We start from the raw sequence: 57,394 nt of genomic DNA, 5'->3' as shown, positions 1-57,394 counted from the left end.
GAGTTGATCTCGACGATCTGCGTGGGGTCGATCTCGGTTTCAGGCAGCGTGTAGCTCATGACGCCATTCGACCAGGCGTAGTAAGGCACCACGTTCTCGGCCCAATCGAAATCGCCCTTGGTCGAGAGGTAGGTATGAAGATGCTTGCCGTCCGACTGGGTAAAGTTCTCTTCGCCATAGGGCTTGCCATCCTTGAGCTTGCCCGCGGTGGACCAGTCCCACCAAGTCTTGGTGGCAACGCCGCCGCGCGCGAACTCGGGGATGTGGCACGTCTGACAGGCGACCCGGTCAGTGTGGTCGTTCAGCTTGAGCGCCAGCACCGGGTTCGGGCCTTCGTGCGGCTCATCCGAGTGGCACGAGGTGCACGAGGCCACATCACGCGCCTCGCCCGGCTTGCGCTCGTCCGCGTGGGGGTCGACCACGTCTGTATTGTAGCGCGAGCCCGCGAGAACGTGCTTGTCCGAGACGTGACAGGCTTCGCAGGCGAAATTTGCACCGTCCTTCGACATGTGCACATCGACCGCTTTGGGCGGATCGAACAGCGCCGAACTGAGGTCACCATGCTTCACGTTATCGCCGCCGCCGCCGTAGAAATGGCAGTTGCCGCAGTTCTGGCGCGAGGGCTCGCCCACCGACAGCGCCGCCTTCACCAGATCGACCGGCGAGGCCTTGGCCCCGGTGATCGTCTTGGCGCCCTCCTTGACCGGCACAAGCGGCGGGTTGCCGGCAAGGTTATCCTGCTTGGCGTACTGGCCCGAGGTATCGTGGCATACGAGGCAGTCGACCTTGGTCGGATCGTCCGGCATCGGCTGGCGCACATCGACCCAGTCATAGCCCGTATGGCACGAGGTGCAGCGCGTCTCGTTCGAAGCAACGTTGCCACAAAACGCGTTCAGCTCCTTGGCCTTACCCAGAACCTGCCCGGTCGCGGGGTTTTCATATTCCCACTTCCAATGGACCGAGTGCATCACCTGATTGCTGGCCTCCGTGTGGCAGCTCAGACAGGCGGCGGTCACTTCGGGGCCCGACGCGAACGGGCCCTTGAGGATCTCGAATTTCGTGTGGTCGGCGGTGAGTTCCTTCACCGGATCGCTCATACGCGCGGCAAGCGCGCCCGGCGCCGGGCGCGACTGCGCCCCCACCTCGGTCTCATTTGTGGTGGGGCTTTGCTGCGCAAGTGCGCCCCCTACCCCCAGAACGACCGCCGAGACGAGCACGGCCGTTCGAAAAAATGCGTGTTTCATCTTCGCTCCGAATAATAAGGAGATGGCCGAAGGATGCCTCCCATATATTCGATTACGAGAATGTGAACGCTATGCCCATGCGACAATACCGCCGCAGGGCTGAGGCATCAGGTCGCAGCCAGTTCGCGCCTTAGCCGAAAAGCTCGTGGCAAAGCTCAAGCGCCGACACCAGCGCATCGACCTCTTCGCGGGTGTTATACATCCCGAACGAGGCGCGCGCCGTGGCCGAAACACCCAGCCAATCCATCAGCGGCATCGCGCAATGCGTGCCCGCGCGCACAGCGATCCCGCGCTTGTCGAGGATGGTCGAGATGTCATGCGCATGGGCCGCGCCGGTCAGCGTCATCGAGAAGATCGCACCCTTCTGCGGCGCGTTACCCTGGATGTTCAGCCAGTTCAGGCCCTTGAAACGCTCTTCGGCGTAGGCGCGCAGATCGTGCTCATGCGCGGCGATATTCTCCATCCCGATCCCCATAAGGTAATCGAGCGCAACCCCCATGCCGATCTGTTGCACGATGCCGGGAGTGCCCGCCTCGAACTTCATCGGCGGCTTGTTGTAGGTGACCGCATCGCGCGTCACCGTGTCGATCATATCGCCGCCGCCCAGGAAGGGGCGCATTTCGGCCATGCGCTCGGGGCGGATGTAGATCGCACCCGACCCCGAAGGGCCATAGAGCTTGTGGCCCGTGATCGCGTAGAAATCGCAGCCGATATCGGCTACATCGACGGGCATATGCACCGCCGCCTGCGAGCCATCGACCAGAACAGGCACGCCCTTGGCATGGGCGCCCTCGGTGATGGCCTTCACATCGACCAGCGTGCCGGTGACGTTGGACATATGGGTGATGGCGACCAACCTGGTGCGCGGCCCGATCGCCTCGACCACCTTCGCCGCATCAAGCGAGCCATCTGCCTCTGGCTCCACCCATTTCAGCACAACGCCTTGGCGTTCGCGCAGGAAATGCCAAGGCACGATATTGGCATGGTGCTCAAGCACGCTCAGCACGATCTCGTCACCCGCCTCAAGGCGCGGCGCGGCCCATGCGTAGGAGACAAGGTTGATCGCCTCGGTCGAACCGGTGGTGAAGACGATGTGATCCTCGCTCGGCGCGTTCAGGAAGCGGCGCACGATCTCGCGCACGCCCTCGTACTTCTCTGTTGCAAGCGTCGAGAGGTAATGCAGACCGCGATGGACGTTGGCGTATTCGTCCTCGTAGGCGCGGGTCATCGCGTCGATCACGCAACGCGGTTTCTGCGCCGAGGCGCCATTGTCCAGATAGATCAGCGGCTTGCCGTTCACCTGCCGCGACAGGATCGGGAAATCGGCCCGGATCTTGGCCACATCATACATTGTCTGTCTCCTCAGCCTGTGACGGGCACAGGCACGAACCCAAGGCTCACCATCAGCATTCCCGCGACCATCGCACTGACAAGAAAGCCCACGATCACCCCGAAAGCGACCTTGGCGAGATTTTCGAACCCATGAAGCGCGGCCGTGAACTGCACCAGAAGCCAGAACAGCAGCACCATCATCGCCATCATCGCGATGACCGAAGTGACGGGAAAGAACACCATCACCAAGACCTGCACGACCTGCGCGACGATCAGCACAAACTCCATCCAGGTCAGCAGCAGCAACGCATCGCGGAACTGCCCGCGACCGCCAAACTTGCGGCCCAGGACGGTCATGGCCGATGCTCCGTAAAGGATCAGCGCCGCCTGCGCGAGCGCCATCGGCACCGGGCTTGTGGGCTCGCCCAAATCGAGATCGGTGACGAAGGCGAACAGGATCTCGGCAAAGCTGCCAAGCGCCGCTGAAACCACGATGACAATCGCCAGCGCCAGCGCGCGCGCGCGCGGCGGCAGGTTAAGCGCGATCAGTTCACGCGCGACAACGCGCGGTTCGCGGAAGGTCCGCACGATCATTTGGCGCAGATCAAGCCCTGCAATCATTTTTCACTCGCCTCGAACTCGGCCACGCGCAGGCAGCCGCCCCAGATCAGCACGAAGGCCACGAAGGTCAACCCACTGACCAGAACAAGCTGCGCGCCCTGCCCGATGAATCCTGCAACCAGCCCCTGAAGCAACATCAGCGGTGACACCGCCAGCATCGCCCAGAACAGCGCCAGCCGCGCACCATACCAGCTGCCCGTTCCGCCAAAGACCCCGGCGACCAGCCGCGCCACGGCGGCCAGCAGGTAGAACGCGGGGATCGTCGCGACCAACGCGATCCCGGTTCCCACCATCAACCCGGTCAGCGGCAGGTCCGGCTGCTCGAACGCCAGCCGCGATAGCCGTGGCCATTGCGCGACGAAGATGACGACCAGCGCGGCCATCAGGAAGGTCAGCACCCGCGGTTCGGACGGCGTACGCGCAAGATGCGCGCGCATCACCACCCGAGGCGCGCGGTAGCTGCGCAGGATGTCATCGACTGCCGCCATCTCAGCCCCTGTGCCGCGCCAGCCAGCCCTCAAGCCGCGCGACGATCTCGTCCTTCAGCGCCTCGTCCTCGATCTCATCGATCGCATCGGCCAGGAAGGACAGAACCAGCAGCGCCGTCGCCTCCTCATGCGGCACCCCGCGCGAGCGGAGATAGAACATCGCCGTCTCATCCAGCGCACCAGTCGTGGACCCGTGCGAGCATTTCACGTCGTCGGCGTAGATCTCAAGCTCTGGCTTGCCAAGGAACTGGCTGTCGTCATCGAGCAGCAGCGACTGGCTGATCTGATAGCCATCGGTCTTCTGCGCGCCGGGCTTAACAAGGATCTTGCCCTGGAAGGTGCCGACCGCGCCGTGCTTGAGCACCTTCTTGAACACCTGGCGGCTTTCGCCACGCTCGGCGCCGTGGGTGATGAAGACGGTGTCGTCATGGTGGAAGGCGCCGCTTGCGCCATCGCCAAGCGCCGCACCGGCGACATGGGCCACCGCATCGTCGCCCACCATGTCGATCACGCATTCATTGCGCGTCAGCACACCGTTGACGGTCATCGTGAAGCTCTTGAACAGCGCGCCCTCGGCCACGCGGGCGAAGATGCCCGTCACCGCGCGACGCTCATGATCGCGGCCCTGCGCACGGATGTGATGGAAGCGCGCCCCGGCGCCGACATCGACCTCCATGACCTTGTTGAATCGCGCACCCGCCGGGCCGTTTTCAAGCAGGGTGAATTCCGCGCCCGGCTCCAGCTTGATGACGTGGTGCAGGATCGGGTCCGAGGTCTCGGAGCGGTGCACATAGATCAGGCTGACCGGTTTCGCGGCCTTGCCGGTCACGCGGATCAACAGCCCGTCGCTCGCAGCGGCCGAGTTCAGCGCCGCGAAGGGTCGCACGACGGGCGACTGCCCGGCGGTTTCCAGCATGCCGTAAAGTCCCTGCGCCCAGTGGATGTCGGCGGTCTCCGCCTCCGCCAAACGCGCGATCTCAACCCCGGCCAGTTCCAGAGAATCCGAGGCCTCGGCATCGAAAACACCATCCACAAAGACCAGCTTGACGCGGTCCATGCCATCAAACAGCGGGGTCTCGTCACTTGCCTCGAAAGGCTTGGCGGCGGGTGCCAGCGGCGCGTTCAGCGCTGCCGGATCGGTATAGCGCCAGTATTCGTCGCGCCGCCCGGGCAGGCCCATCGCTACCAGCCGCGCCAGTGCATCGGCGCGCATGGCCGCGAAAGCGCCGCCCTTGGGCAGGTCAATCGCCGCAAGACGCGCCTCCAGCGGAGTTTGTTTTTCGACCGCCGTCATCAGAGCACCCCCTCGATGCCGTGTTCGGCCAGGATTGCCGCATAGCCGTTGTTCTCGACCTCAAGCGCCAGCTCCGGCCCACCGGTCTTGATGATGCGGCCATCCGCCATAATGTGCACCACGTCCGGTTTGATGTGGTCCAGAAGGCGCTGATAGTGCGTGATCACCAGGAAGCTGCGGTTCTCGTCGCGCAGCGCGTTCACGCCCTCGGCCACCAGACGCATCGCGTCCACGTCGAGGCCCGAGTCGGTCTCGTCGAGAATGCACATCCGCGGCTCAAGCATCGCCATTTGCAGGATTTCGTTGCGCTTCTTCTCACCGCCCGAGAAGCCCACGTTGACCGGACGCTTGAGCATATCGGCGTCGATCTTGAGCGTCTTGGCCTTCTGGCGCACCAGCTTGAGGAAATCACCCGCCGAGAGTTCTTCCTCGCCGCGCGCCTTGCGCTGCGCGTTCACTGCGGTGCGCAGGAAGGTCATGTTGCCCACGCCGGGGATCTCGACCGGGTATTGGAACGCCAGGAACAGGCCCGCCGCCGCGCGCTCTTCCGGGTCCATATCCAGCAGTTCCTCGCCTTCAAGCGTGGCCGAGCCGTCGGTGACTTCATAGCCGTCGCGACCCGAGAGCACATAAGACAGGGTGGACTTGCCCGAGCCGTTCGGCCCCATGATCGCATGGACTTTGCCTGCTTCGACGGTCAGATCCACCCCTTTCAGGATGACCTTGTCTTCTTCTTCAAGTTTGACGTGCAGGTTCTTGATTTCAAGCATCTTTATGTTCCCGATGTTCGGCGCCGGTCAAAGCGGACGCAGGTAGGTTGTCACGATCCGGCCAAGCTGTTCAGCCGGGATCGGAGTGGGTTGAAGTTCGAATACGGCCATTCGGCCGATCATTCCAGTCGGAGCGGAGAATTGCTGGATTTTGCGGAGGTCATCGCGCATAGCGTAATGGCCGAAAAGCGCCCCTACCGGGCGCTTGTTCAGCGTATGTCTCGTCAGAAGGCTCGCAGCGCCAACGTGCCGGGGGGCGAACCGGGCGCAACGCATAGAATGATGAGAATGCCGCGCTGTCTGCCGCCAATTACGGTCACTTGCGCCGTCAAGTCTGCCCGCGCCGAGCGCTACGCCGGTCAGACGCCGAAGCCGATCACCGTGCCGCGGAACACGAACGTGTCGGGCGAGGCCGACGCCTGATACATTTCCACCCATCTCGGCGTGAAGAGAACGGCCGACACCTCGGGCATCCAAAACGCGAGATTGTGCAGCGAGCAAACCGCAAAGCCCACCGCGACCAGTTGCACGACGTTCAGGCTGCGACCGCGCAGACGCAAAATCCAGCGCAGAACATAGGCGAAGGAGGTCCCCAGAGCCATCGACAGGATGATCTGCCCGTCGCCGAACATCTCCGACGCTGTTTGCGGGAGCGTGAAGACATGCGCCTGCAACGCGACCACGAAGGCCACTGCGAACAATCCGATAAGGAAGGCCCAAACGAGGTTCAGCGAATAGAGCGCGCCCTGCATCAGTTCGCGGACACGCGACGGTCGCCGCACTTCCTCGAGCGAGCGCACGCGCATCTCGTTTTCGCCGACATGCAGGATGATGTTGCCCTTCGCGTTCTCGCGGCTTGCCTCGATACGCTTCAGTCGCTCGGCAAACGTCGTCGTTGACACAGACATGCGGCGCTTCGTCCCCAATTCCTTGTTTGGACAAAGAAATCACGCGATTACGCCAGAAATACGGCGAACGAACGCCGGAGCCGTGACGAACAGTATCGGAAGCGGCAACAATCTGAGCAGGAAGCAAGGAAAGAATGCTGCCCCCCCAAAGGGTTGGCGCGAACGCTGAGACCATCGGCGCGCGCCGCCCCGAGACAGCAGCCCCGCCAGCCTCCCGCCCCGGATATTTCGCAATTCGCTTATCCACGGCGCTGGTTCTTTCTGATTTCCTGCTGGCGCTGCCGCAGCATCGTCGCCTTGATCTGAGCGGCGACTCCGTCAGCAATTTCTTCGATCTCCCACGGCTCAAGGTGCTGGAGTTGTGAAACCATAGGGCCGAAAGGGGTCGCGCGCCGCGCCAACCGGTGCGTGATAGCGTTTTGGAAGCCGCTCCGAGATCTGACTGGATGGAAAACGCCTTGTACAACACCCGCTGGCAAACCCTCGACCAGCTGATCGGGGTCTGTCCGCATTGCGTCCTTAGAGACTAAGTCGGGGGCAATCTCAGCCAAGCTACCGACAGAGAACTTATTGTTTCGCATCGCCCATGAAAAGCAGAAGAACTCGTCAAACAGAATGAACTTAGGCTTGATCGACTGCTGAAGGTAAGCGCGCCTCTCCTCAAACAGCCAATCGACTAGGTCTGAAGAAAAGCGCACAAGTGCAAATATGGCGCGCTGGAGGTTCAGGTCTTTGTAAAACCGCGAAAAAATATGTTCGCCCGGAAGCGGTTCCACCGACACACCAAGGCAATCCTCGTCGCGATCCGCAAAGCGGTCAAAGAACGCCCCGACATCGCCTTTGAAGAACACATCGGGCTCGATCAGCCAAAAGTGCTCGGCATCTGGATAGGCTTGCCGCAGCGCGTAAAGGCAGTAATCGCCGCAGCGCCAGCCCCAGTCGGGCAGCACGCGCAACCCGTTCTGCTCAACCCAAGCGTCGTTGATGTCCACCACCGGCAACGGTAGTGCCATCCCCTCAGGCCGGTTGTGGAACACTGTCACCAGCCGATCGCCCCATACGGGCGCCAGCTGGGCGAAGACGCGCTCGGCATCCTCCCCCCAGTGGTTCGTTCGTATGGCGGCAATGGTTTTCAAGTCGAGTTCCCGGCAGCGTCAGGCGCCCAAGATTGGCAAGACAGCGTCGATCAGCCGACGCTGCCTTCAAGCGAAATCGCCACGAGGCTCTGCGCCTCCATGGCAAATTCCATCGGCAGGGCTTGCAGCACCTCGCGGCAGAAACCGTTCACGACAAGCGCGACGGCCTCTTCCTCGTCCATGCCACGCGCGCGGCAGTAGAACAGCTGATCGTCATCGACCTTGCTGGTCGTCGCCTCGTGCTCGACCCGGCTCGAGTTGTTCTTGACCTCGATATAGGGAACGGTGTGCGCCCCGCATTTGTCGCCGATCAGCAGGCTGTCGCACTGCGTATAGTTGCGCGAGTTCTTGGCCTTGGGGTGCATCGTCACCAGCCCGCGGTAGGTGTTCTGCGCCTGCCCCGCCGAGATCCCCTTGGACACGATGCGCGACTTCGAGTTCTTGCCAAGATGGATCATCTTGGTGCCCGTGTCGGCCTGCTGGTAGTTGTTGGCAATGGCGATCGAGTAGAACTCGCCCGAGGTATCATCGCCGCGCAGGATGCAGGACGGGTATTTCCAGGTGATGGCCGAGCCGGTCTCGACCTGGGTCCACATCACCTTGGCGCGGTCGCCACGGCAATCGGCGCGCTTGGTGACGAAGTTATAGATCCCGCCCTTGCCTTCCTCGTCGCCTGGGAACCAGTTCTGCACGGTCGAATATTTGACCTCGGCATCCTCGAGAATGACGATCTCGACCACGGCCGCGTGTAGCTGCGCAGTGTCGCGCTTGGGCGCGGTGCAGCCTTCGAGGTAGCTGACATACGACCCCTTGTCGGCCACGATCAGCGTGCGCTCGAACTGCCCGGTGTTCTCGGCGTTGATGCGGAAATAGGTCGACAGCTCCATCGGGCAGCGGGTGCCCGGCGGGATGTAGACGAACGAGCCATCAGAGAACACGGCCGAGTTCAGCGTGGCGAAGAAGTTATCCGATTGCGGCACGACCGAGCCGAGGTATTTCTTGACCAGCTCCGGGTGCTCCTTGATCGCCTCGGAGATCGAGCAGAAGATCACCCCCGCCTCGGCCAGCTTGGCCTTGAAGGTGGTGCCGACCGAGACCGAGTCGAACACCGCATCGACGGCAACCTGACGCTCACCCTCGACGAAATTCTCGGCGCCCTCGACGCCGGCAAGGATCAGCTGCTCCTTCAGCGGGATACCCAGCTTTTCGTAAGTTGCCAGCAGCTTGGGATCGACCTCGTCGAGCGACTTGGGCTTCTTCTCCATGCTCTTGGGGCGGGCATAGTAGTAGAGGTCCTGGTAGTCGATCTCGGGGTAATGCAGCATCGCCCACTTCGGCTCGACCATGGTCACCCAACGGCGATAGGCGGCAAGGCGCCATTCCAGCATCCACTCGGGCTCGTCATTCTTGGACGAAATCAGGCGCACGATCTCTTCGGAAATGCCCTTGGGGGCGTATTCCATCTCGATCTCGGTCTCCCAACCATATTTGTAGGAGCCCATGTTCTGGACGGTCTCGACCGTTTCACGATCCACGCCCTCACGGACGTCCAGTTCCTGTTCCAAAGCCATATTCCTTTCCGCGTCAGACTCTTGCGCGATGTTTTTTAAGTGCCGCGCCGAAAGCCTCGGCAAAGCGCAGAACCTCATCCTTCGTAACCCCCGGCCCGAGCGAGACCCGCAACGCGGATGCCGCCATATCCTCGGACCAACCCATCGCGCGCAAAACCTTGCTCGCGCGGACCTTGCCCGAGGAACAGGCCGAGCCTGCCGACACGCCGAACCCCATCAGATCCAGCCGCATCACCTGCGTCTCGCCCTTCCAGCCGGGGCTGACAATCGAAACCGTATTGGGCAGGATCGCAGGCCCCTGGCCTCCGTCCCCCGAATGATCTCCCGATGTCTCCCAACCCGGAAAATAGAGCGTCTCACCGCTCTCTTCCAGAGCATTCTTTAGAATATTTCTAATTTCAGCAACTTCTTCCCAGACGCCCGCCGCCAGATCGCGCGCGGCAGCCTCGGCGGCCGCACCAAAACCCGCGATTCCGATCAGGTTCTCGGTGCCCGCACGACGGCCCATTTCCTGCCCGCCGCCGCGCAGCTGCGCCGCGATATCGGTGCCCCGCCGCACGACAAGCGCGCCGATCCCCTTGGGGCCGCCCAGCTTGTGGGCCGAGACCAACCCCGCCGTCACGCCAAGCCAGTTGAAGGCAAAGGGGATCTTGCCAAAGGCCTGCGTCAGGTCGCTGACTGCCAGCCCCTCGGGCAATTGCTGGATGACGCCGGTTTCGGAATTTGCCAATTGCAGCGCCGCGCGTGCGGGATCGGGCACAGAGACCCGGCCGAACCCGTCCGCCGCCAGGTCCTCCGCACACCAGGCCGAGACCGCGTCATGCTCGATCGCCGCGCAGGCATATCCGCGCCCGGCCAGCGCGAGCGAGGCCCCCTCGGTGGCGCCAGAGGTGAAGATGATGTCCTGTCCCTCGGCGCCCAGTGCCGCCGCTATCTGGGCGCGTGCGCGCTCCATCAGCGCCTTGGCCGCGCGCCCCTCGGCATGGACCGAGGACGGATTACCCACCACATCCATCGCCGCGATCATCGCCGCGCGCGCCTCGGGGCGCAGCGGAGCGGTCGCGTTCCAGTCAAGATAGACCCGTCGGCTCATCCCCGGCCTTTCGCTTGGCGCAGTTGTGTCACTCGTCCACCACAGAAAACAGCGACGGCACCGCCGGACAGGGTTTCAACGCGTTCTTCGTCACATCGGCAAGCGTGGTCTGGTGCAGGAAGACGAATACCTGCGCGCTCAGGCTCTCCCACAGCCGGTTCGACAGCGATTGCGCGCGCGACCCCGAGATGCCGCCCGAGGCGCCCGCCCCCACATGCAGCGCGCTGACCGTTTCATCGACCGCCTCGAAAATCTCGGAGACGCGAATTTCCTCGGGGTTGCGGGCCAGGCGATAGCCGCCACCCGGGCCGCGCACCGACTCCACCAGCCCCGCGCGGCGCAACCGCACGAACAACTGTTCGAGATAGGGCAGCGAGATATCCTGACGCTTCGAGATCGCGGCAAGCGAGGTCATCGCATCGGGGCCGGCCATCGCCAGATCCACCAACGCCACCATCGCATAGCGTCCTTTGGTCGAAAGTTTCATCGCCGCCTCCCCCAAGCGCCCGTTCGCATTGCAAATGCGGGGCAAAGCATTGACGCCGCGCCTTGGGCCGCTTAACTCAATTCCACCCATATTCCCGGCATCCCGCCGGGGATTGCCCCGTCCTAGGGTGTCTGAGCGAAAGCGTCAAGCATACGCACCGTCGCACCCCCGGACCCAGAGAATAAAGCAGCGAGAGCCGATGCCCGAAGTCATTTTCCCCGGTCCCGAAGGACGCCTCGAGGGCCGCTACCATCCGCAGCCCATGCCGGACGCGCCGATCGCGATCATCCTGCACCCCGATCCGCAGTTCGGCGGCACGATGAACAACCGCGTCGTCTATAACCTGCACTACGCCTTCCATAAGATCGGCTTCACCGTTCTGCGCTTCAACTTCCGGGGTGTCGGCCGCAGCCAGGGCGAGTATGACCAGGGCATTGGCGAGCTGTCAGATGCGGCCTCGGCACTTGATTACCTGCAGGCGATGAACCCGAACTCAAAACATTGCTGGGTGGCCGGGTTCTCGTTCGGCGCCTGGATCGGGATGCAACTGCTGATGCGCCGCCCCGAGATCACCGGTTTCATCTCGGTCGCGCCGCCCGCGAACATGTATGACTTCAGCTTCCTCGCGCCCTGCCCCTCGTCCGGCCTGATCATCAACGGCACCGCCGACCGCGTGGCGCCGCCGAAGGACACGCATACGCTGGTGTCCAAGCTGCGCGAGCAGAAGGGCATCACCATCACCCACGAGGAAGTCGAGGGCGCCGACCACTTCTTCAAGGATGACGAAGCGCATATGAAGCCGATGATCGACTCGGTTCAGGGCTATGTGAAGCGCCGCCTGACCGAGGGCTCGCGCTGATGGCTCTTCTCGACGAACTGGCCGATGCATTGGCCGCCGATGTGATGGCGGCCATGAAGGAGTTCGACGATGACCGGCTTTACATGGAAGTGAGCAAGGTCATCGGCACCTCCTCGCCCTCGCTGCAAGAGGCCTTCAACACCTCGTGCCGCCTGCGCCTGTCCGAACAGCGCGCGCGCAAGTTCCTTGACGAGACGATCCGCGCCCGGCGCGAGGGCACCAAGGCCCCCGCCGCGCCGCGCGACACCGAGGGCGGGCACTAGATGACCGAGCGCCTCTCGCAGCAATTCGCCTTTCTGCTGGAGGCTGAGAAGCTCAAATCCGTCTATCGGGCCACCCCGCTTGCGGATAACTCGCGCCGGGAAAACTCGGCCGAGCATAGCTGGACGCTTGCGCTTTACGCGCTGGTGCTGGCCGATCAGGCCGGCCCCGGCGTGGACGTGAACCGCGCGATCCGGATGCTTTTGCTGCACGATCTGGTCGAGATCGACGTGGGTGACGTGCCGATCCATTCCTCGGACGGCACGGCCCATGGCTCGGCCGATATTCAGGCCGCCGAAGCGGCCGCGGCTGAGCGTTTATTCGGACTTCTCCCCAACGACTTACGCGCCGAACTTGAAGCGACATGGCACGAGTTTGAGGCCGCCCAGACCCCTACAGCGATTTTTGCGAAAAGCCTCGATCGGGTGCAGCCCGTGATGCTGAACCTCGAAGGCGGCGGCGGCAGCTGGCTGGAGTACGATGTAAATTGGGAACAGCTTGAATCCCGCGTCGGCGCCAAGGTGTCGCAGGGACTGCCCGCGGTCTGGGCCTGGGTTCAGGACCGCATTCGCCCCTGGTTCACGCTTCGCGGCCGCTGAGATAATTTTCGGTATACCAATGCATACCGACTATGGCCTTTTCCTCCGGAATGGGGTATGAGCCGCGCATCACTTATTCATGCGCGGAGCAAGTCATGACGAAGATCAAGGTTGAAAACCCCGTCGTCGAACTCGACGGCGACGAGATGACGCGGATCATCTGGGACTTCATCAAGAAGAAACTGATCCTGCCCTATCTCGACCTCGACCTGCTCTATTACGATCTGGGCATCGAAGAGCGCGACCGCACCGAGGACCAGATCACCATTGACGCCGCCCTGGCGATCAAGGAACACGGCGTTGGCGTGAAATGCGCCACGATCACCCCCGACGAGGCCCGCGTCGAGGAATTCGGCCTCAAGCAGATGTGGAAGTCGCCCAACGGCACGATCCGCAACATCCTGGGCGGCGTGATCTTCCGCCAGCCGATCATCTGCCGCAACGTGCCGCGTCTCGTTCCCGGCTGGACCAAGCCGATCGTCGTCGGCCGCCACGCGTTTGGCGACCAGTACAAGGCCACCGATTTCCGCTTCCCCGGCAAGGGCAAGCTGACGATGAAATTCGTCGGCGAGGACGGCACCGTGATCGAGAAAGAGGTCTATGAGGCCCCCTCCTCGGGCGTCTACATGGGGATGTATAACCTCGACGACTCGATCATCGACTTCGCGCGGGCCTCGCTGAACTACGGGCTCAACCTGGGCTGGCCGGTCTATCTTTCGACCAAGAACACTATCCTCAAGGCCTATGACGGGCGCTTCAAGGACCTGTTCCAGAAGGTCTATGAGGAAGAGTTCGAAGAGAAGTTCAAGGCCGCCGGGATCTGGTATGAGCACCGTCTGATCGACGACATGGTCGCTTCGGCGCTAAAATGGTCGGGCGGCTACGTCTGGGCCTGCAAGAACTACGACGGCGATGTGCAGTCGGATACCGTGGCGCAGGGCTTCGGCTCGCTCGGGCTGATGACCTCGGTTCTGATGACGCCCGATGGCAAGACGGTGGAGGCCGAGGCCGCCCACGGCACCGTCACCCGTCACTATCGCCAGCATCAGGCGGGTAAGCAAACCTCGACCAACTCGATCGCGTCGATCTACGCCTGGTCTGGTGGCCTCAAGCACCGTGCCAAGCTGGACAACAACGCACAGCTGATGCGCTTTGCCGAGACGCTTGAGAAGGTCACCGTGCAGGCGGTCGAGGATGGCTTCATGACCAAGGATCTGGCGCTGCTGGTCGGCCCCGATCAGAAATGGCTGACCACGATGGGCTTCCTTGAGAAGATCGACGAGTATCTGAACAAGGCGCTGGTCGGTTAAGACAACCGAACCGCTAACGAATGATCAGGGCCGGCACTGCGCCGGCCCTTTTCATTAGCTCCGCTACCAGCCGCAGTGCTGCCAGTATGGCCTTGGGGGCGAGGTGGATTTCGGCGGCAGGCCGATGTCGCGGCGCATGTGATCGTCCAGGCCGACGAAGTTGGCGGCCAGCGGGCGCGCCGCACGCGGCCGCAGCGTGGCAAGCAGGGCCGCGATCAGAACGCGCCGCGCGCCGTGGATCGCGATTGCGGCTTCGATGGAGGATGCGGGCACGGGCCCGGCATGATGGGTCAGTCTGGTCATGTGATTTCCGGAATGCGCGCAAACGCCCCCGGCCTCTGGTTTGTGGTGAAGAAACCGGACCGGGACGAGCCGTGACAAAGCGCAAACGCCGTGTCGGGATCAGCAGTGAGGTCCGGTGGAGGGTTCAGACATGGACCCCTTGAGGTCCGGGCGACGGATCAGGCCTGTCGGCGTGCTCCGGTGCGGGTGGCAGTTGCCCCTGCGCGATGCCAGCCGGCTGCTTGGGCGCAAACGTGTACAGTCATGTTCCGCCCTCCTGTCTGAATTAGCCGGATGGCGCCAGAAACCATGGGCGACCGAGTCGCGGCAAATGGAAATGCAATGGATCGCGCCGCTACGCGCCTCGCGTTGCGGTCGCGCCACAGGCTCTTGTCGGCCCCCGCGCCGCGTGACAGAAAGCGCCATGACCGAGATCATCGCTGAGAACCCCGCCCGACACACCCCGCTGGATGATGCGCAAGGCATCGCCTTTGGCAGCCTCATGGCGGCATTTGGCGTGCTTATGCTAACGCATCTGGGTTTCGTTACGGGCCAGACGGCGGGGCTTGCGATTCTCGTGTCCTATGCGACGGGCTGGGGCTTTGGTCCGGTGTTCTTCGTGATCAACCTGCCCTTCTACTGGTTCGGTTATCGTCGGCTTGGAGGCGGGTTCGTGCTCAAGACCTTCCTTGCGGTTGCGCTTCTCTCGGCGCTGACGATGGTGCTGCCGCAGTATATCTCGTTCCAGAACCTGCACCCGGCCATAGGCGCCGTTCTGATCGGCTTCGTCTCCGGCTCGGCGCTGCTCGCGCTGTTCCGTCATGGTGCAAGCCTTGGCGGCGTCGGCATTCTTGCGCTTTATTTGCAGGACAAGACCGGATTCAAGGCGGGCTGGACGCAACTGCTGTTCGACGCCTGCGTCTTTGCGATCGCCCTGACCCTGCGCGACTGGCAGACCGTTGCCTGGTCGGCGCTTGGCGCGCTGGTGCTGAACCTTGTGATCGCGCTCAATCATCGCCGCGACCGCTACATCGCCCTCTGACGCCGACGCATTCCCGCCATGCGCGCGCGGCAATGGAACTGACGGATGCGTTGCGGCATTAGTGGGTCATGATTGCTGACCTTAAAATCGAGAAGCACTACTCCCTCTTTGAGGATATCCAGGGCTTGCTGATCGCATCGGCCCAGGCGGCCTTGGGCATTCACCTGCTGCGAGCGGCCGGGCTGGTCACGGGTGGCACGGCGGGCCTTGCGCTGATCATCTCCTATCTCACGGGCTGGAGTTTCAGCCTTGTCTTCTTCGTGATCAACATCCCCTTCTATGGCTTTGCCTATTGGGCGCGTGGCGCGGCCTTCTGCCTGAAAAGCCTGATGACGGTAACGCTCGTGTCGCTGCTGGCCGAGGCGCTCAAGCCGCTCTTTGCCGTGGGCTCCATCCACCCCGGCATCGCCGCGGTTCTCTTCGGTGTCAGCGCAGGTGTCGGGTTGCTCGGGCTCTTTCGTCACTCGGGCAGCCTTGGCGGGGTCTCCATCGTCGCGGTGATCTTGCAGGATAAGTTCGGCATCAAGGCAGGCTGGACACAGCTGACCCACGATCTGGTGCTGTTTGCCGTCGCGCTGTGGATCCTGCCCATCGACCGGGTCCTGTGGTCACTGCTCGGCGCGGTGATCGTGAACCTCGTGATCGCCTTCAATCACCGCCGCGACTGGTATATCGTGACCTGATGCAGACCTACCTGTATCTCCTGATCGCCGTCGTGTTCGAGACCTTCGGCTCCTCCTGCCTGCAAGCCAGCCAGCAGTTCACACGATTCTGGCCTTCGGTCGGGGTGATCGTCGGGTTCGGAGCGGCGTTCTGGTTCTTCACGCTGGTGCTGAAGGTGCTGCCGCTTGGGGTGACCTACGCGCTCTGGTCGGGCATCGGAATGGTGCTGATCGCGCTGTCCGGTTGGATGCTGTTCGGGCAGAAACTGGACCTTGCCGCAACGCTTGGCATCGGGCTGATCATTGCCGGCATTCTCGTCATAAACCTGTTTTCCAACTCCTCTACGCACTAAGCGGCGCTTCGGGCTGGCGCTGGCGACCAATTTCCTCTATGGCCGCCCCAAACCACGAACAGGCGGACGAAATGGACATTCGCAACATTGCGATCATCGCACACGTTGACCACGGCAAGACGACCCTGGTTGACCAGCTTCTGAAACAATCCGGCGCTTTCCGCGAAAACCAGGCCGTGGCCGAGCGCGCCATGGACAGCAACGATATCGAGCGTGAGCGCGGCATCACCATTCTGGCCAAGGCGACCTCGGTCGAGTGGAAAGGCACCCGCATCAATATCGTCGACACCCCCGGCCACGCCGATTTCGGCGGCGAGGTGGAGCGCATCCTGTCGATGGTCGATGGCGTCTGCCTGCTGGTCGATGCCGCCGAAGGCCCGATGCCGCAGACCAAATTCGTGACCTCGAAGGCGCTGGCGCTTGGCCTCAAGCCGATCGTGGTGCTGAACAAGGTCGACAAACCCGCCGCCGACCCGGAAAACGCGCTGAACGAGGTTTTCGACCTCTTTGCCAACCTCGGCGCCAGCGACGAGCAGCTTGATTTCCCGCATGTCTATGCATCGGGCATCGGCGGTTGGGCCGATCTGGAACTGGACGGCCCGCGCCAGGATCTCTCGGCGCTGTTCGATCTGATCCTGAAGCATGTCGAGCCGCCCAAGCAGGAGTTCCGCGCGGACGAGCCCTTCCAGATGCTCGCGACCACGCTTTCGGCCGACCCGTTCATCGGCCGCATCCTGACCGGCCGTGTTGAGGCGGGCCGTCTGCGCGTGGGCGATGCGCTCAAGGCGCTCTCGCGCACCGGCGAGCGGATCGAGCAATTCCGCTGCACCAAGATCCTCGCCTTCCGCGGCCTGACGCAGCAGCCCATCGACGTGGCGGAAGCCGGTGACATCGTCACCATCGCGGGCATGACCAAGGCCACCGTGGCCGATACGCTTTGCGCGCTGGACGTGGACACCGCGATCCCCGCGCAGCCGATCGACCCGCCGACCATCTCGGTCACCTTCGGCATCAACGACAGCCCGCTGGCGGGCCGTGACGGCAACAAGGTCCAGTCGCGCGTCATCCGCGAGCGCCTGATGAAAGAGGCGGAAACCAACGTCGCGATCCGCGTCGAGGACACTCCCGGTGGCGATGCCTTCGTCGTCTCGGGCCGCGGCGAATTGCAGATGGGCGTTTTGATCGAGAACATGCGCCGCGAGGGCTTCGAGCTGTCGATTTCGCGCCCGCGCGTGATCTTCCGCGAAGAGAACGGCGAGCGTATGGAGCCCATCGAAGAGGTGATCGTCGATGTGGATGACGAATACTCGGGCGTTGTCATCGAGAAGCTGACCGGCAACCGCAAGGGCGACCTGGTCGAGATGCGTCCCGCCGGCCACGGCAAGACCCGTATCGTCGCCCATGTGCCCTCGCGCGGGCTGATCGGCTACCAGGGCGAGTTCATGACCGACACGCGCGGCAACGGCGTGCTGAACCGCATCTTCCACGACTGGGCGCCCTACAAGGGTGCGATCCAGGGCCGCCGTCAGGGCGTGCTGATCTCGATGGAGAACGGCGTCTCGGTGGCCTATGCGCTGTGGAACCTCGAGGAGCGCGGCAAGCTGTTCATCGGCGCGCAGGAGCAGGTCTATACCGGCATGATCATCGGCGAGCATTCGCGCGACAACGATCTTGAGGTCAACCCGCTCAAGGGCAAGAAGCTGACCAACGTGCGCGCCTCGGGCACGGACGAAGCCGTGCGCCTGACCCCGCCGGTGCGTATGAGCCTTGAAGAGGCGATCGCCTATATCAACGATGACGAACTGGTTGAAGTGACGCCGAAGATCGTGCGTCTGCGCAAGCGCCACCTTGACCCGCATGAGCGCAAGCGCGCCTCGCGCGCCGAGTAACGGATTGCGGAGCGGGGGCGCTGCCCCCGCACCCCCGGGATATTTCGGCCACATTGAAGGCAGAGCAGTCTTAGCCCCGCGCCCGACCGGCGCGGGGTTTTGCATCAGACCGGCAGGTCACCGGGCGGATTTTCAAGCAGCCGCACGAGGCGACGGATCGCGCGTTGGAAGCGCTCTTCGGGCACACCACCCGCCATGGCGATGCGCACGGCGTTCGGGGCATGACCATCTTGCAGGACGTATTCATCGGCCGAGCGCAGCAGGACGCCCTCGGCTTCGGCCTCGCGCGCGAAGGTGGAGGCGCGCCAGCCAAGCGGCAACCTGAGCCAGACAAAGCTGAGGCCGGGTTGCCAGGAGACATCCTGGTCACCGAAGGCCTGCACCACCATTTGCAAGCGGCGGCTCATCACGTCCTGAGCGGCCTGGCGCAGACGCATGGCCTCGCCCGAGCTGAAGAGGCGCGTGACAATATCTGTGACCGGGCGCGGCAGACCGAAGTAGCTGTGTTGCGCAGTCAGGCGGCCGGCTTCGCCCATGCCCTCGGGGGCCACCACAATGCCGAACCGCATTCCGGCCGAGATCGTCTTGGAGAGCGATGTCACATGCCAGGACCGCTCGGGGGCGATCACACGCAGGCTTTCCAGGCCCGAGACGGGCGCGGTGTAGCAATCGTCCTCGATGATCTGCAGGTCGTGCTTGCGGGCGACCTCGGCAATGGCGATGCGTCGGGCGCTTCCCATCCGGGCCGTCGTCGGGTTTTGCGCGTCGGGCGTGATACAGACGATCTGGCCGCCATGCTTGCGGCAGGCCGCGTCGAGCGCCTCGGGGATCATGCCCTCCTCATCGAGCGCGATCGAGATAACCTCGGCCCGATTGAGGCGCGCGGCGTGGCGGAAGCCCGGATAGGCCAGCTCCTCACACAGAACGACGGGGCGGTCGCCACGCAGGCAGCACTGCATAACGATATTGATCCCGTTCTGCCCACCATGCGTCAGAACCAGGTCATCAGCGGTGATCACGGACGAGATCGCGTAGCCCCAGAACCACTCCAGCGCGGCCTCGCGGCAATACTGATCGCGGCGCAGGCCGGGGTATTCGAGATACTGCCGCCCAAGCTCTTGCGCTGCCTCCGCCATGACCGTCGCCAGCGCCTGAGTCTGACCAACGTCTGGCAACTGTGGCGAGCGCAGATCGACGACGCCATCATCGTCACTCGGATCGGTCAATGGCTGGCGGTAGAGCGGCTCGGTCGGCCCAAGGCGGCGCGATTGTGTCGATACAAATGTACCACGACCGACCGCGGCCTCGAGCAGCCCTTCCTGAGTTGCGATCTGATAGGCGCGCGCGACTGTCCCCGGCGTGACCCCGAGTTTCCAAGCCAAATTACGTACTGTTGGCAAGCGTGTACCGGGTGCGAGATCGCCGCGGCGTACGCCTTCGCGCAGCGCCCTCACCAGCGAGAGATACTTCGGTCCCGATTGATGCGTGAGGGCTGGAGCCCAATTTGTATCAGTCACAATATTTCTCTGGATACGTTTGTATGGGTTTTATATGATCAGCTTAACCCAGATGACAGAATTGTATCAATACGAAAAAGGTGCGTCATGCTAAGCCATTCGCTTCGTCACATTGCCCCGCTCCGCGCCAAGCGCGTCGGCCTGCGTGCGCATGTCACGAAGTGGCTTGAGATGCGCCAGACCCGCGCAGCGCTTGCCCGGTTGGACCCGCACCTGCTGCGCGATATTGGGCTGGATTCAGCGCGGGCTACGGCCGAAGCGCGCCGCACGTTCTAAAGTTTCAGGAGCCGCAGTCCCCTGTCGGATCCTCTTCCTCGGCCGGGCTTAGCCCGGCCTTTTTTTGTTTAAATTTAGAGCCTTATCCGGAGATCTACTCAGCAACGATCAGAGGCCCTCACAGCTCGGCTGCGAGCGTCCGGATGGCCTTGAACTGCCGCGTCGCGCGCGACTGCGCCACGACCAGCGAACGATTATTCACCAGCCCCTGAACGCGTCTGACCATGCGCTGCGCGACACCGTCGTCACCCGCGATTTCGACGCCACCGAGACGGCCATGCGGCACCCCAAAAACGTCCGGCCCCGGCTGGAGGGGTCTTGGAATTCTGATTGTGCCGAACGAAACTGTCAGAGGTCAGAATTGTATCGGTTTGTCGCGGATTCGTGCCCGTCTTGCTCCGATCAATTCACTTGTACGAAAGAGGCGATAGCGGACCCACACAACAGCACCGGACTGGTCGGCACGGCGCGCAGGGTATAGGAATCGCGAAACGGGGCCGTGCAGAGCCCGAAGGACCGGAGGAATACGATGAAGACAGGTGGCCAACTGATCGTCGAGGCACTGAAAGCGAACGGCGTGAAGCAGATCAGCTGTGTGCCCGGCGAGAGCTATCTGGCCGTGCTGGACGCGCTCTATGACAGCGGGATCGATGTCATGGTCTGCCGTCAGGAAGGCGGCGCAGCGATGATGGCCGACTGCTGGGGCCGCCTGACCGGACAACCCGGCATCTGCATGGTAACGCGCGGACCGGGCGCGACGAACGCAAGCGCTGGTCTGCATATCGCCCATCAGGACGCGATCCCGATGATCCTGTTTATCGGCCAGGTCCAACGCCCGGCGCGTGAACGCGAGGCTTTTCAGGAGGTCGAATACCGCCGTGCCTTCACCGAGTTCGCCAAATGGGTGGGCGAGATCGACGACGCCAGCCGCATCCCGGAATTCGTGACCCGCGCCTTCGCGGTGGCGACCTCGGGGCGCCCCGGTCCCGTCGTTTTGACGCTGCCCGAAGACATGCTCGACGATCTGGTCGAGGCGCCGGAGGCGCAGCCCTATATGCCTGTCGAGGCCCATCCCGGCCCGCAGCAGATTGCGGCACTGGCCGAGGCGCTCGCGCAGGCCAAGCGCCCGATGGTGATCCTTGGCGGCACCCGTTGGAGCGACGCCGCCGTGGCGGATATCACAGGTTCGCAGAACGCTTCCAGCTTCCGGTCGGCTGCTCGTTCCGGCGGCAGATGCTGTTTGATCACCTGCACCCGAGTTATGCGGGCGATGTCGGGATCGGTATCAACCCGGCGCTGGCCGAGGAGATCAAGAAATCCGACCTGCTGATCCTGATCGGCGCACGGATGTCCGAGATGCCCTCGTCGCGCTACACGCTGATCGATGTCCCCTACCCCGCGCAAAAGCTGGTTCACGTTTATCCCGACCCGGATGAACTGGGTCGCGTCTACCGGGCCGACCTGCCGATCTGCGCCGCGCCCGATGCGTTTTGCGCTGCCCTTGCGGCGCTGGAACCCGCAGCCGCGCCGGTCTGGGCTGAGCGCACCGCGCGAATGCATGACAGCTACCTTGCCTGGTCCACGCCCCCGAAAACCGGCCCCGGCGACGTGCGGATGGGCCCGATCATGGAGTGGATCGAGGCCAACACCGCCCCCGACGCGATCTTCACCAATGGCGCGGGCAATTACGCGACCTGGGTGCATCGCTATCACCGCTTCCGGCAGTTCAACACGCAGGCGGCGCCGACCTCGGGGTCGATGGGCTACGGACTGCCTGCCGCCGTTGCCGCGAAGAAGCTGTTCCCCGAGCGCGAGGTAATCTGTTTCGCGGGCGATGGTTGCTTCATGATGCACGGGCAGGAATTCATTACCGCCGTGCGCTACGGCCTGCCGCTGATCACCGTGCTTGTGAACAACGGCATCTACGGCACGATCCGCATGCATCAGGAACGCGACTACCCCGGTCGTGTCAGCGGAACCGATCTGGTGAACCCCGACTTCGTGGCCTTCGCCGAGGCCTATGGCGGTCACGGAGAGTTGGTGGCGCGCACCGAAGACTTCGGCCCCGCGTTCGAGCGTGCCCGTGCGAGCGGCAAGCCTGCGATCATCGAGGTGCGCCTCGACCCCGAGGCGATCACGCCTGCGCGCACGCTTAGCCAGATCCGCAGCGGCACCTGAACGGATAAGCGGGGCAAGGCATCGCGCCTTGCCCCATTGCTTTACAGAACCCGATCGACGACGGCGCGCAGGCGGGCCACCGTGCCATCGATGTCGGTGATCTTGTCGAGCCCGAAAAGGCCAAGACGGAAAGTGCGGAACTCGGCCCCCTCGCCCACTTGCAGCGGCACACCGGCGGCAATCTGCATCCCCTCGGCGAGGAATTTCTTGCCGTTCTGAATATCCGGGTCTTCGGTATAGGACACGACCACGCCGGGCGCACCAAAGCCCTGCGCCGCGACCGAGCGCACGCCCTTGGCTGCCAATATCTCGCGCACCGCGCGACCAAGCGCCCATTGCGCCTCTTTCATCGCGTCGAAGCCAAGCACCCGCGTCTCGGCCATCGCATCGCGCAGGCCGACCAGCGCATCGGTCGGCATGGTTGCGTGATAGGCGTGACCGCCCCCCTCATAGGCCGCCATGATCGCGCGCCACTTCTTCAGGTCCATAGCGAAGGAGTTCGATACCGTCTCTTCGAGCCGCGCAACGCCGCGTGCCGACATCATCACCATCCCCGCCGAGGGCGAGGCCGACCAGCCCTTTTGCGGCGCCGAGATCAGCACATCGACGCCCGTCGCCAGCATATCGACCCAGATGCACCCCGAGGCGATACAATCGAGCACCAGCAGCGCACCCACCTCATGCGCGGCCTCGGCCATGGCACGGATATAGTCGTCAGGAAGGATGATCCCCGAGGAGGTTTCGACATGCGGCGCAAAGACGACCTCGGGCCGGGCCTCGCGGATGCGCGCGATGACCTCTTCGATGGGCGGCGGCGCATAAGCGGGCTGCGGGACATTCCCGGCCGGGCGCGCCATGACCACGGTCGTGTCGCTGGCAAAACCACCCGCCTCGAAAATCTGCGTCCAGCGATAAGAGAACCAGCCGTTGCGCACGATCAGCGCGTGACGCCCACCGGCGAACTGGCGTGCGACCGCCTCCATCGCGAAGGTGCCGCCACCGGGCACCAGGGCGACGGCCTCGGCGCCATAAACCTCGCGCAGCATGGATGAGATGTCGCGCGTAACGCCTTGAAAACGTGCGGACATGTGGTTCAGAGAGCGGTCGGTGAAAACGACCGAGAACTCGCTCAGGCCATCGGGATCGACATCGGGGCGCAGACCGGGCATTTCGTGGTTCCTCCTGTTCTTTGCGATCACCCTAGTCTTGGGCAACCGCGCAGGGCCAGCGAAAAACCGCCCGCGCCCCCGGACAGGATGCCGCGCTACTCGGCCTGCTCGGCCAGTGGCCAGTAGAAATCGGGGGGAATGCCCGCCTCGGCGCGCTTTTCCTCGTTGAAGGGCGGCTTCAGCGCCCCGTGGAAATACTTGCGCACCAGGGTATGGAAGGTCTCTTTCGGGTCCAATTCGTGCCGTCCACAGAGAAAGTGGAACCATTTCGAGCCATAGGCGACGTGCCCCACCTCTTCGGCGTAGATCGTCTCAAGCGAGGCGATGGCATCAGGCTGGTCGGCCTTGCGGAAGATCTCGATCATGCCCGGCGTCACATCAAGCCCGCGCGCCTCAAGCACCATGGGCACGACCGTCAGGCGCCCCATGAGGTCCGTTGCAGTGTCCTCGGCTGCGCGCCACATGCCCGCATGGGCCGGAAGCTCGCCATAGTAGCTGCCAAGCGTTGCAAGGCAGTCGCTGATCAGCCGGAAATGCTTGGCCTCTTCGTCGGCCGATTTCACCCAGTCGTCGTAGAAACCTAGCGGCATCGGCGTCGCGGTGAAGCGCGCGATGATATCCCAGTGCAGATCGACGGCGTTCAGTTCGATATGCGCCACAGCGTGCAGCAGCGCCTTGCGTCCCGCAGGGGTTCCAGGCCTGCGGCGCGGCACATCGCGCGGCGCCAGCAATTCGGGGCGCTCGGGCCGCGCCGGTCGCGCGGGCGGCTCGGCGCTACCGATGGGCATGGGTTGGCCAGCGGCGCGCCCCGCGAACCAGGCCTTGGCATAAAGCCGCGACTTCGCGGTTTTCTCCATCGCGTCGGCAGTGGTCAGAACATCAACAGCACAGGCGGCAAGGGTATCGGGAATCTGTATCATCCCTATCACCTACCCAATCCGCCGCACTCTGGCGAGGGGGTGCTGACCCGCCTATGCCCCGCGCATGTGACTGCGCTGCAAGAAGCGGTAGAGGCGCAGCTTGATGCGGTCATTCAGGCCCGACAGCGACAGTACTGCCTGCGCGAGGCGCGCGCAGATAGCCGGGTCGCAGGGGCAGTTGCGGATAAATCGTGCCGCGTGGCGGACAAGCGCCTTGCGATCATGATCCGCCTCGGAGCCAAGGCGCAGCAGATCCAGCATCCCCTGCGCGAGATCCTCTGCCGTGCAGGCCGGATCAAACTCGGGCAGATCAGACTGCCGGCGGAAATGATTGACCGAGGCCGTGATGCTGAAATGCGTATGCCGCGCGCGGTTGGCCGGACCTGAACTGCGCCCCACATGCCGCCGCATGTTCAAAAGCGGCTCGGGCAGATTCCCAAAGCGCGCCGAGCCGATCATGCGCAGCCACAGATCGTAGTCCTGCGCCAGGCGAAACCGCGGATCATATCCGCCGGCTTCGGTAATCGCGCTGCGGCGCATCATCACTGCGGGGTGGCAGATCTGGTTCGCCAGAGGCAGAGCCCGCACGATATCCTCGTGCTGAGTGGGAAGCGATTTCACACCACGCCGACGCAACATGCTGTAGCCACCCATCCGCCGATAGCTCGACCCCAGTACATCAAGCTCTTGCGCAGCGCGACCAACAGACCCTCTCTAGTGCCCCACGAAGCTGCGGTTGAACGAGGTCCTGACCGGATCGAGCAGGTAGCTGAGCAGCGTCTGTTCGTCGTCGAGGAAGATGATCTCGACGGGCATCCCAGATGTGAGCACCACGTCGGGCAGGCTTCTCAGGGCCTCCTGATCTACGCTGACATCGGCCATGAAATAGGGCACATCGGTGCGCTCGTCGATGATGCGGTCCGCCGAGACCGAGCGCACCTGGCCAAAGATCTGCGGCAGGTTGCGCTGGCGGTAGGCCGTCAGCACGACCCGAACGCGCATACCGGTGTAGATCCTGTCGATATCGGTCGGGCGCACGCGCGCCTCGGCCAGCAGCTCAATATCGGCGGGCACGATGTCCAGCAGCGCCTGCCCCGGCTTGATCACCCCGCTCATGGTCGCGACCTGCATGTTCGCCACGGTGCCCGAGACCGGGGCACGAATGACAAGTCGTTCCAACCGATCCCGATAGGCGGGCAGATCACTGCGGGTCAGCGCCAGTTCGGCGCGGGTCTGCGCAAGCTCGCTACTTGCGGCCTCAAGCATTTCCTCGCGCAGGGTCTGCATTTGTAGCTGCGTCTCGGCGACCTGCTCGCCGATGCGGGCGATCTCGGTCTGGGACTGCGCGATTTCCGAACGCACACTCGCGCTTTCGCGCTCCAGCGCCAGCACTTGCGGGAGCCGTTGCAGGCCCTTGTCATAAAGGTCACGCGCGGTGGCGATTTCGCCGCGCAGGATGTCGAGTTCCTGGTTCTTGGCCTCGACCACGCCTTCGATCCCATGCGCGGTGGTGCGTAGCTGCTCGGCGCGCGCCAGCAGCACGTTCTCTCGCGCCTGCTGCGTGGTTCGGCGGGTCTGCAAAAGCTCCTGCTGGCCGCTGAAGACCGTCATCGCCTCGGGCGGCAAGTCAGCGAAGGCCGCGGGCGGATCGTGCATTTCGGTGCCCTGCAACTCGGCCGCCAGCCGGGCCTCGACCGCGAGCAGATAGATATATCGCTCGGTCTTCGCAGAAAGCTCCCCGCGCGTTTCGGTGTCGTCAAGCAAGATCAGCGGCGCGCCCGCAGTCACTTTCGAGCCATCGGCGACGAGGATCTCTTTCACGATCCCGCCTTCGAGGTGCTGCACCGTCTTGGTGTCGCCCATCGGGCTGAAGACCCCGGGCGCAACGGCGGCCCCGGCAAGCGGAACGAGCCACGACCACATCCCCATCACGCCAATAAAGAGGCCAAGCGCGACAAGACCCGTCAGGACGGGCCCTCGCACCGCGCCCGCCAGAACGCCTGTCCCCGCTCGGCGCCGAAAAACCATCCACAAAGCGCCACCAAGAAGCAGCGCCACACCCGCCGCAGCAACATATGCGCCTGAGCCCGTCGCCCCCTCGATCTTCGAGAGAACCTCACCCAGTGCTGCGCGAAACCACTCTGCATCAGGCAACGACATGTTCCCTCCCTACCTCTAACCTGCTGGCGAGATACGCACGCGTGGGCCGCGCACCGCACCCACTTCGCGGGTTTCGGCGACAACCTGCGGCTTGCTGCCCTTCTTGCCGAATTGCTCGACCTGCCCCTCGCTCAGGGCCAGCACAAGATCGGCCAGCTTGAGGATCGAGGCGCGGTGCGAAACCACGACCACGCTCGCCCCCGCGCGTTTCAGCAAGGCGATGGCGTTATGCAGGCATTCCTCGCCCTCGCGATCGAGATTGGAGTTCGGCTCATCGAGCACCACGAAGGACGGCCCGCCGTAGAGCGCCCGCGCAAGGCCGATGCGCTGGCGTTGTCCAAGCGAGATCTGCTCGCCCGAGGGATCGATCACCGTGTCATAACCCTTCGGGAAGCGCAGGATCAGCTTGTGCACCCCGGCGGCCTCGGCGGCGGCAATCACGGCGTCGGACTCCATCTTGCCAAAGCGCGCGATATTCTCGGCGATGGTGCCGGGAAACAGGTCCACCCGCTGCGGAAGGTAGCCGATGTGGTGGCCAAGCTCATCCGGGTCCCAGCTGAAAACATCCGCGCCGTCCAGCCGCACGTGCCCCGCAGTTGGCGCCCATGCACCGACCAGCAGGCGGCACAGGCTCGACTTGCCCGCGCCCGAAGGGCCAACGATGGCCAGACAGGTGCCCGGCTCGATCGCGAAACTGATGTTCTTCAGAATACGCTCGGAACTGCCGGGCGCGGCGAAATGAACCCCCTCCAGCGCGAGCGCGCCTTTGGGGCGGTGCAGCGCCAGCCGGGTTCTGCCCTCGCCCGCTTTCAGTGCCGCATCCAGCGCCGTACGGGCCACACGCGCAGCCTGCAACTGGCGCCACGCGGCGGTCAGCCGCTCGATGGGCGACAGCGCCCGGCCAAGCGTGATCGAGGCCGCGATCATCGCGCCTGCCGTCAGATCCCCGCGCAACACCAGAAACGCGCCCGCACCAAGGATCATCACCTGCAACGCAAGGCGAATGCCGCGCGAGATACTGACGATACTCGAGGTGCGCTCCTGCAGCGCGGCCTCGCGCCCGTGCGCGATGGCGGCGCGGCCTTGCCAGCGGTCGAACAGCGCAGCCCCCATGCCGAGCGGCCGGATCGTCTCGCCCGCATCGACGTAGCGGATGGCCAGATCGTTGGCGCCGTGAACGGCCTGCATCGCCTCGCGCTGCTGCTTGCGGGTGAGCAGATCATTGAGCAGGCTCAGCCCGAACAGCACCCCTGCCCCGCCAAGCGCGATCATCCCAAGAACCGGATGCAGCGCCCAGATGAACAGGATGAAGATCGCACCCCAGGGCGCGTCATAGAGCGCCATCACTGCGTCACCGCGATAGAAATTCCGCAGATCGGCCACCTCGCGCGGCCCCGCCTGCGAGGGCGTGCCGGCAAGCCGTGCTTCCATCCGGCGGCGGATCGCGGGGGCCGTCAGCTCCCGATCCAACCAGAAGGCCGCGCGCGACAGGATGATGTGGCGCGATCGCTCGACCACGGCATACACCGCGATGGCGAAAACCGCGATGACCGTCAGCCAGATCAGCGTGTCATGCGAGCCGCTGGTCAGCACACGGTCATAGATCTGGAGCATGTAGATCGCCCCGACCAGCAAAAGCAGGTTGAGCGCTGCGCTGAGCAAGATCAGGATGGGCGTAAGCCTGTGCACCGAGCGCATCGTGGCACGAAAATCGGTCTGTTCGATCGCCATTTTGCATCCCCCTTCCGCGGTGGAATTGATGAGGCCGGGCAATTGCCTGCCCGGCCCATGCGATCACTAGATGACCACGAGCGTATCGGTCGGATCGGTGCCATCGATGCCGGTCGTGATTTCGACACTATCGGTGTCGCCATCGAAATCGGTGATCGTGATCTCCCAATCGAGTTGCTTGTCGGGCGTCAGCTGCGCCTCAAGGAAGTTCACCCCGCCGATATCGAAGCTGTCGCCGTCATCGTCGGTATTGGTCACCCCGAACGTATCCGCGCCCGATGCCGTGCCGACCTCGACGGTATAGTCATCAAGCACGTCGGTGACTTCTACGGTCTTGTCACCGTTATCGATCACGGTGCCGGTGTAGATCCCGGCATAGGCCGCCTCGATCACGAAGCTCTCGGTCGAGCCATCGCCCGAGATCGTGGCCGTCGCAACCAGGTTCGACTCATCCTCCATCGGCTCCCCGTCGTAGATTTTCACCGAGGTGATCTGAACGGTCGTGTGCGCCACTCCGAGCGGATTTTGCAGGAAGGTCGTCGAACTGACCGGTGCGTCGTTACTCGTCATGTTGTAGGCCGCAATCGTCAAATCGACTTCCGAGCCGTTCGGCGTGGTCTGGGCGATCTCGATCTGCGCACTGGTACGGTCGATGAAACCATCGAAATCCAGCGTGTTGCCGTTCTTGTAGGATGTCTTGTCAAAGCCCGTCGCCCCAACGGTAATCGCGTCCGTGGGCTCCTCGATCGAGAAGAAATACATCGTCTCGCCGTCATCCACGGACTGGCCGCTGATCCCAAGAGCCGTGCCCGAGGCCTCGGCATTCGAGGAGTTGAGCGAGGTCGAAGCCGAGGAATCCCGCGTCCCGTTCGCTTTCAGCACGATCCCGTCAGGAATGACCAGCAGCGCATCGCCATTGCCGGTCGGAGAGTTCGGTCCGAATACGCCGTAGATCTGCTGCCCCGATGGGAAACCGTCAAAGTCGAATTCGAGGTTCGGCTCGGGCGGGTCCTGCTCGGAACTCCAAGTGTAGGTCCAGTTCGCCGGATCTGCATCGCTGTCGTCCAGCAGCATACGGAAATAGACCGTCTCGGTGCCGTCGTATCCGGCAGTTCCGTCTTCGATGTAATAGACAACCTCCTTCATCGTGTCGTCGGTGTAGTCGCCGGTCAGAGTCAGGGTGAGGTTCGGATAGGAATAGACCAGCGTCGGTTCGAAATCGGTGATCGTTACCCCACCCGAGGAGCCGTCAAAGTCTCGGCCCATCGCGGCTTCAAGATCGACCTCCGCGCTCGAATTCGCGCCCGAAGACACGAACTTGATATCGGCATCGGCGATATCGTTGTCGACGCCGCCGATATCAGGCCCATCGTCATCCGACGAGAAGATGGTGTTGGTGTCATCGACGATGGTGCGCGTATGGGTTGCGGCCTCGCTGTCGCCTTCCGAGTCGGTCTGCGTCACCGTCAGCTTGATGCCCACGCTGTCATTGTCCTGCGCCGTCAGGATCGAGGCGAGCTCGTCATACGTGCTGGGCGAAGTCGGGTGCTCGAAGGCCAGCATCTGCCGGAAGGTCAGCTGCGCATCCGTCCCCGAGGTCGGGTTCTCGATGCTGACCACGAAGGCGACCGCGTCCAAGGTCTCCTCGCGCCCGACAAGTTCATTCACCCCGTCGCCGTCCAGATCCTCCAGCGTCAGAACGATCGTCTCGCCATTGACGCTGGTTTTCAGCGTGGTCTCCACCCCATCGGCATCGCCATCGGTCAGCACGAACTCGAACTTGTAGGAGGTCGCGCCAGGGTCGTCCTGCCCGGGATCGGTCGAGACCGTGAACAGCGTCTTGAGCCCGCCCGAGACCGTCGTCGTCTTCTGCCCAAAGGGCGTGATCCCGCCGATGTCGGTGTTGGTCACATCATCCGCGCCCGAGTCATTGTCCTGCACCGCATCGCCCGAGCCATAGCGGTCGGGGCTGCCTTCGGTCTCATCGAGGTTCAGCGCGAACGTGGATACCGCGGTGCCGCTGGCCGAAACCGAAGCGGTCGGGCCGTCATCGCCAAAGTCGATGAAGGGCGTGATGTCCTTGATCGCGCTGTCGCTGGCGAAATCGCCGTCATGATCATAAACGGTGTAGTCGCGCTGCACGCCCAGGTAGCCGTCGGTCGCGACCAGATCGAGAACCTCGTCATGGGCGCTCGTGCCGTTGTGCGCGATCGGCTCGTAAAGCGTGACCTTGACCTTGCCGTCTTCGTCGGTCGCCGTCAGCTCGACGGTGAAGGCAATATTCGCGCTGCCGTCGGTCGGGTCGGTGTCGCCGTTATACATGCCGTAAACGACCCCGCTCGACAGCACGAGCGTGATCGACGCGGTTCCTGCGACATACCCCGTGGCCCCGCCCGAAACCGAGAGCGTCGTCGCCAGCGTCGTCGCCGTCGGATCGGGTTCAGCGCCCGAGGTATCCACCAGCACAAGCTTGTAGCTGTCGCTGTCGGCGGCACTGTCATGGCCGTCGGTATCCTCCGTCACCGTCTCGGTGAACAGCGTCCCGATCTTCTCGGCCGAGGTCACGACGCCAAGCTTGCCGACCGCGTCATCGCTGTTGCCATTCGCCGTTTCGCTATTGGCCTCATCCGCGCGGTCGGTGCCAACCGTCTCGTCAACCTCAAGCCCGCTCAGCGTCGCACTCGTCGTGCTGACACTCACCGCGATGCCCGTGTCATCGAAGCTGAGGAAGCCGCCCGCATCGTCCGCAATCGCAACGCTGTCATTGGCGCTGACTTCGTCATCATCACCGTCAATAATCGTCACGGTCCGCTTCAGCGACAGATCTTCCCCTGTTGCGAGGGTCATGACCAGTTCTTCATCGAACACCGCAGGATCTTCGGTGCCGCCATGATCGATCGCCAGATAATGGGTCACCTGAAGCTGGACGTTTTCAGGATCGCTCGCATTGAGCAGCTCGATCTTGAAGGCAACGTATTCGTCCTGCGTCGTGTCGACACCATCGAACTCGTCCGCGTCACCGATCCCGTCAACGCCGGCAGTAACGCCATAGATCACCCCGTCTTCCTCGATCAGGTAGATCCGACGCTCGGCCATGGAGGCCCCCGCGTGATCGCCCTGCGCCGTCGCATAGAGATTGGTGGCAATTGGATCTTCCGAGGAAAGCAGCAGGCTGTAGGCGTATTTCACGCTGCCGTCGCCGCTGAAGTCACCTTCGCCGTCGCGACCGTAATCGGCGACGATGTCCGCGAAGAGATCGGCGACATCGCTTGTCATGTCCTCGCCGCTCGCCACGTCAGTCGTAAGCCGTCCGATGTAACTGGCACCGTCCAGATCCGCCTTGAGCACATAGACCGGCGTTTGCTGAACCGGCGTGGGATCATCGGCGTTTCCGTTTGGCACAACCTGGTTCGACTCGGTCTCGGCGCCGTTATAGAGATCATCGGCACCAACCCAGCCAGTCGTCTCATCCAGATTGAGCGCGATATCGGAAAGCTCGGTGGCCAGTTCGCTCCCCTCCAGAGCATCGGCGGTCAGCGTCGGCCCATCGTCATCCGACGAGAAGATGGTGTTGGTGTCATCGACGATGGTGCGCGTATGGGTTGCGGCCTCGCTGTCGCCTTCCGAGTCGGTCTGCGTCACCGTCAGCTTGATGCCCACGCTGTCATTGTCCTGCGCCGTCAGGATCGAGGCGAGCTCGTCATACGTGCTGGGCGAAGTCGGGTGCTCGAAGGCCAGCATCTGCCGGAAGGTCAGCTGCGCATCCGTCCCCGAGGTCGGGTTCTCGATGCTGACCACGAAGGCGACCGCGTCCAAGGTCTCCTCGCGCCCGACAAGTTCATTCACCCCGTCGCCGTCCAGATCCTCCAGCGTCAGAACGATCGTCTCGCCATTGACGCTGGTTTTCAGCGTGGTCTCCACCCCATCGGCATCGCCATCGGTCAGCACGAACTCGAACTTGTAGGAGGTCGCGCCAGGGTCGTCCTGCCCGGGATCGGTCGAGACCGTGAACAGCGTCTTGAGCCCGCCCGAGACCGTCGTCGTCTTCTGCCCAAAGGGCGTGATCCCGCCGATGTCGGTGTTGGTCACATCATCCGCGCCCGAGTCATTGTCCTGCACCGCATCGCCCGAGCCATAGCGGTCGGGGCTGCCTTCGGTCTCATCGAGGTTCAGCGCGAACGTGGATACCGCGGTGCCGCTGGCCGAAACCGAAGCGGTCGGGCCGTCATCGCCAAAGTCGATGAAGGGCGTGATGTCCTTGATCGCGCTGTCGCTGGCGAAATCGCCGTCATGATCATAAACGGTGTAGTCGCGCTGCACGCCCAGGTAGCCGTCGGTCGCGACCAGATCGAGAACCTCGTCATGGGCGCTCGTGCCGTTGTGCGCGATCGGCTCGTAAAGCGTGACCTTGACCTTGCCGTCTTCGTCGGTCGCCGTCAGCTCGACGGTGAAGGCAATATTCGCGCTGCCGTCGGTCGGGTCGGTGTCGCCGTTATACATGCCGTAAACGACCCCGCTCGACAGCACGAGCGTGATCGACGCGGTTCCCGCGACATACCCCGTGGCCCCGCCCGAAACCGAGAGCGTCGTCGCCAGCGTCGTCGCCGTCGGATCGGGTTCAGCGCCCGAGGTATCCACCAGCACAAGCTTGTAGCTGTCGCTGTCGGCGGCACTGTCATGGCCGTCGGTATCCTCCGTCACCGTCTCGGTGAACAGCGTCCCGATCTTCTCGGCCGAGGTCACGACGCCAAGCTTGCCAACCGCGTCATCGCTGTTGCCATTCGCCGTTTCGCTATTGGCCTCGTCTGCGCGGTCGGTGCCAACCGTCTCGTCAACCTCAAGCCCGCTCAGCGTCGCACTCGTGGTACTGACACTCACCGCGATGCCGGCATCCTCAATATTGAACTGACCGCCGATATCGGTCGCGATCGCATTGGTCGTGGTGGTCTTGTAACCACCCACGTCGAAATTGCCGCTGAAACCCTCGATTTCGACCTGATCATGCGGACCGTCCGTCGTGAACAGGATCGTGTCGCCCGCTTCCAGCCCCGAAACCTTGACCCCGTCGGCGGTCAGCGTAAACGTGATCCGGCCATCGGAGACCGGGCTGTTGAGCGTCGCGGCGCTCACGTCGAACTCGGCCGTGCCGCCTCCCACCAGATCAACCGACACCATCAGGAAATCCACGTCAACGCGGTTGGACATGAACCCGTTGGTGGCATGGAAGAATTCGCTGTCCTCGACACCAGAGTCGATGTCATAGGCGCGCAACAGCAGCGCCTGCGTCGCCCCGCTCACGGTTTGGGCGATGTCGAACTGCCCTTCCGAAGCAGGGTCGTACATATCGAACTCGATATTGGCGGCGATGTCCGCAGTCGTCTGCGTCAAATTGGGAATGACGTAGTCGGGGTCGAGATTTCCCTGAACATAGGTGAAAACGACCACCTCGCCGGGGTTGATGCCCTGGTTGCCATAGCCGATGGTGGTGTCGCCAACCTTCGAGGTGTTGATCTGGACCACCGCCGTCTGGCCCGTCACCAAAAGACCGCGCAAGTCGTTTGAGCCGCCTTCATCGTCCGGATCCTCGGTGTCAGGCGTTAGCGACCCCGTCTGAACGCCCAACAGGAACAAGCTCTTGCCCGCAGGTGCATCGGAGAAGTCGAACCCCACCGCGTCATCGACCAGAAGGCCGATCTTGCCCGTCAGGTCAATCGAGTGGTCGGTATCTGCCTGCGTTTCACCCGCCTCCGGGTCGTAGACCGCCTCAAAGGTCATCATGTAATAGGTCAGATCGATCTGGCTGGCCGAAACCTGGGTCTCGTCGACATAGATGATCATCACCAGATCGCCCGTGCCCTCTTCGATCCCGTAGATGATGTTTCCGGCTTCCAGACCGGCCTCGGTCGTGTAGCTCTTGGTCACGCCGCCGTCGTCATAGGTAATGTCCGAGAAGAAAAAGATCCGGTTGTTGGTTCCGTCCGTGTCGCTGTCGACAAGCGTCCGAAGGCCGCTGTCGTACAACCCAGAAAGATCCCCGGCCCAGTTAAATGATGCTTCGCTGTCCCACACTGCAAGCGGGACCGCAGTTCCCCCGCCCGAGTTGTACCCGGCAATCGAGACGTTCTCGATGACGCCCGTCGAGGTCACGCTGACAGCGTTGAGCGGGCTGCGCGCAATACGACCTGCCGAGGCGAATGTCTGTAGCGGGTTGGTCGCACCCGTGTCGTCGCCGAAGGCCGTACTGTCATCAAGCGCCCCAACGAGATCGCGCAGACTGAGCGGCAGCGTGCCCCAGGCGATGTCGTCACCGTCACCGGGCGGATTGTCCTGCGGGGCAGTCTGTTGACCGAGGCTTTCGTCAAGAAAGAAGCCTTCGAAGTCACCAAAATCAATATTGATCGTCATCTCTTTATCCTCCCTGACAGGTCAGCAGGGAAGGCGCGAAAGACGTGCCGTCAGCGGGTAGTGCACCGAACTTCGCCCGGAGTCGGCACCGATCTAGCTAGCCCTCAAAACCAACCCGAAAATGTGATCGGTCGGCGATTAACCGACCGTCATCAGAAACTGAGCTGCTGCGTCTAGGTGCCGGGATACTGCCTCACGCCGGTTTTGCACGGCGGAATGCTTAACCTCCCTTTGTCTCAGGGAGACTTATGTCGAAGACGAATAAACAAAAGGAAATGCGTTTGTGTCCGTTCTCATTACAAAAACAATCCTCCTCTATTATCCCCAAGTCAAGCTGTATCCAGAATGCACAATTCGCGCAAAAGTCGTGGCGGCGGCAGGTCCGCGCGACCTGCCTACCGTGCTTTCGCAAGATAGTGCGCGCGTCGAAACTGCTTGATCCCACCGGTGCGCTGCATCGCGAAAGAGTTCTCCTTCACGGAACAGTGGGCTCTCTCGGCACCCACCAAGGTCGGCAAGCATTCCTTAGCCTGCACCCGCAGGCGCATCTGCCAGATCGCTCGCGAGGGTCTGGTGCATGATCTTGATTCCCGCCTCGATCTTCTCTTCCGAGATCGACGAAAAGCCGACGCGAAAGAACGGGCATGGGTCGGGCGGGTTCGAGAAGAACGGTCTGCCATGCTCGATGAGCACACCTCGATTGGCCAGCCGGGCCGCGAATTCCGCTGAGTCGACACCCCCCGGCGCTTCGATCCAAAGGCTTGATCCTCCGTGCCGGGCGGCGCCAGCGATACGAAACTCGGTTTTCTCCAAGGCGTCGGTAAGCACTTCGCGGCGGCGGCGAAAAGTTTCACGCAGACGCACGATATGTGCATCGTAATGTCCAAGGGCCAAGAAATACCCGGTCACTCGTTGCATATGCCCCGGGGCGTGGCGCAGCATCATCGCGCGCAGAGCGCGTGCCTGTTCGATGAACCGCTCCGGCCCCACGACATAGCCGATACGCAGCCCCGGAAAGAGCGCCTTTGAGAAGCTGCCGATATAGATCACCCTGCCCCCGCCATCGAGCGACTTGAGCGCCGGAGACGGAGGTTCAAGGAAACTCATCTCGAATTCGTAGTCATCCTCGATGATCAGGAAGTCATGCTTGTCCGCCAGCGTCAAAAGCTCTCGGCGCTTCTGGAGCGGCATCGTCGTACCGGTCGGGATCGAGTGGCTCGGTGTGACCGCGACAAGCCCCGTGTCGGGGGGCAAACTCGCGGGTTCCAGCCCTTCGGCGGTGCAGGGAACATACTGGATCTGCATTTCCGCAAATTGAAACGTCGCCGCGAAATCGGGGAAGCCCGGATCCTCCATCACCGCCACCCGGTCCTTGCGGGCAAGAAGCTGAACCGCCAGCCAGATCCCGTTCTGCGCGCCAAGCGTTATCAGCACCTCTTCGGGTCGGGCGCGGATGCCCCGTCGCGGCAGGGTGTTGCGACAGATGAAGTCTACCAGAATCGGGTCGTCCACGGCCATCCGTTCATCGGCAAGGTCGGTAAACTCGCGCGCGCCAAGGGCCCGGCGCGCACAGTCCCGCCAGGCGGCGTGATCGAACAGCGTCGGGTCGGCCTGACCGTAGAGAAACGGATAGGGATAGCTGCGCCAGTTCAGCGGCTTTGCGATGCGCCGCCTGGCCGTCAGATCCTGTTTGAGCCAGCGCCCCCAGTCCACGGGCTGAGAAAAGCTCAGCGCATCCTCGCGCCCAATGCGCCGATGCGGAACCTTTTGCGATACCGCGAACCCGGATCTCGGGAGACTGTCGAGATACCCCTGCGCGACGAGATCTTGATACACAAGCGTCACCGTCAGGCGCGATACGCCCAGATGCTCGGCCAGTTGCCGGGTTGACGGCATACGGGTGCCGGGTTGGGCGCGCGCCTCAAGGATCGTGGTAACGATCGATGTCGTGAGCTGCATCTGCAGGCTGCGCCGATCCTGCCGATCAATGAAGAACATTTCGGACGAGAGCCGACCAACAAGATTCTCGCTCATGGCGGCAGGACTCCGTTCTGGACCTAAGAGTAGTCGTATCTGGATATAACCCCAGTCATGACGTGGTGACAATGTGTCGCAAGGCCGTTGGGAAGAATCGGCCGCACTCAGGGAGAAATACAATGAAAATGACGTTCAAGGCGCTCTCGGGCGCCATGGTTGCCGCATTGCTGGCAACCACCGCACTGCCTGTATCCGCAAAGGAATTTCGCGTGGCGGTAGGCGATGGCGCGGGCGGCACCCAGGAAGCGCTTGGCCTTGCCTTCGTTGAAGCGCTCGAGGCCAAGACGGGCGGCGCCCATACCGCGAAGCTGTTCCTGAACGGCCAACTTGGCGACGAGCAGGACACGGTTTCCGCCGCCGCGACCGGAACGCTCGATTTCTCGATCCTCGCGATCAACAACATCACGCCCTTCTCGCCCTCGGTCGGCACGCTGACGCTGCCCTATGTGATCCTGTCGCTGGAAGATGCCGAAAACATCACCCAGGGCGAGATCGGCCGGCAGATGGTTGACAAGACCGTCGAGGACGCTGGCGTGCGCATCATCGGCTGGGCCTATTCGGGCTTTCGCGTCCTGACGAACTCGAAGCACCCGGTGACCACGGTCGCCGACCTGCAGGACCTCGTGATCCGCGTGCCCAAGAACGAGATCATGATCGAGACCTACAAGTCCTGGGGCATCAATCCGACGCCGATGGCCTGGGGTGAAACCTTCGCCGCGCTTCAGCAGAAGGTCGTGGACGGTCAGGACAACCCCTACATGACCGTTTACGCGATGAAGTTCGACGAGGTGCAGAAGTATGTCACCAACATCCGCTACATCTTCTCGATCGAGCCGCTGATCGTCTCGGAAAGCCTGTTCCAGTCGCTTTCTGCCGAAGAGCAGCAGCAGGTTCTGGACGCGGGCCACGAGGCGACGCTGGCCTCGGGGGCGTTCCTGCGCGCCGAGGAAGCCAAGATCAAGTCCGAGCTTGCCGCCCGCGGGATGGAGATCTCTGACCCGGCCGATGGCGAGCAGGAGTTCATCGACCTCGCCACCGCAAAAGTCTGGCCGAAGTTCTACGACACGATCGGCGGCAAAGAGGTGCTGAACGGCGTTCTGACCGCCCTGGGCCGTTCGACGGTCGAGTGATCGGCACGGGGCCGGCCCTGTCGGCCCCGACCTTGTCCCCAAGCAGGTGCTCACATGACTTCGTTCTTGCGTCATCTCGACAAGCTCGAGAGCTACATATGCCAAGCGCTGCTGGCGGTATTCGTCGGCCTGCTCTTCGTGCAGATCGTCTCGCGGCAGGTGTTTGGCAGCTCGATCACCTGGATCGAGGAACTGTCGGTCATCCTCTTCGTCTGGTTTGCCTATTTCGGCGCAAGCTACGCAGCCCGGATGGCGGCGCATAACCGGATCTCGTTCCACCTCAATCGCATGGACCGCCGCCGCGCGCGCCTGATCGAGGCTTTCGGCGACCTGTTCTGGATTGGCTTCAATGCCGTGTTCATCTGGCAGTCGATCACGTTCATCTCGTTGCTCAAGCCTTTCGTGAAGGCCCAGACCCTGGGGTGGCAGATGCGGTGGGTCTACATCGTTCTGCCGATTGCCTTCGCGCTGATGACGCTGCGCATCCTGCAGGTGAATTACATGAAACTGGTGCTCGGCAAGGACCCGCGCGATCCCGACAAGGTCGAGATCGACGGTATGGGCGACACCCCCGAGGGAGGTCGCGCGTAATGGACGGCTACCTGGTAGAAATTCTCTTCGGCACCTTTGCCTTCCTGATGGTGGTCGGCGCGCCGATCACCGTGGCACTGGGTGTCTCGGCGCTGGCCGCGATGTGGTATCTGGGCGACAACCCGATCAAGATGGTGCAAATCGCGTGGTCGTCGGTTGGCTCCTTCCCGCTGATGGCACTGCCCTCGTTCATCCTTGCGGGGGCGTTGATGGAAGCCGCGGGCCTGTCGCGGCGCCTGATCGCGGTGGCAGAAACCATGGCCGGGCCTTTCACGGGCGGCATCTCGGCCGCGACGGTGCTGGCCTGCCTGTTCTTCGGCGCGATCTCGGGTTCCGGCCCGGCGACGACCGCCGCCGTGGGGATGCTGATGATCCCGGCAATGGCGCGGGCCGGATATGCGCGGGGCTATGCGGCCTCGGTGACGGCGGCCTCAGGCGGTCTTGGCATCATCATTCCGCCCTCGATCCCGATGGTCATCTTCGGCATCTCGGCCATGGGCCTTCAGCCGCCGGTCGAAGCCGTCGAGAAGTTCGGCACCTTCCAGAGTGTCTCGATCTCGAAACTCTTCATCGCGGGCTTCTTCCCCGGCTGCCTGATGGCGGGGATGCTGCTGGCCAACAACTACATCCGCTGCCGCGCCGCCGGCTATCGCGGGTCGGCCGAGCCGCTGTCGATCTCCAAGATTGCGCATGCGATCTACAAGGGTTTCTGGGCGATCATGGCTCCGGTGGTCATCCTTGGCGGGATCTACACCGGGATGTTCACCCCGACCGAGGCGGCAATCGTGGCGATCTTCTACACGCTCTTCGTGGGTGTGGTGATCTACCGCGAGCTGACCCTGCGCCAGATGGTCGCCGCGCTAGAAACGACGACCTGGCTTGCCGGGCGGGTGCTGCTGGTGCTGTTCACCGCCACCATCTTCGGCCGCATCCTGGTCGAGAACGGTGTGCCTGCCGTCATCGCCAAGGGCATGTTGTCGCTGACCGACAGCCTCTACGTGATCTGGATCCTCGTCATCGCTCTGCTGCTGATCGTGGGCATGTTCATGGAGACGCTGGCCGCGATCATGATCCTCGTGCCGGTGATGCTGCCGGTCGCCTATCAGATGGGGGTCGACCCGGTTCACTTCGGCATCGTGATGATCTGCACGCTCTCGATCGGGTTCCAGACCCCGCCTCTGGGAGAGAACCTGTTCATCGCCTCGGGCATCTCGAACGTGTCGATGGAAGAGATCTCGCTACGGGCGCTGCCCTTCGCCATCACCGGGGCCGTCGCGATCTACATCATCGCCTGTTTCCCGCAAATCGCACTCTGGCTACCGCGCGTCGTCGGTTACTGAGGGAGGATAGAATGCTGAAAGAAATCAAGACGATCCTCTACGCGACTGACCTGTCGAACACCTCGGTCTATGCCTTTCGCTACGCGGTTTGCCTGGCAAAGGCGCTCGATGCGCGGCTGCATATCCTGCACGTGGTCGAACCGATGAGCGAGGATGCGCGCGTCACCTTGCAGTTCTTCATCAACGATCCGCTGGCGCGCGAGCAGGCCCTGAACCGCCGCTTCGAGAACGCCCGCGACCTGCTGAACGAACGGCAGGAGGCGTTCTGGGCCCAGATGCCCTCGGATGAGAAGGCGCTGCGCGACCGGGTCGACGAAATCGAGGTGATCGAGGGTTTCGCCGCCGAGGCCATCCTGAAGCGCGCCGTAACCCTGCCCGCCGACATGATCCTGATGGGCAGTCATGCCCACGGCATTTCCCACACTTTCCTTGGCACGGTCGCCAAACGGGTCCTGCGCCGCTCGCGCATCCCGACCCTGATCGTGCCCTACGCAGAAGACTGAACCACAAGGACAAGACCATGACCAAGACCCTCACCGCAGCAGACCTGCGGGCGACCTTCGACGCCTTCAACCGCCACGACATCGACGCCGTGATGACCCACTTTGCGGATGACTGCGAGTTCACCACCGTTGCCGGCCCCGAAGAATTCGGCGCGCGCATCGTTGGCCGCGATGCCATCGCCAAGGCCTTTGTCGGCGTCTGGACCGCCATGCCGGATGCCGAATGGGCGGATCATCATCACTTCGTCTGCGGCGATCGCGGCGTGTCGGAATGGACCTTCCGCGGCACCGACGCCGAAGGGCGGCGGATCGAGGCCAAGGGCGTCGATCTGTTCACCATCCGCGACGGCCAGCTGGTGATGAAACAAGCCTTCCGCAAGCAGCGGCCCGTGCTCGACCCGAAGTAATCCCCCTCCAGCGCAGGAACCACGGCAATGAATGCCTTCACCCAACGGCGGGCCAGCGCGCCCTACAACCCAAGCTACGATCCGGTAACCGACCGCTCGATCGGCCATGGCAGCGCCTATGCGCCGACCTACTGGATAGGAACGGCCGGCACACCGCCCGCCGATGACGGCCCGGTCACCCAGGACATGGACGTCGATGTCGTCGTCATCGGCTCGGGCTATACCGGGCTGAGCTGCGCCATCCATCTGGCCAAGGAATTCGGCATCAAGGCCCATGTGCTTGAGGCCAACGGCGTGGCCTATGGCTGCTCGACCCGTAACGGCGGGCAGGCGCAGATCTCGTCGGGGCGGCTCAAGCGCTCGCAGTGGATCGAGCGTTGGGGCCTCGATGTCGCCAAGGGGCTGCACGCCGAGGTGACGGAAGCCTTCGATCTCTTCCGTGGCCTGATCCGTGACCACGCGATCGAGTGCGAACCCCAGGATGGCGGGCATTACTACATCGCCCATAAGGCCTGGATGATGCCCAAGCTGGCAAAAGAGGCCGCGCTTCTGCGCGAAACCTTCGGCTATGGCACGCGCATGCTGAGCCGAGAGGAGCTGCACGAGACCGCCGTCAAGGACATGGAAGCCCATGGCGCAATGTGGGAGCCCGACGGCACTGGCATTCATGCCGCCAAGCTGGCCTTCGGCTATCTGCGGATCGCACGGGAACTCGGCGCCAAGGTGCATGTCGACAGCCCCGTCGAGGGATGGGAGACGAAGAACGGCGTGCACCATCTGCGCACGCCGGGTGGCATCGTTCGCGCCCGCGCCGTCGCCGTCGCAACGGCGGGCTATGCGCCGCGCGGGCTGCATCGTCGGCTGCGCGACCGGATCATGCCGATCATGTCGAACTCGATCACCACGCGGGTTCTGACGGCGTCGGAACTGTCGGACTGCGATTTCAAGGTGACCTCGCCGCTGACCGATACGCGGACGCTGCGCCACTACTACCGGCTGCTGCCCGATAACCGGGTACAGATCGGCTCGCGCGCGGCGATCACCGGGCGTGACGCGGATAATCCCGCGCACCTCGCCGCCCTGCGCGAGGGGTTGGCGCGCAAGTTCCCCGCGCTGCGCGGTATCCCGCTGGATTACAGCTGGTGGGGTTGGGTCGATGTCAGCCACGACATGATGCCGCGCATCACCGCGATGCCCGATGTGCCGAATGCCTATTACGCGATGGGCTACGGCGGGAACGGGGTGATGTATTCCGCACAAGCCGGGCGGCGCATGGCGCAACTGGTCGCGGGCCGCGCCGCCGACATTCCCAAACTGCCGATCTTTCGCAGCGAATTGCCGCACGAAGGCTGGAAGACGCCGTTCCGGCGCCTTGGCCAGTGGGGCCTCTACAAACTCTACCACTTTCAGGACGAGCGCGGCTGAACCCGCGTGAACAAGGAGAAACACACATGAAAATGACCACTGAAGAGGCCTTCATCAAAGTCCTCCAGATGCATGGCATCGATCAGGCTTTCGGCATCATCGGCTCGGCCATGATGCCGGTCTCGGACCTGTTCCCCAAGGCCGGGATCAAGTTCTGGGATTGCGCCCATGAAACCAATGGCGGGCTGATGTGCGATGGCTACATCCGCGCCACCGGCAAGATGGCGATGGCCATCGCGCAGAACGGCCCCGGCGTGACCGGTTTCGTGACCGCGGTGAAAACCGCCTACTGGAACCACACGCCGATGCTGCTGGTGACCCCGCAGGCCGCCAACAAGACCATCGGCCAGGGCGGCTTCCAGGAGATGGAGCAGATGCGCCTGTTCACCGACAGCGTCTGCTACCAGGAAGAGGTGCGTGATGCCTCGCGTATCCCCGAGGTGCTGAACCGCGTGATCCTGAAGGCGCTGCGCGGCTCGGCCCCGGCGCAGATCAACATCCCGCGCGACATGTGGACCCAGGTGATCGACGTCGATCTGCCGCAGATCGTGAAGTTCGAGCGCCCCGCCGGTGGCGAAGAGGCCGTGGCCGAAGCCGCTCGCCTGCTGTCCGAGGCGCGCTTCCCGGTGATCCTGTCGGGCGCGGGCGTGGTGCTGTCGGGAGCAATCGCCGATCTCGCGAACCTGGCCGAGCGTCTGGACGCGCCGGTGTGCTCGAACTACCAGCACAACGACAGCTTCCCCGGCTCGCACCGTCTGGCGGTTGGTCCGCTCGGCTACAACGGCTCGAAGGCCGCGATGGAGCTGATCGCCAAGGCCGATGTGGTTCTGGCACTGGGCACGCGCCTCAACCCGTTCTCGACCCTGCCGGGCTATGGCATCGACTACTGGCCGAAAGAGGCCAAGATCATCCAGGTCGATATCAACGCCGACCGCATCGGCCTGACCAAGAAGGTCTCCGTGGGGATCGAGGGCGACGCGGCCAAGGTGGCGCGCGGAATTCTCGCGCAACTGTCGGGCACCGCAGGCGACGAGGGCCGCAAGGAGCGCCGTGAGCTGATCTCGCAGACCAAGTCGCGTTGGGCGCAGGAACTGACCTCGCTCGACCATGAGCAGGACGATCCGGGCACCGTCTGGAACGAGGACGCCCGCACCCGTGACGCCGATCTGATGAGCCCGCGTCAGGCATGGCGCGCGATTCAGGCTGCTATCCCCGAGGATGCGATCATCTCGTCGGATATCGGCAACAACTGCGCCATCGGCAACGCCTACCCGGCGTTCGATAAGGGCCGCAAATACCTTGCGCCCGGCCTCTTTGGCCCCTGCGGTTACGGCTTCCCGTCGATCCTTGGCGCGAAGATCGGCTGCCCGGATGTCCCGGTCATCGGTTTTGCGGGTGACGGCGCGTTCGGGATCTCGATGAACGAGATGACCGCCTGCGGTCGCGACGACTGGCCGGCGATCACCATGGTGATCTTCCGCAACTACCAGTGGGGTGCGGAAAAGCGCAACACCACGCTGTGGTATGCCAACAACTTCGTCGGCACCGAACTGGACCGCGACACCACCTATGCCGGGATCGCGCGGGCCTGCGGGGCACATGGCGTGCAGGTGCGCTCGACCGAGGAATTGACCGAGGAGCTGCGCAAGGCGGTCGATCGTCAGATGGCCTCGAAAGAGACCACCTTCATCGAGGTTCTCCTGAACCAGGAACTCGGCGAGCCCTTCCGTCGCGACGCGATGAAGAAGCCGGTCGTCGTGGCGGGCATCGACCCCGCGGATATGCGTGCGCAGAAAGGCGCACTCTGAGCCACTGGGGGCGGCGCCCATCCGCCCCCAGAACCTGCCCGGCCCCCCTCCACCCTACCCCGGGGCCGGGCAACACCCCGTCTTGACCAGATTGGATCTTCCATGACCGCCCTGCTGGCTTCTCAGGCTGCCATGCGCAGCCATTTCCCCGGTTTTGTCGTCGCCCTGCTGATCGCGGTGACCGCCCAGTTCCTGTCCGAGCACTACGGCGCGCCGGCGATGCTGATGGCGCTGCTACTGGGGCTTGCGCTGAACTTTCTGGCCGAAGACGGCAGCGCCACGGCCCCCGGCATCGCCATGACGGCGCGCACGGTGCTTCGGTTCGGCGTGGCACTTCTTGGCGCGCGTATCTCTGTCGAGATGCTGGCGCAACTGGGGCCGCAGTTGATCACGCTGGTGGTCGGCGGTGTTCTGGCCACGATCGCCTTTGGCTTTATCCTTGGCAAGATTACCGGGCGCGACTGGCGCTTCTCGCTTCTGACCGCAGGCTCGGTTGCTATCTGCGGAGCGTCGGCGGCCATGGCAATCGCGGCCATCCTTCCGCGCCACGACCGGGCCGAGCGCGACCTGAGCTTCACGGTCCTTTCGGTGACCGTCCTGTCCACCATCGCCATGGTCCTTTATCCGATGCTCTCCGCACAGCTCGGTTTCGATGCGCGCGCGGGTGGCGTGTTCCTTGGCGGTACGATCCACGATGTTGCACAGGTTGTCGGCGCCGGCTTCTCAATCGGCCCCGAAACCGGCGAGACCGCCACGCTGGTCAAGCTGATCCGCGTCTCCATGCTTGCACCCGTCGTTCTGGGGGCGTCGCTCATCATCCGGGCCAGCGGCGCACATAACGGGACCGAGGGCAAACGCCCCCCGATCCTGCCCGGCTTCGTGCTCGGTTTCCTGACACTTGCCGCGCTGAACTCCTTCGGGCTGATCCCCTCCGTTGTCGCGGAAGCCGCCAACGTGGTCTCGCGTTGGGCCCTGCTGACTGCCATCGCCGCCGTCGGCGTCAAGACATCGCTTGCCAAGGTGCTTTCTGTCGGCACCGGAGCGATTGCGACCATCGTCGCGCAAACCGTGTTCATCGGGGCATTCGTCCTGATCGGCCTTCGTTTCCTGGGGTAAGACATGAAAGTTCTGGACGATATCTACGCGGCCGCCCGAACGGATAACCGCATCATCATTTTGCCCGAAGGCGAAGACCCGCGCATTCAGGCCGCCGCGCTGCGCGCCCGGCGCCTTGAGATCGCCAGCCCCGTTCTACTGGGCGATGTCGCCGCAATCGAGAGCGGCCTGCGCGAGCTTGGCGCGGCGCCGGGCGAGATTGAGGTGGAAGACCCTCGAACCTGCGCCGACTACGAGGCCTTGGCCCAATCGTGGCACGCCCTGCGCGCCCACAAGGGAACGACATTGGACGAGGCCCGACGCGCGGTCGCCGATCCGATGTTGCAGGCTGCGCTGCGCGTGCGCTTGGGCCATGCCGACGGCACAGTCGGTGGCGCCGTCGCAACCACTGCCGAAACGGTTCGGGTCGCACTGCAATCCATTGGCTGCGCGCCCGGCAACAGCGTCGTCTCAAGCTTCTTTCTGATGATGGCCTGCGCCGATACCGCACCCTTCAAGGGCGGCATGATCTTTTCCGATTGCGGCCTCGTCGTGTCGCCCGACGCGCGCCAACTGGCCGCGATTGCCCGCGCCGCCGCCCAAAGCTGCCGCCAGTTGCTCAAGGTCGAACCGCAGGTCGCGATGCTGTCCTTCTCAACCGCCGGATCGGCAAGCCACGAGAGCATCGACCGTATCCGCCAGGCGCTTGCGATTGTGCGCGAGGAGGAGCCGGATCTGAATATCGACGGTGAAATCCAGTTCGACGCTGCGCTGGATGTGGAAATCAGAGCGCGCAAGGCCCCCGGCAGCCGTCTTGCCGGTCGGCCTAACGTGTTCATCTTCCCCGATCTCGCGTCGGGCAACATCGGCTACAAGATCGCCCAAAGGCTTGGCGGATTGCAGGCCATCGGCCCGGTCCTTCAGGGTCTTGCCCATCCGGCCAACGATCTTTCGCGCGGCTGTTCGGTCGAAGATGTCGTCAGCGCAATCGCGATCACGGCGGTCCAGTCCCAGATGCATCCGCAGGCAAAGGGGGTCTACGGATTGGGCTGCGCGCGTTACTACTAAGCTCGAAAGGCGGGGTGTTCGCTGAATACCCCGCCGCGTGCCCATGCTCTGCAATGGCGTGTCATCAGATCCCCGCTTGCCGCAGCAATAGCGTCATTCGATTGAGACGAAGAGCAAGGTGGCGCGCGGCCTCTCGATGGAATTCGTTCGCTAGCCGGAGACCGTCTGGCGTATCCGCAATGCGATCAAGATCGAAACGCAGGGCGACTGCCTTGGTATCCGCACGCATCGAAGCGGTACGCGGTATGTCGGCATAATATGCAATCTCGCCGATGATCGCTCCGGGCAGAAAGCGCGCGATGAGAAGCGGCTGGCCGTCGCCGGAAGTCGCTTCCGCCCTCAGAACGCCAGAGACCAGCCGAAAGACTTCATTCGACGCGGCCCCCTGAACAAACAGCGTCTCGCCCGGAGCCAGCGACACCACACTGGCGAAGGTCGAGAAATCAAACGACGGATAACGCTCCGAGAGCGCATTGAGGATCTCTTCGGGGCTCCCTTCGGGAACGACGTCAGACAGAATGCCCGCCTCGATCTGCATCAAGGCATCATCGAGCGTGCCCATGATCGTGACGCGGTCAGGAAAATCGCTTGGGCGCAAGACATCGGCTTTCACCTTCGGGCTCAAGCCGGTCAGCGTCAGTTCAAGCCCAGATCGATCAAGCAAAGCGGCGATACGGGTCAAGGCAAAGCTGGCGGAGGTATCGAGTCCCTTAACCCCGCGAAAGTCCAGGATCACGTGTCTCGGGGGCGCCCCGCAATGGATCTCGTTGTTGATACGCTCGTAGAGCCCGTTTGCTGTTCCGAAAAAGAGAAACCCTGCGAGTTCGTAAATGACGACATCCGCCGCCTCTACTTCCAGACGCGCCAGGTCTTCGGCACCGCGTTCAACCGAGGATCTTCGCACAGCACCGGTGGAGCGCAGGCGAACGATATCGATCCCGGCATAGGAGACGACAAAGAGGACGGTGGCCAGGATCAACCCCACGCTGAAGGCTGTCAGGAAGCCGACAGAACCCGCAATAGCGACGATCAGAAGGATGACCACCCTGTCGGCCGCCGGAAGCTTCTCGCGTTTCTTCCAGACCCACTCGTACAGAAAATCAAACCCCAGATAGGCAACAATCCCGCCCATGAGTCCGACCGGAAGATTTCCGATAAGCGAAGCACCGAAGAACAGGACGGAGGCGCTGCTAATGGCGACTGCAAAGGGCGCGGCCAAGCCGGTTACGCCCATCTTGTTCGCCAGGGTGGTTTCCCCAAGCAGATGGTAACTGATCGATCCACCAGTAAGCCCGGTCAGCACATTCCCCACGCCGAGCGCTTTAAGCTCCCGCTCCGGGTTCAGCTCTCGCCCGATGGAGATTTCGATTCCGCTGACATTCAGCAACAGCCCCAGTAACGCCATCGAGGCCACAGCAAAGATCGTTGGCATCTGCGCGAGAATGGCATTCCAGTCGGCTTCGAGCGCCAATGTCGGTGACAGCCCCTCAAGCAGATCGGCACCTTCAAAAGGTCCGATCAGCAAACCCATCTGCCCGGCCTGCTCAATACTGACGCCGCGAATAAACAGAACGAGGTAGAAGGCGCTGGCCGCCAGCACGATGATCCCCGGCAATACCAGCGAGTGTTTGATCAGCCGGGTCAGAGCTACCGCGCCGAGGCCAAAGCCCATCCACGGCAACCAGGTTGCGGGCATCCCCGGGCCAAAGATCCGCGCGAGATGGACGACGGAGACCTCCTGCTTGGTGATCATGGCCAGCGCGCCAAGGACCAGCAAAAGCCCGGTCGCGGCAAGGAAACCCGCAATCACGGAATAAGGTATGAAGCGGGCGACAAACCCCAGCTTCAGGGAACCGGCAAGATAGATGACCAGGCCGGTAATGATCGACGTGAAACCGATGAAGGTAACGACCGAAGCAAAGCCGATATCCGGGGAGGATGCTTTGGCCATGATCGACGCCGCAGATATCGACAGCAGAACCGCGGGCACCTCCTGCAGATGCGAGACGATACCGCGATAGGAACTAAGCAGCGCCGCAACGATGGGAAGCAATATCCCGCCCAGTAGTGCAAGACCGATCCCCTGATGGGCGTAGGCCGCCAACGGTCCGGTATAGATGATGGAGGCGAAGGCAATCGCGAAGGAAACCGTCAAGATCGCGATGACGCTCATCGCGACGGCGACGGCAAGCAGCGCACCTGGCTGAGTGACCTTTTTCAATCCTGCCGTCATCAGGCCGCCTTCACACTTTTCCCCCACAATCACTAGGCTTGCCCGATATGGCCATGCTTGGGAAGCACTTAGACCCGGCACCCTTGGTTTTTCAGCCTGCTCGTAAAAGTCAGCAAGCGTCTGACTCCGGGTCTGCGGGCCATGCCAGCGATCGCCTGCACGCAGCGGGCCAGCCGCCCGGATGATCGCCCCAGGCGGGGCTTTGCTTTGCGCCCGGCACGCCCGAGCACGTCGAAAACCTGTGGTCCGGCAGATCGGAAACCCGCCTGGAACGACGACCGATCCGCGTCAGCGAGCCCCTCGACAAGCGCTCAGGATTCAGGATCGTGCTGCCGCCAGGGCGGAAAAACCAGCCAATCGCCCGGGTAAGATTTCACACGGCAGGCCCGTCTTTCGGGGGAGCCCCTCTCGCAGTCTGGCCGAACGCAAGCTTTGGGACGGGGCCAGCATCAGTCTTCGCGCGTCCGCGATCAGACAGGGGAACTCGCGCTTCAAACGGTCTGGTTTGCAAAGGGCTGACCAGCATGGTGGCACCGCGGAGCGCACGCAGCCAGGGGCTTGGCTCTGCCAGAAGCCCATGAAACAAAACGGCCCGCGCTGTGCGCGGGCCGTTCTTTCTGTTCAGCACTAGTCCTCAGAAATGGACCGACTTGCTGTCGAGCGGCGCCTGCACCGGCGGCGCGAATTTGGTCAGGTCGATGCCCTTCACCGCTTCCTTGTATTCCTCAACGGTGGGCGTACGCCCGAGGATCGCCGAGAGCACGACAACCGGCGTCGAGGCCAGGAGCGACTCGCCCTTCTTGGTCTCGCTGTCGGCCACGACGCGGCCCTGGAAGAGGCGGGTCGAGGTGGCCAGCACCGTGTCGCCCTTTTCGGCCTTTTCCTGGTTGCCCATGCACAGGTTGCAGCCGGGACGCTCGAGATACAGGATGTTCTCGTATTCGGTGCGTGCCTTGGCTTTCGGGAACATGTCGTCAAACTCGAAGCCCGAGTATTTCTCGAGGATCTCCCAGTCGCCTTCCGCCTTCAGCTCATCGATGATGTTGTAGGTCGGCGCGGCCACCACGAGCGGCGCCTTGAACTCGACGCGCCCGGTCTGTTCCTCAAGGTTCTTGAGCATCTGGGCGACGATCTTGATGTCACCCTTGTGCACCATGCACGAACCCACGAAGCCCAGATCCACTTTCTTTTCCGCCGCATAGTAGGAAATCGGACGGATCGTATCGTGGGTGTAGCGCTTCGAGACATCGGCGTTGTTCACGTCGGGGTCGGCGATCATCGGCTCGTCGATGATGTCGAGATCGACTACCACCTCGGCGAAGTATTTCGCGTTGGCGTCGGGCGCCAGCGCCGGCTTCTCGCCCGAGCGGATCTGCGCGATGCGCTTGTCGGCAAGCCCGATCAGCTTGGCGAGCATGCCGCTTTGCTGCTCCATGCCCTTGTCGATCATGATCTGGATGCGCGACTTCGCGAGTTCCAGCGACTTGATCAGCGTCTCGTCTTCCGAGATGCAGATCGCCGCCTTCGCCTTCATCTCGGCGGTCCAGTCGGTGAAGGTGAAGGCCTGATCGGCCAGCAGCGTACCGATATGAACCTCGATCACGCGGCCCTGGAAGACGTTGTCGCCGCACTGCTTGAGCATCTGCTGCTGAGTCGCATGGACCACATCGCGGAAGTCCATGTGCTCGGCCATCTTGCCCTTGAAGGTGACCTTGACCGATTCCGGGATCGGCATCTCGGCCTCGGCGGTGGCCAGCGCGAGCGCCACGGTGCCCGAGTCGGCGCCGAAGGCCACGCCCTTGGACATACGCGTATGGCTGTCGCCGCCGATGATGATCGCCCAGTCATCCACGGTGATGTCGTTGAGCACCTTGTGGATCACGTCGGTCATCGCGTGATACTCGCCCTTGGGGTCGCGCGCGGTGACAAGGCCAAAGCTGTTCATGAAGGACATCAGCTTCGGAATATTGTCCTGCGCCTTCTTGTCCCAGACCGAGGCGGTATGGCAGCCCGACTGATAGGCGCCGTCAACCAGCGGCGAGATCACGGTGGCGGCCATCGCCTCGAGTTCCTGCGCGGTCATCGGGCCGGTGGTGTCCTGCGAGCCGACAATATTGACGCGCACACGCACGTCCGAACCGGCATGCAGCACCTTGCCGGGTGCGACGCCGCGAGCATTGGCGTTGAAGATCTTCTCGACCGCCGTCAGACCCTGACCGGGGATGCTGATCTCTTTCGACGGGGCGAAGACCGCAGGCGCCTCGACGCCGAGGATCTCGGCCGCGACGGTCTGCAGCTTCTTGCCGAAGACGATGGCATAGGAGCCGCCGGCCTTCATGAACTCGACCTTCTGGGGCGTGAAGGACGAGGACAGATCCGCGACTTCTTCGCCGGCCTCGTTCAGCAGCTTCTTCTTCTTCGTGTCGATCTTGAGCACGGTGCCGGTGGTGACCGAGAATTTCTGCTCGAGGACCGGGTTGCCGTCGTTGTTCAGGATCGCCTTGCCATTCTCGTCGGTCTTCTTGACCCAGTTCTTGAGGTTGACCCCGATCCCGCCGGTCACGTCGACCGTGGTCGCGAAAATCGGCGAGATGCCGTTCGTGCCCGCGACTACAGGGGCGATGTTGACGAAGGGCACATAGGGGCTGGCCTGCTTGCCGGTCCAGAGCGCGACATTGTTCACGCCCGACATCCGGCTCGAACCCACACCCATCGTGCCTTTCTCGGCGATCATCATGATGCGCTTGCCGGGATGCTGGATCTTCAGCTCGCGGATCGTCTTCTGAGCGGCCTCGTCGCACATGCACAGCCCGTGCAGTTCGCGGTCGGCGCGCGAGTGCGCCTGGTTGCCCGGCGAAAGCAGGTCGGTCGAGATATCGCCCTCGGCCGCGACGAAGGTGACGATCTCGATTTCGTCCTCGACATCGGGCAGGCTGGTGAAGAACTCGGCCTGGGCATAGCTTTGCAGGATATCGGTGGCGATCGCATTGCCCGCCTCATGCGCGGCCTTCAGGCGGTCGGTATCGGCGTCATAGAGGAAGACCTGGGTCTTGAGCACGGCGGCGGCCTGTTCGGCAATCGCCTTGTCCGCACCAAGCGCCACATCGAGTAGAACGCGCACCGAGGGCCCGCCCTTCATGTGCGACAGCAATTCCAGCGCGAAGGCAGGCGTGATCTCCGGCACCACAACCTGGCCCAGCACGATCTCTTTCAGGAACTCCGCCTTCACACCCGCGGCAGCGGTGGTGCCGGGCAGAGTGTTATAGATGAAATACTGCAACGAGTCGGCGCGGTGCGGATGCGCGGCATCGCGGATCTGCGCGACGATTTCGGCGGTCAGTGCGCCGTCGTCGATCGGTTTGGGGCTGAGGCCTTGTGCTTTGCGGGTTTCGATCTCTTCGAGGTAGCGTGCATAGAGAGTCATCTGCGTTCCCAATGGCTGAATGACATGACGGCTGAGCGCGGCAGCTTCGGTATGCAGTTGTATACAGACTATGCGGAAAAACGCAAGCCTTCGGGGAAAGGGCTGCCAGACGAACTCGAACCGGCCTCCACAAGGTCAGTAGAGCGGCCTCTTATTCCACGCAGAGATCGCGCCAATCTGCAAGAGGGAGCAGTCAGGCGAATGCCAAGTCGCCTCAGTTTCCCAGCCTTGGCAGTATGTCAGGCAGCAAGAAAGCCGCGCCACTTGGCAAGAGCGGCAGCGCGGTGAGCAAATGTGAATTCCCGCGCGGCTCTACATCCACCAGCTAATCTGCTGGCTCTTGTGTATACCGCGTCTTCGGAGCGCCGCATGACCTCTGGCGATGCCTTGAACCGCTGAAAGGATCGAGTCTGGCATGGACTGAGGCGAGCGGGCACCCTGCCCCGCCTCAAGCCAAGTTTGTCTGACAAGACCCGCAGCAATGCACCCCGGCCAGGTTCCGCTTATGTGTGTGCGGCGCAACAAGCGTGCCCAGAAACTCTGCTGTTATTAGTCGAATCTGGCGGCCGCGTCCCGAGAGGGTTAGCGTAATAGGTGAGTAATTCATAAATGAGGTTTTCGCTATGACCAAGAAACCCGTTCTGCTCGTTCTCGCTGCGCTTGCGATCCCCGCCACCGCCAACGCACAATCCCTGCCCGACGGCGTCACCGCAAAGGGCTATGTAGAGTACGAACACCTGACCTCGGACGGCGATGACGCTTCGGGCATCATCGGTGACTTCGACGTCTCGGTCGCCCCGTTCATGGGTGGTGTCGGCCTCGATTTCGGCCTGATCGGCCTTGATTTCGAAGGCACGTCCGAGTCCGCCCTGTTCGGCGCGCTCACTTACCACGTCGGCAATCACAAGTTCAGCGTCGGTGTGCCGCGCTCGGTCCTTAAGGATCATACCCGGATGCCTGACGTCGGAGGCGTGCGCTACTTCGGCTTCGAAACCGGTTTGATTACCGACGGCATTGTCGATATCGCCTATCTGACCTCGGACGAGGCGCCGCTTGGCGTGCGCTATGACGGCGATTTCGGCATGGTCAAAGTCGGCGCCTCTTACCACCACTTCTCGGATGGCGCGGACGCTGATGTGTTCGGACTTGGCGCGACCTACACCCGCGACATCTGGTTTGCCTCGGCAAGCGTCGAGCATTTCGACGCCGACGGTCACAACGGCACGCTGTTCCACACCGAAATTGGCGCAAAAACCGATCTGTACGAAGCGGGCATTGGCCTCAGCAACGGTGACGACGGCTATTTCGACGACACCTCCATCATGGCGTGGGGCTCATATTACGTGATGCCGCAGCTCGCGCTGAACGCCAGCGTTCTGGATGTCGGCTCGACGACCATCTATGGCGTCGGCGCAGATTACACCTTCTGGAACGGTGCCTATGCGCAGCTTGGATACCTGGACAGCGACGATGCCTTTGACGGCATCTGGGACGTCTCACTCGGCTGGAAGTTCTGATCCTGCTTGCATGCTACGAAAAGGCCACCTTCGGGTGGCCTTTTTTTTGCATTCCGCCCCTTCGCAAACAATCGAGGTTGGCGCCGTGCCATGCCGAGTTTGTCTGATCTGTCCCGTCTGAACGAATTTTGATTCCAGCACTCGGTGAACGGCTACGCTGTCTGGGCAAAGATTTCCGTATTCTGGCGGATTTTGTCCCTGGGCGGATGTAGAACCTGCATTTTCGAAACGTGGATTTTTCTGCGATCATCGCACTTGCTGAGCCGCATTGCGCAGATCCGTAGGCGTCATCGAAAAACGACGCCTGAACCTCCGATTGAAATAGGAGATGTCACCGAACCCTGCCTCGAGCGCGATACTCGTGACGGACCAGTCCTTGTACCGTGGGCTTATCAGCATTGTGCGAACCGCCTCTAGCCGTATGTCGAGCACATAGCTGGTAAAGGTTGTACCGGCATCCTCAAAGAGCATCTGTACGTAGCGGGGCGTTACGTTCTGGCGCCTTGCGATCTCCTCAAGCGAGAGCGTGGAATCGCGGGCCAGGTCGGCTTCGATAGCCTTCAGCCGGGCGACACGCACGCCGCGCCCCAAGGCAAGCTCGCGGCCGTCAGCATTTGAACCAATCGCTAATGCCATCAGGTCGTAGACATGGGTTGCGACAAGTCCGGAGAGACGCAGATCGGCCATATGAGCGGGTAAAGCGGAAACATAGCTTCGCAGCAGCGCAAGCGCGGAAGCCTCGCGTGGTACACATCGACCCGCAGCCGCTTCCAAATCTTTCGTGAGTGGCACCAGTGCTGAATAAGGCACGCGGACTGACAGATAGTTCATGGAATGAAAATGCACTTCGGCCGGCTCGCGATACACGAGCAAGACAGCGTCACCTTCCCGTGCAACCGACCGACGGGCACGCTGGTCTATGGCCAGTTCTCCACCGGTGCCGATGATTAGGCAGACGTCGTCTTGACCGTCCGCCAGCATCGGACGTTTCCGACCTAGATGAACATCCATCGTCGAGGTCATCCTAGCGCGCCGAAGCCCGGGGAGCCCGTGCACGGTCATCTGTGCATCCACGCGTTGATCCGCAGATGCGTCAAATGTCAATTGTACCTTGGTATCAAACAGCTCGCGAAGGCATTCCAGCCCCGCCACAGCCGACAGTTCGCGCGTTGCAAGATCAAATGATACGCCGCCGACGATCCCAGACATCATTTTTGTCCCGCGACACAATTGGTCGTAACTTTCTATCACGAATCGGATTCTGAGCGTCGGACATTTCTGTTGCGCTTTCGATTGCCCGTTCCTGGCCAGGATGAGTTCGCTGTAAGCCGATCCGCACTTCGTGGCAGCCCAAGACAAAGCGAAAGGGATACGCGACTCTGAACGGGTCACGAGCTATGGGAGGTTCCGATGAAACGACCCAAAAGACTGATCTGCATTTCCGCCGCCATCCTGACGGCCGCTTGTCCGACGCTGGCACAACAGACGGAGCCCATCAAGAGGACCCCGCTCCAGCGCTTTGAAGTCCCGCAAACTTCGTACGAGACCATAATCGGTCTTGCCGAACTGGCCCCGGATGTAAATGTCGGGCGCCATACACATCCCGGGCCTGAATCCGGATACGTGATCGAGGGCGGCTTCGAGCTCTTGGTCGACGGCGAAGCTCCACGGCAGATTTCCGCGGGCGAGTCCTACCTTGTGCCGGCGATGATCGTTCACGACGCCAAGACAGGCCCCAATGGCGCCAAGGTCATTGCCACGTACCTGGTTCCGGACGGCAAGCCTACATCTTCCCCGGCGAATTGATCCGAAGGCGCGGGCAGACGAGTTCGAACTCGTATCCGCGCAGACCTTTACTTTGTCCCCTATGCCACGCAGAGGCCGCGCCACTCGGCAAGAGCTGCGGCGCGGCTGGTGCTGGCAGACAAACACGAACAAGTCTCTTCAAGACCAGCAGCACTGCCCCTTATGCCGTGCAGAAAGCACACCACTAAGCAAGAGCAGCGGCGCGGTTGGCCTTGAAGAGAGGCCTGCTTGATAGGCTGCGTTTCGCGTTGAAGAGGTTGTCGACCGAGGCGTGAACGGCGGCGAACTTCTGGAGCGTTCGCATCCGCCTGAAGCGGAGCATCGCCCGCTCCCGCCTTCGGAATGGCAAGCGTGAATTCTCCGCGCGGCCATTTATCCACCGGCCAGTCCGCTGACGCTCACGGATACCAAGATCACCCAGAGCGGCCCCGTAGGAGCGCAGGCGGTCAGTAACGAACCCATCGGCTGCGCCGTGCCGCGTCAGAGATTTCCTCAAGAATTTCAAAGCAACCCTCTTGTCTCGCCGCTTCGTCACAAAACTCTCAAGCACCTCGCCTTCGTGATCGACAGTCCGCCACAAGTAATGGCGATCACCGTTGCTCTTCACGAACATCTCGTCCAAGCGCCACCTCCTATGGCTTGAGCGCAGGCCCTAGATCCGACGTTTCGGATCTCCGAGGCACACATCGAGCCGAACCGATGCCACCAAGATCGGACCGTCTCATGGCAGATGTCGATGCCCCGCTCATGCAGCAAATCCTCGACATTGCGAAGCGACAGCGGGAACCGGATATACATCATCACGGCCAGCTGGATGACTTAAGGGCTCGTCCAAAAAAACGGAAAGGCGATCGCGTCTTCATCGGCGAAGGCTACAAAACCGCCCTGCCCTCCTCAACCCAAGTTGCTTCGACAGGTCCAACTGGCACTCAGATACCCAGCCCCGCCAAGGTGGAAACCAGTTCGGACAACTTATCCGCCTGACGCAGGTTAAAGTGGGTCAGAAATTCCTTGGTTCCAAATGGGACTTGCTTGGCCCGGATTGCATCCACACAATCCTGCGCCTTAAGCGCCTCTCCGCGTTGGGCATATATAGCGGCCGCAATTATGAAGACGTAAAGATGCGGATTGGGGGATTTCAGCGCGCGCTCGGCATATCGATGTGCGGCCGCGAGATCATCGCCGATCCAGGCAGCAAGCGCCCGCGTGCCGAACATCGACTGCAAATGCGGATCAAGGGGGCTGAGTATCAGAGCATGATCTACGTTCTGATCGGCCAATTCGCTGTTGCATAGCACCGTGTTCAACGTCGCATTATTGTAATAGCCGAACGCATAATTGGGGTTCAGTTCCAACGAGCGATCCACCCAGATCAATCCATCCTCTGCATCCCCGGAAAGCCACTTGGCGCGTCCGTAGATCAGGTTGCAAAATGGATCGAGAGGATCGAGTTTCAGGGCCTCTTCAGCGTGGTTCAGCGTCAGGCGGCGGTGGTGGTCCACATCCATGCCGAAATGCTGGAAGGCGTTTTGGAATTCGGTGTAAGACAGCCCGCCATAGGCGCGCGCAAAGCCCTTGTCCAGTTCGATGGCCTGCCTGAAATGTCCCGCCGCAATCTGATTGTCGACGCGGTTGTAGCGATACATGTGGCGGATGCCCAAATGATAGTGCCCCCATGCATCCAGATTTTCCGTTGGCACATGCGCCAGCCTATCGGCCTCGTGCATCGGCAAGCGTAATTCCAGGGCCATGACCAGTTCGCGGGCCACACGGGCGCGCATGTCATAGACGTCATCGATTTTTCCCGAAATTCCGTCCGACCAGATCACCTGCCCGCTGCGCGCGTCCGAAAGCTCGGCGTATATCGCCAGACCCTGCGCGTGACACTCGACCAAACCCGAGACGACATATTGTGCGCCGAGTTGTACAGCCATATCGGCAGTATCTGTATCGCCGGGGCCAAAACGAAAACTTGACCCCCGGGCAATGACGTTGATCCAGCGTAGGCGCGACAGCGTGGCGATCAATTCTGCCGGAATGGCTTCGGCCACCGCCTGCTGGGTTGGATTATGGCCGAGCAACCGAAAAGGCCGGATAGCAATTGTCGGCTTGGTCGCGGGAGTCAGAGCCTCAACAGGCGCTGCCGCCTGGGCGGACCGTATCTCGCGGACCTCCGCGACGAAGCGGAAACCATGCCCTCGCACCGTCTTGATGAACGCCTGCCGTTCTCCATCATCCCCAAGCACTCTGCGGATTTGCCGGACCAGCGTCGAAAGCGAGGCGTCCGTAACGAATATGCCCGGCCAGATTGCCTGGAAAATGTCCTGCTTTGTTACCGCGCGATGGCGTTCAGCAACCAGAAGGGTCAGTAGCGCCTGAATAGCCCCGCGTTTTCTAGACGCCTTCGGGTCTCAGTTTCCGCTGCCGTTCGAACTCGACGGGCGACAGCATCT

General features: G+C 62.6%; 48 protein-coding genes and 1 pseudogene (1 of these 49 cut by a window edge). 23 read left to right on the top strand and 26 right to left on the bottom strand.

All coding sequences use genetic code 11. The features are described 5' to 3' along the window. From KTQ37_RS13690 to sufC, 6 genes are all read right to left on the bottom strand, one after another. Nucleotides 1–1,244: the 5' portion of a tetrathionate reductase family octaheme c-type cytochrome gene (locus KTQ37_RS13690; protein WP_218631083.1), read on the bottom strand. It extends 460 nt beyond the left edge of the window; only the first 1,244 of its 1,704 coding nucleotides appear in the window; the start codon lies at nt 1,242–1,244; its stop codon lies off the left edge, out of view. Nucleotides 1,245–1,374: 130 nt separating this feature from the next. Next, the gene (locus KTQ37_RS13685) at nt 1,375–2,595 is read right to left on the bottom strand and encodes a cysteine desulfurase (protein ID WP_218631082.1); all 1,221 of its coding nucleotides are present in this window, start codon (nt 2,593–2,595) and stop codon (nt 1,375–1,377) included. Between the two features lie 11 nt (nt 2,596–2,606). Next, a complete protein-coding gene (locus tag KTQ37_RS13680; RefSeq protein WP_218631081.1) occupies nt 2,607–3,197 on the bottom strand; it encodes a YIP1 family protein in 591 nt (196 codons plus the stop codon). Further along, nucleotides 3,194–3,685 (bottom strand): YIP1 family protein, encoded by a 492-nt coding sequence (locus KTQ37_RS13675; RefSeq protein WP_218631080.1) that lies wholly within the window; start codon nt 3,683–3,685, stop codon nt 3,194–3,196. The genes KTQ37_RS13680 and KTQ37_RS13675 overlap by 4 nt, the downstream gene beginning before the upstream one ends. A 1-nt stretch (nt 3,686) precedes the next feature. Further along, on the bottom strand, nt 3,687–4,979 hold the full coding sequence (locus KTQ37_RS13670) for a SufB/SufD family protein (protein WP_218631079.1): 1,293 nt from the start codon (nt 4,977–4,979) through the stop codon (nt 3,687–3,689). After that, nucleotides 4,979–5,749 (bottom strand): Fe-S cluster assembly ATPase SufC, encoded by a 771-nt coding sequence (gene sufC, locus KTQ37_RS13665; protein ID WP_218631078.1) that lies wholly within the window; start codon nt 5,747–5,749, stop codon nt 4,979–4,981. Before sufC ends, KTQ37_RS13670 begins: the two co-directional genes overlap by 1 nt. Between sufC and KTQ37_RS13660 the strand changes: the two genes are divergently transcribed. Continuing rightward, the gene (locus KTQ37_RS13660; protein WP_218631101.1) at nt 5,654–6,172 is read left to right on the top strand and encodes a hypothetical protein; all 519 of its coding nucleotides are present in this window, start codon (nt 5,654–5,656) and stop codon (nt 6,170–6,172) included. The two genes, sufC and KTQ37_RS13660, sit on opposite strands and share 96 nt — an antisense overlap. On the opposite strand, the gene KTQ37_RS13655 is transcribed toward KTQ37_RS13660, so the two are convergent. The 5 genes from KTQ37_RS13655 to iscR form a co-directional block, all read right to left on the bottom strand. After that, the gene (locus KTQ37_RS13655; RefSeq protein ID WP_218631077.1) at nt 6,109–6,657 is read right to left on the bottom strand and encodes a hypothetical protein; all 549 of its coding nucleotides are present in this window, start codon (nt 6,655–6,657) and stop codon (nt 6,109–6,111) included. The two genes, KTQ37_RS13660 and KTQ37_RS13655, sit on opposite strands and share 64 nt — an antisense overlap. Before the next feature lie 239 nt (nt 6,658–6,896). Beyond that, nucleotides 6,897–7,793 carry a component of SufBCD complex gene (locus KTQ37_RS13650; RefSeq protein WP_218631076.1) on the bottom strand — a complete coding sequence of 299 codons (897 nt, stop codon included), beginning with the start codon at nt 7,791–7,793 and terminating at the stop codon, nt 6,897–6,899. A 50-nt stretch (nt 7,794–7,843) separates the two neighbouring features. Beyond that, a complete protein-coding gene (sufB, locus tag KTQ37_RS13645; protein WP_218631075.1) occupies nt 7,844–9,364 on the bottom strand; it encodes a Fe-S cluster assembly protein SufB in 1,521 nt (506 codons plus the stop codon). 13 nt (nt 9,365–9,377) lie between these two features. Next, complete coding sequence (locus KTQ37_RS13640) at nt 9,378–10,457, bottom strand: cysteine desulfurase family protein (RefSeq protein ID WP_218631074.1); 1,080 nt, start codon at nt 10,455–10,457, stop codon at nt 9,378–9,380. A 28-nt stretch (nt 10,458–10,485) separates the two neighbouring features. Further along, nucleotides 10,486–10,944, bottom strand: a complete 459-nt coding sequence (gene iscR, locus KTQ37_RS13635) for a Fe-S cluster assembly transcriptional regulator IscR (protein WP_218631073.1) — start codon at nt 10,942–10,944, stop codon at nt 10,486–10,488. A 199-nt stretch (nt 10,945–11,143) separates the two neighbouring features. On the opposite strand from iscR, the gene KTQ37_RS13630 reads away from it, so the two are divergent. The 4 genes from KTQ37_RS13630 (at nt 11,144) to KTQ37_RS13615 (ending at nt 13,973) form a co-directional block, all read left to right on the top strand. Next, entirely contained in the window at nt 11,144–11,803 is a 660-nt protein-coding gene (locus tag KTQ37_RS13630) for an alpha/beta hydrolase (protein WP_218631072.1), read from the top strand. Continuing rightward, nucleotides 11,803–12,066 (top strand): hypothetical protein, encoded by a 264-nt coding sequence (locus tag KTQ37_RS13625; RefSeq protein ID WP_218631071.1) that lies wholly within the window; start codon nt 11,803–11,805, stop codon nt 12,064–12,066. The genes KTQ37_RS13630 and KTQ37_RS13625 overlap by 1 nt, the downstream gene beginning before the upstream one ends. Further along, complete coding sequence (locus tag KTQ37_RS13620; protein WP_218631070.1) at nt 12,067–12,663, top strand: HD domain-containing protein; 597 nt, start codon at nt 12,067–12,069, stop codon at nt 12,661–12,663. 95 nt (nt 12,664–12,758) lie between these two features. Beyond that, on the top strand, nt 12,759–13,973 hold the full coding sequence (locus tag KTQ37_RS13615; protein ID WP_218631069.1) for an NADP-dependent isocitrate dehydrogenase: 1,215 nt from the start codon (nt 12,759–12,761) through the stop codon (nt 13,971–13,973). A gap of 63 nt (nt 13,974–14,036) precedes the next feature. On the opposite strand, the gene KTQ37_RS13610 is transcribed toward KTQ37_RS13615, so the two are convergent. After that, nucleotides 14,037–14,276, bottom strand: a complete 240-nt coding sequence (locus KTQ37_RS13610) for a hypothetical protein (protein ID WP_218631068.1) — start codon at nt 14,274–14,276, stop codon at nt 14,037–14,039. Between the two features lie 403 nt (nt 14,277–14,679). Between KTQ37_RS13610 and KTQ37_RS13605 the strand changes: the two genes are divergently transcribed. The 4 genes from KTQ37_RS13605 to typA all read left to right on the top strand — a co-directional run bounded on the left by KTQ37_RS13605 (nt 14,680) and on the right by typA (nt 18,201). Next, complete coding sequence (locus KTQ37_RS13605; protein WP_218631067.1) at nt 14,680–15,297, top strand: YitT family protein; 618 nt, start codon at nt 14,680–14,682, stop codon at nt 15,295–15,297. Between the two features lie 68 nt (nt 15,298–15,365). Next, nucleotides 15,366–15,980, top strand: coding sequence for a YitT family protein (locus tag KTQ37_RS13600; protein WP_218631066.1), 615 nt, complete (start codon nt 15,366–15,368; stop codon nt 15,978–15,980). Continuing rightward, on the top strand, nt 15,980–16,312 hold the full coding sequence (locus KTQ37_RS13595; RefSeq protein WP_218631065.1) for an SMR family transporter: 333 nt from the start codon (nt 15,980–15,982) through the stop codon (nt 16,310–16,312). The genes KTQ37_RS13600 and KTQ37_RS13595 overlap by 1 nt, the downstream gene beginning before the upstream one ends. A 71-nt stretch (nt 16,313–16,383) precedes the next feature. Further along, nucleotides 16,384–18,201, top strand: a complete 1,818-nt coding sequence (gene typA / locus KTQ37_RS13590) for a translational GTPase TypA (protein ID WP_218631064.1) — start codon at nt 16,384–16,386, stop codon at nt 18,199–18,201. Nucleotides 18,202–18,305: 104 nt separating this feature from the next. On the opposite strand, the gene KTQ37_RS13585 is transcribed toward typA, so the two are convergent. After that, on the bottom strand, nt 18,306–19,718 hold the full coding sequence (locus KTQ37_RS13585; protein ID WP_218631063.1) for an aminotransferase-like domain-containing protein: 1,413 nt from the start codon (nt 19,716–19,718) through the stop codon (nt 18,306–18,308). Nucleotides 19,719–19,805: 87 nt separating this feature from the next. Between KTQ37_RS13585 and KTQ37_RS13580 the strand changes: the two genes are divergently transcribed. After that, nucleotides 19,806–19,994 carry a DUF1127 domain-containing protein gene (locus tag KTQ37_RS13580; RefSeq protein WP_218631062.1) on the top strand — a complete coding sequence of 63 codons (189 nt, stop codon included), beginning with the start codon at nt 19,806–19,808 and terminating at the stop codon, nt 19,992–19,994. A gap of 118 nt (nt 19,995–20,112) precedes the next feature. Here the strand turns inward: KTQ37_RS13580 and KTQ37_RS13575 are convergent, their stop codons facing one another. Then, the gene (locus tag KTQ37_RS13575; RefSeq protein WP_218631061.1) at nt 20,113–20,280 is read right to left on the bottom strand and encodes a hypothetical protein; all 168 of its coding nucleotides are present in this window, start codon (nt 20,278–20,280) and stop codon (nt 20,113–20,115) included. Nucleotides 20,281–20,523: 243 nt separating this feature from the next. Here KTQ37_RS13575 and KTQ37_RS16970 point away from each other — a divergent pair, with 243 nt between their 5' ends. Together KTQ37_RS16970 and KTQ37_RS16965 are read left to right on the top strand one after the other, a co-directional pair. Beyond that, nucleotides 20,524–21,324, top strand: coding sequence for a thiamine pyrophosphate-binding protein (locus KTQ37_RS16970; protein WP_328799731.1), 801 nt, complete (start codon nt 20,524–20,526; stop codon nt 21,322–21,324). Beyond that, nucleotides 21,228–22,172, top strand: coding sequence for a thiamine pyrophosphate-dependent enzyme (locus tag KTQ37_RS16965; RefSeq protein WP_328799730.1), 945 nt, complete (start codon nt 21,228–21,230; stop codon nt 22,170–22,172). Before KTQ37_RS16970 ends, KTQ37_RS16965 begins: the two co-directional genes overlap by 97 nt. A 41-nt stretch (nt 22,173–22,213) precedes the next feature. Here the strand turns inward: KTQ37_RS16965 and KTQ37_RS13565 are convergent, their stop codons facing one another. The 7 genes from KTQ37_RS13565 to pdxR form a co-directional block, all read right to left on the bottom strand. After that, nucleotides 22,214–23,341, bottom strand: coding sequence for an aminotransferase class V-fold PLP-dependent enzyme (locus KTQ37_RS13565; RefSeq protein WP_218631060.1), 1,128 nt, complete (start codon nt 23,339–23,341; stop codon nt 22,214–22,216). A gap of 95 nt (nt 23,342–23,436) precedes the next feature. Continuing rightward, entirely contained in the window at nt 23,437–24,261 is an 825-nt protein-coding gene (locus tag KTQ37_RS13560) for a ferritin-like domain-containing protein (RefSeq protein WP_218631059.1), read from the bottom strand. Between the two features lie 51 nt (nt 24,262–24,312). Beyond that, the gene (locus KTQ37_RS13555) at nt 24,313–24,900 is read right to left on the bottom strand and encodes a glycosyltransferase family protein (RefSeq protein WP_218631058.1); all 588 of its coding nucleotides are present in this window, start codon (nt 24,898–24,900) and stop codon (nt 24,313–24,315) included. A gap of 75 nt (nt 24,901–24,975) precedes the next feature. Beyond that, nucleotides 24,976–26,421, bottom strand: a complete 1,446-nt coding sequence (locus tag KTQ37_RS13550) for an HlyD family type I secretion periplasmic adaptor subunit (RefSeq protein ID WP_218631057.1) — start codon at nt 26,419–26,421, stop codon at nt 24,976–24,978. A 15-nt stretch (nt 26,422–26,436) separates the two neighbouring features. Further along, nucleotides 26,437–28,152, bottom strand: a complete 1,716-nt coding sequence (locus KTQ37_RS13545; protein ID WP_218631056.1) for a type I secretion system permease/ATPase — start codon at nt 28,150–28,152, stop codon at nt 26,437–26,439. Between the two features lie 66 nt (nt 28,153–28,218). After that, complete coding sequence (locus KTQ37_RS13540; RefSeq protein WP_218631055.1) at nt 28,219–34,557, bottom strand: hypothetical protein; 6,339 nt, start codon at nt 34,555–34,557, stop codon at nt 28,219–28,221. 525 nt (nt 34,558–35,082) lie between these two features. Then, nucleotides 35,083–36,591, bottom strand: coding sequence for a MocR-like pyridoxine biosynthesis transcription factor PdxR (gene pdxR, locus KTQ37_RS13535; protein ID WP_218631054.1), 1,509 nt, complete (start codon nt 36,589–36,591; stop codon nt 35,083–35,085). A 128-nt stretch (nt 36,592–36,719) separates the two neighbouring features. On the opposite strand from pdxR, the gene KTQ37_RS13530 reads away from it, so the two are divergent. The 9 genes from KTQ37_RS13530 (at nt 36,720) to pta (ending at nt 45,961) form a co-directional block, all read left to right on the top strand. Then, nucleotides 36,720–37,724 carry a TRAP transporter substrate-binding protein gene (locus KTQ37_RS13530; RefSeq protein WP_218631099.1) on the top strand — a complete coding sequence of 335 codons (1,005 nt, stop codon included), beginning with the start codon at nt 36,720–36,722 and terminating at the stop codon, nt 37,722–37,724. A 54-nt stretch (nt 37,725–37,778) separates the two neighbouring features. Further along, complete coding sequence (locus KTQ37_RS13525; protein WP_218631053.1) at nt 37,779–38,315, top strand: TRAP transporter small permease; 537 nt, start codon at nt 37,779–37,781, stop codon at nt 38,313–38,315. Beyond that, a complete protein-coding gene (locus tag KTQ37_RS13520) occupies nt 38,315–39,655 on the top strand; it encodes a TRAP transporter large permease (protein ID WP_218631052.1) in 1,341 nt (446 codons plus the stop codon). Before KTQ37_RS13525 ends, KTQ37_RS13520 begins: the two co-directional genes overlap by 1 nt. Before the next feature lie 11 nt (nt 39,656–39,666). Beyond that, on the top strand, nt 39,667–40,158 hold the full coding sequence (locus KTQ37_RS13515) for a universal stress protein (protein WP_218631051.1): 492 nt from the start codon (nt 39,667–39,669) through the stop codon (nt 40,156–40,158). A 17-nt stretch (nt 40,159–40,175) separates the two neighbouring features. After that, a complete protein-coding gene (locus tag KTQ37_RS13510; RefSeq protein WP_218631050.1) occupies nt 40,176–40,565 on the top strand; it encodes a nuclear transport factor 2 family protein in 390 nt (129 codons plus the stop codon). Nucleotides 40,566–40,592: 27 nt separating this feature from the next. After that, nucleotides 40,593–41,990: an NAD(P)/FAD-dependent oxidoreductase gene (locus KTQ37_RS13505; RefSeq protein WP_218631049.1), complete on the top strand. Its 1,398-nt coding sequence runs from the start codon at nt 40,593–40,595 to the stop codon at nt 41,988–41,990. Between the two features lie 26 nt (nt 41,991–42,016). Beyond that, nucleotides 42,017–43,798: a sulfoacetaldehyde acetyltransferase gene (gene xsc, locus KTQ37_RS13500; protein ID WP_218631048.1), complete on the top strand. Its 1,782-nt coding sequence runs from the start codon at nt 42,017–42,019 to the stop codon at nt 43,796–43,798. Nucleotides 43,799–43,900: 102 nt separating this feature from the next. Then, nucleotides 43,901–44,914 (top strand): YeiH family protein, encoded by a 1,014-nt coding sequence (locus tag KTQ37_RS13495; RefSeq protein WP_218631047.1) that lies wholly within the window; start codon nt 43,901–43,903, stop codon nt 44,912–44,914. Nucleotides 44,915–44,917: 3 nt separating this feature from the next. Beyond that, complete coding sequence (gene pta / locus KTQ37_RS13490; RefSeq protein ID WP_218631046.1) at nt 44,918–45,961, top strand: phosphate acetyltransferase; 1,044 nt, start codon at nt 44,918–44,920, stop codon at nt 45,959–45,961. 64 nt (nt 45,962–46,025) lie between these two features. On the opposite strand, the gene KTQ37_RS13485 is transcribed toward pta, so the two are convergent. Further along, complete coding sequence (locus KTQ37_RS13485; protein WP_218631045.1) at nt 46,026–48,194, bottom strand: SulP family inorganic anion transporter; 2,169 nt, start codon at nt 48,192–48,194, stop codon at nt 46,026–46,028. A gap of 634 nt (nt 48,195–48,828) precedes the next feature. Continuing rightward, a complete protein-coding gene (locus tag KTQ37_RS13480; protein ID WP_218631044.1) occupies nt 48,829–51,618 on the bottom strand; it encodes a bifunctional aconitate hydratase 2/2-methylisocitrate dehydratase in 2,790 nt (929 codons plus the stop codon). Between the two features lie 623 nt (nt 51,619–52,241). Between KTQ37_RS13480 and KTQ37_RS13475 the strand changes: the two genes are divergently transcribed. Further along, nucleotides 52,242–53,135: a porin gene (locus KTQ37_RS13475; protein WP_218631043.1), complete on the top strand. Its 894-nt coding sequence runs from the start codon at nt 52,242–52,244 to the stop codon at nt 53,133–53,135. 246 nt (nt 53,136–53,381) lie between these two features. Here KTQ37_RS13475 and KTQ37_RS13470 read toward each other — a convergent pair whose 3' ends face one another. Then, on the bottom strand, nt 53,382–54,344 hold the full coding sequence (locus tag KTQ37_RS13470) for a helix-turn-helix transcriptional regulator (RefSeq protein WP_218631042.1): 963 nt from the start codon (nt 54,342–54,344) through the stop codon (nt 53,382–53,384). A gap of 201 nt (nt 54,345–54,545) precedes the next feature. On the opposite strand from KTQ37_RS13470, the gene KTQ37_RS13465 reads away from it, so the two are divergent. Next, nucleotides 54,546–54,941: a cupin domain-containing protein gene (locus tag KTQ37_RS13465; RefSeq protein WP_218631041.1), complete on the top strand. Its 396-nt coding sequence runs from the start codon at nt 54,546–54,548 to the stop codon at nt 54,939–54,941. 184 nt (nt 54,942–55,125) lie between these two features. Here KTQ37_RS13465 and KTQ37_RS13460 read toward each other — a convergent pair. Both KTQ37_RS13460 and KTQ37_RS13455 read right to left on the bottom strand, forming a co-directional pair. Further along, nucleotides 55,126–55,742: pseudogene (locus tag KTQ37_RS13460) on the bottom strand (IS6 family transposase). A 128-nt stretch (nt 55,743–55,870) separates the two neighbouring features. After that, the gene (locus tag KTQ37_RS13455) at nt 55,871–57,310 is read right to left on the bottom strand and encodes a winged helix-turn-helix domain-containing tetratricopeptide repeat protein (RefSeq protein ID WP_268921092.1); all 1,440 of its coding nucleotides are present in this window, start codon (nt 57,308–57,310) and stop codon (nt 55,871–55,873) included. Nucleotides 57,311–57,394 lie beyond the last annotated feature (84 nt).

The organism is Sedimentimonas flavescens (genome assembly GCF_019264375.1).
Classification (GTDB): domain Bacteria; phylum Pseudomonadota; class Alphaproteobacteria; order Rhodobacterales; family Rhodobacteraceae; genus Rhodobacter; species Rhodobacter flavescens.
Note: the sequence above shows the minus strand (reverse complement) of the source record. Positions and strands in the feature narration are given on the sequence as shown.

What these genes read in the sequence shown, in the direction of transcription:
- KTQ37_RS16970 (WP_328799731.1), top strand. Translation starts at nt 20,524, where the DNA reads ATGAAGACAGGTGGCCAACTGATCGTCGAGGCACTGAAAGCGAACGGC.
- xsc (WP_218631048.1), top strand. Translation starts at nt 42,017, where the DNA reads ATGAAAATGACCACTGAAGAGGCCTTCATCAAAGTCCTCCAGATGCAT.
- KTQ37_RS13670 (WP_218631079.1), bottom strand. Translation starts at nt 4,979, where the DNA reads ATGACGGCGGTCGAAAAACAAACTCCGCTGGAGGCGCGTCTTGCGGCG.
- KTQ37_RS13640 (WP_218631074.1), bottom strand. Translation starts at nt 10,457, where the DNA reads ATGAGCCGACGGGTCTATCTTGACTGGAACGCGACCGCTCCGCTGCGC.
- KTQ37_RS13600 (WP_218631066.1), top strand. Translation starts at nt 15,366, where the DNA reads ATGATTGCTGACCTTAAAATCGAGAAGCACTACTCCCTCTTTGAGGAT.
- KTQ37_RS13655 (WP_218631077.1), bottom strand. Translation starts at nt 6,657, where the DNA reads ATGTCTGTGTCAACGACGACGTTTGCCGAGCGACTGAAGCGTATCGAG.
- KTQ37_RS13660 (WP_218631101.1), top strand. Translation starts at nt 5,654, where the DNA reads ATGGACTTTGCCTGCTTCGACGGTCAGATCCACCCCTTTCAGGATGAC.
- KTQ37_RS13520 (WP_218631052.1), top strand. Translation starts at nt 38,315, where the DNA reads ATGGACGGCTACCTGGTAGAAATTCTCTTCGGCACCTTTGCCTTCCTG.
- typA (WP_218631064.1), top strand. Translation starts at nt 16,384, where the DNA reads ATGGACATTCGCAACATTGCGATCATCGCACACGTTGACCACGGCAAG.
- KTQ37_RS13620 (WP_218631070.1), top strand. Translation starts at nt 12,067, where the DNA reads ATGACCGAGCGCCTCTCGCAGCAATTCGCCTTTCTGCTGGAGGCTGAG.
- KTQ37_RS13510 (WP_218631050.1), top strand. Translation starts at nt 40,176, where the DNA reads ATGACCAAGACCCTCACCGCAGCAGACCTGCGGGCGACCTTCGACGCC.
- KTQ37_RS13630 (WP_218631072.1), top strand. Translation starts at nt 11,144, where the DNA reads ATGCCCGAAGTCATTTTCCCCGGTCCCGAAGGACGCCTCGAGGGCCGC.
- KTQ37_RS13610 (WP_218631068.1), bottom strand. Translation starts at nt 14,276, where the DNA reads ATGACCAGACTGACCCATCATGCCGGGCCCGTGCCCGCATCCTCCATC.
- pdxR (WP_218631054.1), bottom strand. Translation starts at nt 36,591, where the DNA reads ATGAGCGAGAATCTTGTTGGTCGGCTCTCGTCCGAAATGTTCTTCATT.
- KTQ37_RS13485 (WP_218631045.1), bottom strand. Translation starts at nt 48,194, where the DNA reads ATGACGGCAGGATTGAAAAAGGTCACTCAGCCAGGTGCGCTGCTTGCC.
- KTQ37_RS13515 (WP_218631051.1), top strand. Translation starts at nt 39,667, where the DNA reads ATGCTGAAAGAAATCAAGACGATCCTCTACGCGACTGACCTGTCGAAC.
- KTQ37_RS13545 (WP_218631056.1), bottom strand. Translation starts at nt 28,152, where the DNA reads ATGGCGATCGAACAGACCGATTTTCGTGCCACGATGCGCTCGGTGCAC.
- KTQ37_RS13505 (WP_218631049.1), top strand. Translation starts at nt 40,593, where the DNA reads ATGAATGCCTTCACCCAACGGCGGGCCAGCGCGCCCTACAACCCAAGC.
- KTQ37_RS16965 (WP_328799730.1), top strand. Translation starts at nt 21,228, where the DNA reads ATGCTGTTTGATCACCTGCACCCGAGTTATGCGGGCGATGTCGGGATC.
- pta (WP_218631046.1), top strand. Translation starts at nt 44,918, where the DNA reads ATGAAAGTTCTGGACGATATCTACGCGGCCGCCCGAACGGATAACCGC.
- KTQ37_RS13685 (WP_218631082.1), bottom strand. Translation starts at nt 2,595, where the DNA reads ATGTATGATGTGGCCAAGATCCGGGCCGATTTCCCGATCCTGTCGCGG.
- KTQ37_RS13495 (WP_218631047.1), top strand. Translation starts at nt 43,901, where the DNA reads ATGACCGCCCTGCTGGCTTCTCAGGCTGCCATGCGCAGCCATTTCCCC.
- KTQ37_RS13625 (WP_218631071.1), top strand. Translation starts at nt 11,803, where the DNA reads ATGGCTCTTCTCGACGAACTGGCCGATGCATTGGCCGCCGATGTGATG.
- iscR (WP_218631073.1), bottom strand. Translation starts at nt 10,944, where the DNA reads ATGAAACTTTCGACCAAAGGACGCTATGCGATGGTGGCGTTGGTGGAT.
- sufB (WP_218631075.1), bottom strand. Translation starts at nt 9,364, where the DNA reads ATGGCTTTGGAACAGGAACTGGACGTCCGTGAGGGCGTGGATCGTGAA.
- KTQ37_RS13525 (WP_218631053.1), top strand. Translation starts at nt 37,779, where the DNA reads ATGACTTCGTTCTTGCGTCATCTCGACAAGCTCGAGAGCTACATATGC.
- KTQ37_RS13595 (WP_218631065.1), top strand. Translation starts at nt 15,980, where the DNA reads ATGCAGACCTACCTGTATCTCCTGATCGCCGTCGTGTTCGAGACCTTC.
- KTQ37_RS13480 (WP_218631044.1), bottom strand. Translation starts at nt 51,618, where the DNA reads ATGACTCTCTATGCACGCTACCTCGAAGAGATCGAAACCCGCAAAGCA.
- KTQ37_RS13605 (WP_218631067.1), top strand. Translation starts at nt 14,680, where the DNA reads ATGACCGAGATCATCGCTGAGAACCCCGCCCGACACACCCCGCTGGAT.
- KTQ37_RS13580 (WP_218631062.1), top strand. Translation starts at nt 19,806, where the DNA reads ATGCTAAGCCATTCGCTTCGTCACATTGCCCCGCTCCGCGCCAAGCGC.
- KTQ37_RS13475 (WP_218631043.1), top strand. Translation starts at nt 52,242, where the DNA reads ATGACCAAGAAACCCGTTCTGCTCGTTCTCGCTGCGCTTGCGATCCCC.
- KTQ37_RS13555 (WP_218631058.1), bottom strand. Translation starts at nt 24,900, where the DNA reads ATGTTGCGTCGGCGTGGTGTGAAATCGCTTCCCACTCAGCACGAGGAT.
- KTQ37_RS13540 (WP_218631055.1), bottom strand. Translation starts at nt 34,557, where the DNA reads ATGACGATCAATATTGATTTTGGTGACTTCGAAGGCTTCTTTCTTGAC.
- KTQ37_RS13470 (WP_218631042.1), bottom strand. Translation starts at nt 54,344, where the DNA reads ATGTCTGGGATCGTCGGCGGCGTATCATTTGATCTTGCAACGCGCGAA.
- KTQ37_RS13675 (WP_218631080.1), bottom strand. Translation starts at nt 3,685, where the DNA reads ATGGCGGCAGTCGATGACATCCTGCGCAGCTACCGCGCGCCTCGGGTG.
- KTQ37_RS13550 (WP_218631057.1), bottom strand. Translation starts at nt 26,421, where the DNA reads ATGTCGTTGCCTGATGCAGAGTGGTTTCGCGCAGCACTGGGTGAGGTT.
- KTQ37_RS13560 (WP_218631059.1), bottom strand. Translation starts at nt 24,261, where the DNA reads ATGATACAGATTCCCGATACCCTTGCCGCCTGTGCTGTTGATGTTCTG.
- KTQ37_RS13465 (WP_218631041.1), top strand. Translation starts at nt 54,546, where the DNA reads ATGAAACGACCCAAAAGACTGATCTGCATTTCCGCCGCCATCCTGACG.
- sufC (WP_218631078.1), bottom strand. Translation starts at nt 5,749, where the DNA reads ATGCTTGAAATCAAGAACCTGCACGTCAAACTTGAAGAAGAAGACAAG.
- KTQ37_RS13615 (WP_218631069.1), top strand. Translation starts at nt 12,759, where the DNA reads ATGACGAAGATCAAGGTTGAAAACCCCGTCGTCGAACTCGACGGCGAC.
- KTQ37_RS13530 (WP_218631099.1), top strand. Translation starts at nt 36,720, where the DNA reads ATGACGTTCAAGGCGCTCTCGGGCGCCATGGTTGCCGCATTGCTGGCA.
- KTQ37_RS13680 (WP_218631081.1), bottom strand. Translation starts at nt 3,197, where the DNA reads ATGATTGCAGGGCTTGATCTGCGCCAAATGATCGTGCGGACCTTCCGC.
- KTQ37_RS13565 (WP_218631060.1), bottom strand. Translation starts at nt 23,341, where the DNA reads ATGCCCGGTCTGCGCCCCGATGTCGATCCCGATGGCCTGAGCGAGTTC.